Genomic DNA, 49,409 nt, shown 5'->3' on the forward strand with positions numbered 1-49,409 from the left:
CTCTCCAGGCCTTCGACATCGCCTTCGACGGTCGCCTCTCCGTCGGCCGCCGGTAACTCACACAACACGAGATACACCAGTCGCTGGACACACCCGAGCCGAGCACCGTCGTGCTCTCAACGGCTGACGCTGCCGAGGCGGTCGCTGCGGCGGAGCAGCTTGTGGGGTGAGTGAGGTGGGCGGGCGTTGCTATGTTGCCGGTGTTCGCCGACGTCTCTGACTGAGTGGTGCCGACCATGGATGTGACGCTTCGAGAGCTCCTGGGGCCGCCCCAGCGGCTGCTCCCCGCCGGTGCCGCGGCCTGGCGGGAGATCGAGGAGTGGGTCGGTCGCCCACTGCCCGACGATTTCAAGGAGTTCGTCGATGAGTACGGCGACTGCCGGATCATGGAGTTCCTGGCGATCTCTCATCCGCACGGCGAGCAGCCCCTGCTGGAGTGCATGAAGGATGGCCGCCAAGCCCTGGATTTCCTGCTTGACCAGTACCGGGACGACTCGGACCGGCTTCCTTTCGACCCGGCGACGGCGGTCGGATGGGGCTCCTTCGACTACGACGGCGACCTGTGCTTCCTGCTGCCCCGGGACAGCGGGGAGTGGGCGGTCATGGTCGCGTTCCGCCAGTACCCGACGGTCCTGATCGCGGAGGGTGGCTTCACCCGCTTCATGGTCGGGGTACTGAGCGGCGAGCGGGTCCCGCGCGGCTGGCCCAGGAGCGGCCCAGTGTGGAGATCCCTGGAGAACTCCCCGGTCATCTGAGCTCTGGGCATCGGCCCGCGAACCCTTGCACTGCCACCGCCGGTCTCACTCCTGCTCGGTCTCGACACGGTAGACGCGCAGGCCCCGCCGCCGGTAGTTCTCCAGGGCGTGCGGGTGGTCGTCCGAGCAGGTGTGCAGCCAGACGCGACTGACGCGGTCCGCCTCAACCGGCTCGGTGGCCCAGGCCTGCTGGATGGCGAGGGTGAGGGCGTAGCTGCCCAGGCCCTTGCCGAGGTGGGCGGGGAGGAGGCCGAAGGCGGTGATCTCGACGTCACCGCCGGGCTGCGGCTCGAGGTAGGCGACGCCGGCCGGGGTGGCCTCGGAAGTGATCAGCCAGTACTGCCGCAGCGGGTGCTGGTCGAGCTTGGCCAGCCACTGCTCGTCGGTGCAGGTGGCGCTGCGCCAGCCGTACGCCGCGCCGACCCCGGCCTGGGTGCTGCGCACCAGCGGCGACTCGCGGTCGATCCGCCGCAGCCCGAGCCCGGGCACGGCGGCGGCCGGGCGGAGCTCGCCCGGGTCGGTCATCTCCAGGTATGTGACGGTCGTTTCCACCGCCGCAGGCTAGCGCGCCGAGCCGTCCGCCGGGGGTTGGTCCGACTGCGGGGGCTCGACCGGGGTGAGGAGGGGGGTGTTGGCCCAGTACGGGGGGAGGTCTTCCTCGCGCTTGCCGAAGGCGGCGGAGAGGCCGAGGAGGGTGACCATGGCGGTCATCGGCCAGACCAGGAGGGCGCCCTTGGCGCCGAGTTGGAGGGCGGCGGCGAAGTCCACGCCGACGCCGACGCGGCGGGCCTCGGCGATGACGGCGGCGTTGGAGCTGCCGGGGCCGAGCCAGATGCCGAACTTCCAGCCGATCAGGGAGCCGAGCAGGCCGCCGGCGGCCAGGCCGACGGCGACCGCGATGCCGCCGCCCCGGCGGCGGGTGAGGAGGAAGGCGACCAGGGCGGTGAGCAGGCCCGCGCCCAGGCCGATCAGGGTGAAGACGCCGTCGGCGCCGACCCGCTGCTCACCCTCGGGGTCGACGTACTGGATGGAGGTGTTGGTGGCGACCAGCATCACCCGGGGCGCCAGCCAGTACCAGAGCCCCCCGACCGCGAGTCCGAGCACCGCCCCGACCACCGCCAGCGCAGCCCCGATGGCCAGCTCGGGCAGCAGCTGCCGCCCCTTCGGCTCCGGCTCGGCGGCCAGGAGGTCGGTGCCCTCGGAGCCGGTGGGCTGGGGGTCGGCGGGCTGCGGGTCGGGCGCGGCGTCAGGACCCGCAGGTGTGTTCGGTACGGTCACCCGACCATCGTTTCATGACTCCGGTGCGAAGGACGGCCCGGTCCGGGCTACGGACGGACGGTCGCCCGTCGGTAGGCCCAGGTGGCGAGGGCCAGCGAGAGCAGTCCGACCACGCCGCAGACCGCCAGATCGCCCCCGACCGCCGCCCAGTCGGGCGACGGGGTGAAGGTACGGGCGAAGGCCTCCACCCCGTACGTGGAGGGCAGCAGGTCCCGCAGCCAGCGCACCACCAGCGGCAGGTGGCTCACCGGCAGCACGCCGAGCAGCAGCGCCGCCGACATGCCAAGCTGCCCGAGCAGCGTGGCCAGCTCCTGCCGGGGCGCGAGCAGTCCGCAGACCGCCCCGAGCCCGGCCAGCGCCGCGCCGGCCAGCGGGATCACGGCGAGCAGCACCCACAGGTGGGTCAGCGGCAGCCCGAAGAGGACCGCCCCGACCCCGGCCGTGACGAACACGCCCGGCACGGTGAAGGAGGCGTACGCGCCGGCGGCCCCGAGCACCACCGAGGCCGGCGGCACCGGCAGCGTCGCGTAGTGGTCGAGCCCGCCGGTGGCGCGCAGCTTGCCGAAGTACTGGGCCAGCAGGTTGAGCGCGACGAAGGCGACCACCAGCACGCTGGAGCCGGCCACCACGGCGTGCGCGGCCGGGTTGTCGCCCGGGTCCACCACGCCGCGCATCATCACCAGGATGCCGAGCGACTGGAAGGTGGCGACGAACAGCAGCGGGATCCGGCTCACCTTGGCCCGGGCCAGCTGTGCCCGGTAGACGGCGGCCAGCGCGGGCAGCAGCCGCGCGGCGGGCGCGAGCGGCGCGGCCACCACGGCGGCGGGCGGGGCGTCGAGCAGAGTCATGCGGCGCACCCTTCCCGGCGGCGACGGACGGACGCTCCCGGCCGGAGCCCGGGCGCGGCGGTGGGGGGTGCGGAGAGGGGGTGCACCCGCCGCCCGGCCGGGGACGTCCGGTGGAGCGGAGTTGCCGCGTGCGTGCTCCCGGCAGGGGCCCGCCCCGCAGCGGGCCGACCAGCGGCGGACAGACCGGCGGACCGACCGGGCAGGGCGGGGGCGACGGCACGGCGCGGTCTCACTTGACCAACCCCTCGTGCCGTCCGCCGAGCTTGAGGTAGGCGTCCTCGAGGCTCGGGGTGGCCAGGGTGAAGTCGTCCAGGGCGGCGAAGGCGGGGCCGGTGGTGACGGCGGCGACGAGTTCGCGGGCCTGTTCGGGGGTGGTGCGGACGGTCCAGCGGCGGCCGGTGCGTTCGGCGCGCTCGGCCAGGCGGGCGACGGCGGAGACGTGGACGGGGGGCTCGTCGCGCCAGACCAGGTCGAGCCGGACGTCGCCGTCGACCAGGGCCTTGAGGCCGCCGGGCGTGTCGCAGGCGATCACCCGGCCGTCGTCCACCACCGCGACCCGGTCGAGGACCGTCTCGGCCTCGATCACGTTGTGGGTGACCAGCAGCACGGTGGTGCCGCGCTCGGCCCGCCGCCGGTCGACCGCCGACCAGACGGCCCGCCGGGCCACCGGGTCCATGCCCGTGGTCGGCTCGTCCAGGACCAGCAGCGGGCGCTCGCCGACCAGCGTGGCGGCGAAGCAAGCCAGCCGCCGCTGCCCGCCGGAGAGCTTGGCGAGCGGACGGGCGGCCAGATCGAGAAGCCCCAGCTCGGTGAGCACGTCGGTCGTCTCGGCCCGGGCAGCGGATCGGCTCAGGCCGCGCAGGCGGCCGGTGGTCTCGGCGGCGAGGGCCACCGTCAGCTCGTCCAGGGCCGTGGACTCCTGGCCGAGGTAGCCGAGCAGGCGGGCGGCGCGGTCGGGGTGGCGGACGATGTCGTGGCCGAGGATCTCGATGCTGCCCCGGTCGGGCCGCAGCAGGCCGGTGAGCTGGCGCACCAGGGTGGACTTGCCCGCGCCGTTCGGGCCGAGCAGGCCGAAGACCTCGCCGCAGCGGATGTCCAGGTCGATGCCGTCGTTGGCGCGGACCTCGGGCGCCGCGCCACGGCTGCGGTAGGTCTTGGCAAGGTCTCGTACGGTGCAGCAGGCGGTCCCGCCGAGGTCCCCTTGCGGCCGGGCCCGGGGTGCCCGCCGGTCGGTGTCGCTCACGTCCGAAGACTTTACGCGCTGACCGGGACGATCCGGACCAGGGGTCGGTCACCCGGCGGGTGGCGGTGGCTGGGCGCCGGGGACGCGGGTGGCCAGCTCCTTCCAGAAGCCCGCCCGGATCGCGTACCGGTCGTGCTCGTCGATCTGGTCGTCCTTGTGGGCCAGCAGGCCGAAGCGGGCGGCGTAGCGGAGCAGCTCGCCGTCGAGGCGGTGCGGGATGCGGGGGTAGTCGGCCCAGAGCTGGGCGAGGCGGTGGGGGTCGGCGAGGCGGTCGGACCAGCGGCGGGCGAAGACCAGCCCGACTTCGTGGGCGTCGCCGCCGATGGTGGTGATGTCCTCCTCGCGGTCGGCCCAGCGCTGCTCGGAGTTGGTGAGCTGGGCCAGCGAGGGCAGCTGGTCGGCCACCGACGGCGCTTCGCCGCGCTCGACCGGCCGGTCGGAGGACCAACGCAGGACGAGCGCGGGCGGCAGCTGCGCGGGCGTCGGCTGGGCGGGGAGGCTGCGGACGGCGAGGTCCCTGGGGGTGGGGACGACGCGCAGCGCGGGCGGGGCCGGGGTGGTGGCCTCGGCGGCCGGGGCCGGGTCGGGGTACTCGGGGCCCGGCTCGTACTCCCCCGCCGCGAACGGCCGGTTCGGGAGCTCGCCGGGTCTGTACCCGCCGGGCGGGTACTCCGCGACCGGCTCGAAGGCGGCCGGTTCGAAGACGGGCGGCTCAACCGAAGCCGCGCCCGCGCCCGCCCCCGCCCCCGCCGCCGCGACCGCGAACAGGTCCGCGAGCCCGATCCGGTTGCCGGGCGGCGGCGGGCAGGGCGTGGGCAGCTCGCGCAGCCGGACGGCCCGCTCGATCCACTCCCGGTCGAGCACCCGCCGCTCGTCCGCCTCGCCGACCAGGTCCTCCGACTGGTTGAAGTCGCCGTCGGCGGCCTGCAGCGCCCACAGGTGCACCACCACGCCGTGCTCCTTGGCCGACATCATGCCGGGCAGCAGGTCACCGTCCCCGGTGATCAGCACCACGTCGGCGCAGGCCCGGTTGCGGGCCAGCTCGGAGAGCTCGGCGTGCATCGCGGCGTCCACGCCCTTCTGCACCCGCCGCCCCTCGGCCCGGGTGAGTGCGCCGAGCCGGACGGTGACCCGGGGCAGCACCCGCAGGCGGCGGTGCTCGGGCAGCGGGCGGCGGTCGGGGGCGGCGTCGAACCAGTAGATCCGCAGCAGCGGCAGCCCGGTCTCCTCCTCGGCGCGCTCGCGCAGGGCAGCGATCAGGGCGGTGTGGTCGACCGTCACCCGCGACCGGGAGGCTTCCCCCGCGAGCAGGCTGGCCGAGGCCCCCAACAGGTATCCGGCATCCACCAGGACGACGCAGCGGTCCACGGGCGTTCCTCTTCCCTCCGGCCGACCCCGTCGCCGGCGCCGCGCGCCCGCGTGCGCTGCGGGTGCGACAGGTCGGCTGCACGGCCATTGGGCACTCCTCTACCCCGCGCGCCCGGTGGTGAACCGGGGCGCGGGGGCGCGACTGGTACGGTGCGAGAGCTCGGGAAGGTCGGGACCGGTAGAGGGAACATGCGCAAGAGAGCGGTGGTGCTGGGCGTCGCCCTCGCGGCGGCGGCGAGCGCGGTCCTGCTCGTGCCCACGGTGGCGACCGAGACCTCGCGCGGTGACACGGTGGTGGACGCCGTCACCGTCAACGACGGGCGGACGGTCCTGCTCGGCCCGGCCGAGCGGGTGACCTTCCCGGTGGTGGTGACGGCCAGCGACGACTCGGGGATCGCGGGGATCGACCCGATCGGCGTCTGGGGTCCCACGTACGGGGTGCTCAAGGTGAGCCCGATGAGCTGCGACGCGCGGTCGGCGACCACCTCGGTCTGCCGGGGCACGGTGACGGTCGACCCGGTGAAGAAGGACATCTTCAACGACGAGGTCGGCACCTGGTTCGTGGATCTCAAGGTCCGGGCCAAGGACGGCGACCGGTACCTGAACCAGACGGCCGGCGGCTTCTCGATCAAGCGCGCGGCCCGGATGACCGGCTCGGGCGTGCCGCGCGGGGCGGCGGTCGGCCAGGAGCTGGCGGTGGAGGGCTGGCTGGCCCGCGCCTTCTACTCCGACAACCGCTACCACGGCTATGCCGACGGCACCGCCTACCTGCAGTTCCGCCCGCGCGGCGGCACCTTGTGGACCACGGTGGCCACCGCCGCTTCCGACCTCTCCGGCGTGGTCCGAGCGAAGACCACCGTCACCGGACCGGGCGACTACCAGTGGTACTCGCCGGGCGACAAGTGGACGGGTGACGCGGTGTCACCCGAGCTCCCCGTCGGCTGACACCCCGACGGACGTCGGCTGACTCCCCGACAGGCCGGCCAGCAGCTGGGCGGTGTGCGCGGCCGCCTCGGCGGGATCGAGCGGCCGGTGGCCGACCAGCAGGCGGTACCAGAACAGGCCGAAGAACCGGTCGGTGGCGGCTTCGAGGTCGGCCCCGGGCGGGAGTTCGCCGCGCGCGACGCCCCTGGCCAGCAGGTCGAGCACGACGGCGCGCCGGCTCTCCACCCAGGCGCGGAACAGCTCGGCGAAGTCCGGGTCGAGCTGGGCCTCGGCCATCAGGCCGCGCAGGGTGCGGGCCCGCAGCGGGTGGGCCGACACGCCGTACAGGGCGGTGGCGAAGGCCGTCAGGTCTCCCGCCGCCGAGCCGGTGTCGGGCGCCGGCATCCGCTGTTCGACCACCGTTCGGTAGGCGTCCATCACCAAGGGCGCCTTGGACTTCCACCAGCGGTAGATGGTGCTCTTGGCGACCTCGGCCCGGGCGGCGACCTTCTCGACGGTGACGGCCGGGTAGCCGAGCTCCTCGACCAGCTCGACGGCGGCGGTCAGGACGGCGGCGCGGGCGTCCTCGCTGCGGATGCGGCCGCCGGTCCGGCGGTGGGGGGATTCTCCGGTTGGCACCCACGACACGGTAGCAGCGTGCTACCTTCAATCGAAACGCGACGGATCGTTTTGATTCAGGGGAGTGGATCGGTCATGAGCGAAATCGTGGTGTCGCACGGCCTGGGCGCGAGCGACGACAGCGTCTGGTTCCCGTACCTGGCCGAGCGGCTCGCGGCGGCGGGCCACCGGGTCACCGTCCCCCGCCTGCCGGAGCCCGAGGTGCCGCAGCTGGTGCCGTGGGTCAAGACCTACGGCGAGGCCGCGCTGGCCGCAGGGCCGGCCGAGGGCACCGTGCTGGTCGGCCACAGCATCGGCGGGGTCAACGTGCTGCGCTTCCTGGAGCAGCACGACCCGGAGCGCGACGGCGTGTTCGCCGGCGTGCTGCTGGTCGCCACCTCGGCGCACGAGGTGGGCTACGACCTGCTGGCCGAGTTCTTCGCGGGCGAGTTCGACTGGGCCCGGATCCGGCGCTCGGCCCGGGAGTTCCGCGTGCTGCAGGCCATGGACGACCCGGTCAACCAGCCCGACCCCGCCGAGCACGTCGGCCTCCTGGTCCGGGGCCTGGGCGCGACCGCCGTCCTGACCGCCACCGGCGGGCACTTCGGCGCCGCGCCGGACGACCACGTGGAGGTCCCCGAGGCCGTCCGGCTGGTCACCGAGCTGCTGGCCGCCTGACCACCGGGAGGCAGCGGGCGGGGGCGGCGGACCGGTTGGTCCGGCCCCACCCGTAGCGGCGCCGGGGTTGCGGGTGATCAACTGTGCCGACGCATCCTGCGGGGGCAACACCTCGTGGGCATCACCTCGGGGCTTCGGGGGGGGGAAGCAGCATGGGGGAACTACGCGGCAGTCACCGGTGGCACTTCGGGCTGGCGGTGGCGCTGGGCGGGCTCGCCCTGCTGGACATGGCCTCGACCTGGCTGCCCGGTGACTTCGCCCCGTCGAAATGGCTCGTCTTCGGGGTGTTGGTGGCGGTGTTCCCGGTCTTCACCGTCGCGATGTTCCGGAGCTCGGGGCCCGCGCGGCTCATGCGCCGGGGCAATTCCGTCTTGTTCCTGCAGTACGTCCTCGCGCTGCCGACCGCCCTGAAGATCGGCTACCCGCTCGTCCTGGGCCTGGCCGCCCTCGGTTTCGCCACCGGCGCCGGCCCGGCCCAGGACGCGCAGACCGACTCCTCGGGCTACTACTACACCTACCTGGACAAGTCCGCCGACCCGCAGCACGAAGTGCGGGTGGACCTCACCGAGGCCGGCTACCACAAGGCGGTGAAGGCCGAGCTCCGGATCTTCAGCGCCGCCCCCGTGCCGTTCCTCGAGCTCAGCAGCTTCCTGGTCCTCGTCTCGGCCTCGGAGGCCGCCTCGGCGGCCACACCGCCTGCCACGTCGGCGGCCAGGCGGCGGCGCGGCAGGCGCTGAGGCCCCCGGGGAAATCCGCTCGCCCGCGCGCGCCCTGGCTCCCTACCCTGCCGCCCATGACCTCCGCCTACACGATCAGACCCGAACAGCCCGAGGACCACCCGGCCGTACGCCGCGTCCAGGCACTCGCCTTCGGTCACGCCGAGCGGGTGCCCGGCCTGGTCGAGGCGCTGCGCGCCGCACCGGCCGCGCTCGCGCCGATCTCCCTGGTCGCCACCCACGGCGGCGAGGTCGTCGGCCACGTCATGCTCAGCGCCTGCCGGCTGGACGCCGAGCCCCGCCTGGTCGACGTCCTCAGCCTCTCCCCGCTCGGCGTCCACCCCGGCCACCAACGCCGGGGCCTGGGCACCCGGTTGCTGGCCGCCGCCCTGGCAGCGGCCGAGACGGGCGGCGCTCCGCTGGTCTTCCTGGAGGGCTCCCCCGCCTACTACGGCGCGCGCGGCTTCGAACGCGCCGACCGCTGCGGCTTCCGCTCCCCCTCGCTGCGCATCCCGCCGCCGGCCTTCCAGGTCGCGCGGCTGACCGCGTACGAGCCCTGGATGACCGGCACCTTCGTCTACTCCGACGCCTTCTGGGCCCACGACTGCGTGGGCCTGCGCGACCCCGAACGCTTCGCCCGGATCGTCGCGAGCCACCCCGGCTGACCGCATGTCACAGGTCAGGGTCACACTGCGGCCATGAGCGATACGCAGCACACCGCCCGCCGGGGGCTCGGCCTCGCGTGGGTCGAATCCATGGGCGGGCCACTGGTCGTCGTCCCGGTCTCGGCGCTGGCCCGGTGGGGTGGCTGCACCGAGGACGGCGAGATCCTCGGCGGCACGGGCGGTCCGGACGACTACGACCGGGCCTGCGCGGTCGAGGAGTACGCCGGGGTGGTCGGCCTGCCCGGCCTTTCGGTCTCAGCCCTGGTGCTCGGCGACATGCCCTCCACCACCTGCTACCTGTCGGAGCGGCGGGCGTTCGTCCGGTGGCTGGCCGCCGACTCCGACACCGGCCTGCTCGCGGCTGCCGAGGCCGTGCTGGAGGATCCGGCCGCTCCCTGGGAGGAGTGCGGGGTCTGGGAGACCGACGGCCCCGCGGTCCTGCTGGACTCCGCCATGGCCGGCGGTCACCTCGGCATCCCGTTCCCGGGCGGCCACGGCCGGCCGGAGGAGGCCCCGGTCCCCGTCCCGGCCGGGCGCTGGCGGGTCCAGGCGCTCCACCGGTATGCCGATGGGTCCACCTCCGTCGGTGTGGTCCGGCTCCTCCCGGAGCTCGCGTAGGTCACACCGCTCGGGCGACCACCACGATGACCTTGCTGGCGTCGGTGAGCGGGCCCCGGGCCCAGTCGCCGTAGTACTGCTCGACCTCGAAGCCGGCCTCGGCCAGGAAGGCCTCGATGCCGTCGGGGCCGAGGAAGCGCAGGCTCGCCCGGTCGCTGCGCAGCGGCTCGTCCTCGCGGGTGGCGGTGGTCTCGGTGAAGGTGACCACGCCGCCTTCGACGGACTCGACGTGGTAGATCATGCGCAGCGGCCGGCCGGTGTGGTCGACCACGTCGAAGGAGTCCGCCGGGTTCCACTCCTCCCACGCGCGGGCCTGCGGGTGGCGGGTGCCGAACACCAGCCGGCCACCCGCAGCCAGGGCGGCGCGGACACCGGCCAGCGAGGTACGCACCTGCTCGTCGGTGACGAACACCTGGAAGACGTTGCTGGCCATCACGGCCAGCTCGAACTCCGCCTTCGGGCCGGCTTCGGCTGCCGTGCCCTCCACCCACTCGATGTCGCTCCGGCGGCGGGCCCGCTCGAGCGCGGCGGCGTCCGGGTCCAGCCCGCACAGCCGGCCGGTGTGGCCGGCCTCGCGTGCGCGGTGCAGCAACACGCCGGTGCCGCAGCCGACGTCGAGCACGGACGGGGCGTCGAGCACGAAGCTCAGGTACAGGTCGTCGCTCGGCCCCCAGGGGTTGAGCAGGTCGTACAGCGCGGCGGCGTCAGCATCGGAGTACATCCCGGCAGTATGCGACCGGAGCGCGGGAGCAGCCACCGAATTCCGTTGACTCTCCGTCACCTTGGGGAGTCCCCTGCTAGCCGCGCCCGGCTCCGGCGCTCCGGCGCGGCGGTTCGGCGCTGCCGGCCGAAGGGGCCGGCTGCCGGGCGGCGGTGGCGCGGCGCAGGCGGCGGGCCGAGAGCAGGGCCGCCGCCAGGAGCAGGAGATCCCGCGCGGCGAGGGCGGTCGCGGCGGTCGGCGAGCCGTCGACCAGCGCCCGGCCGAGGAACGGGAAGACCAGCATCGTCAACGGGCAGGCGGCGAGCAGCAGATAGGCCACCGGCCGCTGGGAGGTGCCCGGATGCAGCAGGCAGACGGCCGCCAGGGCCACCAGCCAGACCAGGTACTGCGGGCTCAGCACCCTGCTGGTCACGGTGAAGAGCAGCACGGCCGTCAGCGCGGCGTCCGGCAGCACCCAGGCGGGGCCGACGTCCGAGCGCAGCCGCCACCACACCAGCCAGCCGAGCGCGGCCACTGTGGCGAGCTCGCTGAGCAGCGCCACCACCCCGACGTACGGGCCGAGGAACTCCGTCGACCCGTAGTGCACGGCCAGCCGCCCGGACCAGCCGAGGTGTCGCGCCAGGTGGAACGGCAGCGCCCCGAGCGACTCGAACTGGATGCCGCGCTCGCGCTGCGCCGTCAGGAAGTCGAACGCGCCCGGCCAGCGGAGCAGCGCCGCCAGGCCCGCCGTCGCACCGGTCACGAGCGCCGCCACTGCGGCCCGGCGAGACCGGGTGCCGGTCAGCAGCAGCACCGGCCAGACCTTCACCAGGGCGCCGAGCGCGACCAATCCGCCGAAGGCGAGGTCCCCGCCCCTGGTCCGGCGCCCCGCAGCGAGCAGCGCGGCCACGGCCAGGGCCGCCACCACGATGTCCAGCCGGGTCCACGGCACGGTCCAGAGCAGCGGCAGGGCGAGCGTCCACAGCCAGGCGGCGGCCGTCCCGGCTGCCCCGGGCCGTCGCCCGGCCCGGACCAGCCCCGCCAGCACGGCCGCGTCGCACAGGGCACAGAGCAGCACGAAGGCCCGGTCGTACCCGACGAAAGGCAGCAGCCCGGGCGCCAGGATCACGGCGGCGGCCCCCGGCGGGTACTGCCAGGAGTCGTCCCCCACCGGGAACTGCCCACCGGTCAGTACGTCGTACCAGTGGTGGTAGACGTGCGAGACCGAGTAGTCCAACGGATCCGGCGTGGCGAACGGCCCCACCTTCAGCGCCCCGGCCACCAGCACCACCCGGCTCACGGTCCAGAGCAGCACCACGGCAACGGTCGGTCGAGACAGGAAGGAGCGCATCCGACCAGTCTCTCAGCCCGTCAGCCGCCCGGACGGAACTCCCCCACCTTGATCCCGGTCACGAAGGCAGCCCACGCAGCGGCGGGGAAGAGGAGGACCGGCCCTTCGGGATCCTTGGAGTCACGCACGGGGACGAGACCGGGGAATCCGGCGGCCACCTCGACGCAGTCGCCCACGTTGGAGTCGCTGAAGCTGCTCCTGCGCCAGTTCGCCGCGCCAAGATCGAGGTTCTGCACCGCTGTGTCCTTCCATCGCTCGGGCGAGCAAGGCCACCGACTTCCGCGTGGTGAGCACGTCAGCCCGTAGCCGATCCTGGTCACGGGACCGCCGCCGGATCGCTGTACCCCCGGCACCACCCATCCCGCGAAGAGCGGGGCCTCCGGTAGCGTCCAGGTGGTACGCGATCGAGATCCGTCCGTGCTGTCCGGCCCGGCTCAACTCTCCTGAGAATCAGAGGCTGTGAGCACTCGTGACCGCTACCTCGACCTCCTGCGCGCGCTGGCCATCAGCTGCGTCGTCCTCGGCCACTGGCTGATCACCGCGCTGACCCACGTCGACGGCGCCCTCGCCGCACCGGAGTTGCTGGTCACCGTCCCGTGGACCCAGTGGCTGACGCTGGTGTTCCAGATCATGCCGCTGTTCTTCCTGGCCGGCGGGGCCACCGCCTCCGCCTCCTGGGCCAGGGCCGACGGCCGGGCCCTGCCGTGGCTGCGGCAGCGGACGGTCCGGCTGCTGCTGCCGACCGCCGTCTACGCCGGGCTGGCTCTGGCGGCGGTCGGGGCCTGCACGGTGATCGGGGTCGATCGCGGAATCCTGGCGATGGTCGGCTGGGCGCTGGCCATGCAGTTCTGGTTCCTGCCGGTGTACCTGCTGGTCACCGCGCTGACGCCGCTGCTGCACGCGGCCCACCGCCGCTTCGGCCTCGCCGTGCCGGCCGTGCTCGGCCTGCTGGCGGTGGTGGTCGACCTGGTCGTGCTCGGCGCCCACCCGCCCGTGCTCGGGTCCGTCAACTACGTGCTGGTCTGGGCTGTGGCGTACCAGCTGGGGTTCTGCTGGGCGGACGGGCTGCTGACGCGGCACCGGCTGCTGCCGTGGGGGCTGGCCGCCGGCGGGGGCGCCGCGTTCGCGCTGCTGGTGGCGTACGGGCCGTTCCCGGTGAGTCTGATCCTGGTGTCCGACGAGACGGTGTCCAACACCGATCCGCCCTCGGTGGCGATGCTGGCCTGGGTGGTGGCCCAGTGCGGGCTGTGCGTCGCCCTGGCCCCGGCGGGGCGGCGGCTGGTGGCGCGACCGGCCCTCTGGCGGGTGGTCCGGCCGCTCGGGCGGGCCTCGATGGCCGTCTACCTCTGGCACATGCTCCCGGTGCTGGCCGTGGCCGCAGCGCTCTACCTGCCCGGCCTCGCCCCCGAACCCGGCGTCGGCTCACCCGCCTGGTGGGCCCTGCGCCTGCCCTGGCTGGCCGTCCTCACCCTCCTGCTCCTCGCCCTGCTCGCCGCCCTCGCACCGCTCGACCGCGCCCTGACCCGCCTCGCCACGGCCCTTCGCCCCGACGCCCCCGTCCGCAACCCACCCCTCTTCGCCCTCGGCCTCGCCGCAGTCGTCCAGAGCCTCGCCACCTTCGCCACCCACGGCTTCGCCTACCAGGGCCACTTCCCCACCACCCCCACCGCCCTGCTGACCCTCGGCACCACCCTCACCCTGGCAGCAGCCGAAAGACGCCAGGAGCTCAGCGCCACGGGGTGAGGTCGAGGTTCGGGTAGCGCTGGGCGGTGGCGGTGAGGGCTTCCGGGGTCCAGTACGGGTGGCCGGGTGGGGGGAAGCCGAAGAGGGCGAGCTGGCCGGGGGTGGCGCGGTCCACGAAGCGGTACCAGGCGGGCTCGTGGCTGATCTGGGCCCAGCCGCGGCGTTGGGCCCACTCGGCGGCGGCGGGGCGGTAGAGGAGCTGCAGGGTGTAGCGGGCGCCGCGGGGGGCCCGCAGGGTCGTGCCGCGGTGGAAGGTGCCGGGGTGGTAGGCCACGACGGTGCCGGCCGGGCCGGTGGCCGGGATCTCGGCGGCGTACAGGTCGGGGCTGCCCTCGGGGGCGACGAATCCGGCCTGGTCGCCGTAACCGCCTCTGAGGGGGTACCAGTTGGGCTTGGCCGGCAGGTGGCGGGTGTGGCGGCGGGGGACGACGCTGAGCGGGCCCAGGTCCTCGGGCACGTCCACCAGGTAGACGAAGAGCTCGAGCTGCTGACGGGCCATGTCCTCGGTGGGCGCCAGCAGGCTGTGGGCGAGATAGTCGCGGTGCAGCTCCTGGTCGTAGTCGGCGGCGCCGGTGTACTTCGCCCAGGCCTCGGCCCCGTAGATCCGCAGGTCCGGCTCCTCCAGCAGCTCGGCCGCCAGCCCCACCAACCGCTCGTGCACCGCCAGCAGGCTCAACTCCACCCCGGCGAAGGGGAATTCGTCAATCCCGGCGAACTCGTCGCCCTGGAACCGCTCCCAGCGCGGGTCGGTCCGGTCGTGGTACCCGTCGGGCGAGGGGAAGAGCAGCCCCAACTCCCCCACCGCAGGGGCGAGATCGGCGGCCGACAGGAATCCGGGCAGGATCGCGTAGCCGTGCTCGCGTAAGGCCGCCCGCGCATCGTCAGGAATCATCCCGCCAGGGTCCACCACTCCCCGGCCGGGCGCACGCGAATTAACGGCCCGCCGAAGGAAGTTCGGCGGGCCGGTGGTCAACCGACCGGATCAGGCGGTCAGTTCGGCCGCGACGAGCTCGGCGATCTGGACGGCGTTGAGCGCGGCACCCTTGCGGAGGTTGTCGTTGGAGAGGAAGAGAGCGAGGCCGTGCTCGACCGTCTCGTCGACCCGGATCCGGCCGACGTACGACGGGTCCTTGCCCGCCGCCTGGAGCGGGGTGGGGATCTCGGAGAGCTCGACGCCCGGGGCGTCGGCGAGCAGCTCGTAGGCGTGCTCGGGGCTGATCGGGCGCGCGAAGCGGGCGTTGACCTGGAGCGAGTGGCCGCTGAAGACGGGCACGCGCACGCAGGTGCCGGAGACCTTGAGCTCGGGGATCTCGAGGATCTTCCGGCTCTCGTGGCGCAGCTTCTGCTCCTCGTCCGTCTCGGCCGAGCCGTCGTCCACCAGGTTGCCCGCGAGCGGGATGACGTTGAAGGCGATGGGCCGCTTGTAGACGCCGGGCTCGGGGTACTCGACGGCCTCGCCGTCGAAGGTGAGCCGGTCGGCCTGCTCGACCACCTTGGACACCTGGCCGTGCAGCTCGGCGACGCCCGCCAGGCCCGAGCCGGAGACGGCCTGGTAGGTGGTGGCGACCAGCGCGATCAGGCCGGCCTCCTCGTGCAGGGGGCGCAGCACCGGCATGGCGGCCATGGTGGTGCAGTTCGGGTTGGCGATGATGCCCTTGGGGCGGTCCGCGATCGCGTGCGGGTTGACCTCGGAGACCACCAGCGGCACCTCGGGGTCACGCCGCCAGGCGGAGGAGTTGTCGATCACGACGGCACCGGCCGCCGCGACCTTGGGGGCCAGCGCCTTGGAGGTCGAGCCGCCGGCGGAGAAGATCACGATGTCCAGGCCCGTGTAGTCGGCCGTGGCGGCGTCCTCGATGGTGATCTCGCCGTCCTGCCAGGGCAGCGTGCGCCCGGCCGAACGGGCCGAGGCGAACAGGCGCAGCTGGGTCACCGGGAACTTGCGCTCGGCCAGGATGGTGCGCACCACGCCGCCGACCTGCCCGGTCGCTCCAACGATGCCGATCTTCATCAGTGCTTCTCCTCTTGGTACGTGATCTGGGGCCGCACGCAGCCCATCATGCCTGTTCACGCGTCGAGTGCGTCGAGCCGTTCCAAGGCGTGGGCGACGGACGCCCGGCCCGCGGGCAGCAGCGGCAGGCGCACGGCCGCGCTGGGCAGCCGCCCCTGGGCGTGCAGCAGGCCCTTGACGACGGTGGGGTTGGGCTCGGCGAAGGCCGCCGCGGCGAAGGCGGAGAGGCGGTGGCCGAGGGCGCGCGCCCGGGCCACGTCACCGGCGGCCCAGGCCTCGGTCAGCTCCACGAACCGGCCGGTGGCCAGGTGGGCGGCGGCCAGGATGCCGCCGGGGGCGCCGAGCGCGAGCAGCGCCGGGAAGAACGGGTCGTCGCCCGCGAGCACCGCGAAGCCCTCGGGGGTGTCGCCGAGCAGGTCGACGGTCGCCTGGTCGACCCCGCCCACGGCGTGCTTGACGCCGATGACGCCCGGCAGGGCGGCCAGCTCGCGCAGGGCGCCGGCGCCGATGGTCTGCCCGGTGCGGTACGGGATGTTGTAGACGATCAGCGGGACGGCGCTCGCGGCGGCCAGCTGGTCGAAGTGCGCCACCACCCCGCGCTCGCCCGGGCGGCTGAACGACGGCACGGTGACCAGGGCGGCGTCCGCGCCGGTCAGCCCGGCGAGCGCCCGGGCCGAGGCCCGGGTGTCGGCGGTGCCCGCGCCGACCACGAAGGTGGCGCCGCGCTCGCGGCAGACCCGGGAGACCAGCTCGACCACGGCGGCCCGCTCGGACTGGTCCAGGGTGGCCACCTCGGCGGTGGTGCCGAGGGCGACCAGACCGGCCGCACCCTCGTCCAGGACGGAGTGGGCGAGCGCCTCGAGCGCCTTGAGCTCGGCCGCGCCGAAGTCGAGGGAGCCCTCGGCGAAGGGCGTGATCAGGGGTACGTAGACACCACGGAGTTCCATGCCGACGAGCCTGACGGCTCCGCACCGTGCAGGTCCAGTTCCTCTTTCCGAGGTCTCTCGTAAGCTGGGCTTATGCTCGATGTCCGCCGCCTGCGGCTGCTGCGCGAACTCGCCCACCGGGGCACCATCGCCGCCGTCGCCGAGGCGCTCTCCTTCAGCGCCTCCGCCGTCTCCCAGCAGCTCTCCGTACTGGAGCGCGAGGCCGGGGTGCCGCTGCTCGAGCGCACCGGCCGCCGGGTGGTGCTCACCCCCGCCGGGCAGAACCTGGTGCGCCACGCCGAGGCGGTGCTGGAGCGGCTGGAGCAGGCCGGGGCCGAACTCGCCGGGGCCCGGCAGGGGCTGACCGGGCCGCTGCGGATCGGCACCTACCCCTCCGCCGCCCGCGCGATCATCCCGGCCACCCTGCTCGCCCTGGCCCGCGCCCACCCGGGGCTCGAACCGATGGTCACCGAGGTCGACCCGGCGGCCGTCGCGGCGGCGCTGCGGGCCGGGGAGCTGGACGTGGCGCTGGTGCACGAGTACGACTTCGTGCCGCGCGGCGCCGAGCCGGGCCTGGCCGGGGAAGCCGTCTTCACCGAGGCGATGTACCTGGCCGCCCTGGACGGCCCCCGGACCGTCGCCGGGCACCGGGACTCGCCCTGGATCACCGCCCCGCCGGGCACCCTCTGCCACTCGATGGCCGTCCGGGCCTGCCAGGCCGCCGGCTTCACCCCGCGCGTGCGCCACCAGATCGACGACTTCGCCACCGTGCTCGCCCTGGTCGCCGCCGGCCAGGGCGTCGCCCTCGTCCCCCAGCTCGGCACCGCCGACCCGCCCCCGAACGTGCGGCTCACCCGCCTCCCCATGGCCCGCCGCACCGGCACCGCCTACCGCAGCGGAGCCCGCGCCCACCCCGCCGTACTCGCCTTCACCACGGCCCTGCGCTCGGCCCTCCCACCCGAGCTCCGGCCGGACGGACCCGGGCTCCGACCGGACAGGCCCGGGCTCCCGCCGGACAGATCCGAATCGGTGTGACACCTAACGATCGGTCAAGGCGTGTTCAGATCCGGGGCGAGAGCGTCGCCGCAGATCAGACGGGGGTTCAGGGGATGGACGAGGCGCGGGACTTCGAGGAGTTCGCGGCCGACGCTACGCGGCGGCTGTTCCACGTCGCGTACCTGATGTGCGGGGACTGGCACCGGGCGCAGGACTTGGTGCAGACGGCGCTCGCCAAGATGTACGCGGTCTGGGGGCGGCTGCGCCAGGGCGAGGACGAGCCGACCCTGCACGCCTACGCCCGCAAGGTGCTGCTGCGCACGTACCTCTCGCAGCGCCGGCTGCGCCGGGAGACCGAGCTGGTGGTCGCCGAGCCGGGCGACTACGCGCGGAGCGCGGCGGCGGGCGGCACCTCGCCCGACCTGCGGCTCACCCTGATCGCCGCGCTGCGCGAACTCCCGCCCCGCAACCGGGCCGTGGTGGTGCTCCGCTACCTGGAGGACCACAGCACCGAGGCCACCGCCGAGATCCTGGGGTGCAGCGTCAGCGCGGTGAAGAGCCTCAGCAACCGCTCGCTCGGCAAGCTCCGGGAGATCCTCGGCGAGGACCGGGAGCTGCTCTTCCATGACTGACCGCACCCACCCCGCACCGACCGACAGGAGCCACGGCCGTGGAGCTTGAAGACCGCATCGGCGCGCTGCTCGGCGACAGCGTGCGCGAACTGCCCGTCCCCGTCGCGGTGATCGTCGCCGAGGCCGGCCGCCAGGGGCGCCGCCGCCGCAGCCGCCGCCGCGCGGCCCAGCTGGCCGGCGCGACGCTGGCCACCGCCGCCGTGGTGTGGACCGGTGCGGCGATCGACCTGCACCGCGCCCCCGCCGCCCCGGCCGCGGCCGACGTGGTCGGGGAGAACGTGCTCGGCACCCTGGCCGACCTGCTGCCCAGCGGCGCGAGCCTGCGCGAGGTGGTCACCCCGCCCGAGACGCACGGTCTGACGGTCCGCTACGACGACGGCCGCTCGCCGGTCACCCTCACCGTGGACCTCGCCCCCGGCCCCGGCTGCACGGACTGCACCCGCACCAGGCTGGGCGACGGCACCACCGAGACCTCCGAGCGGCTGGCGGACGGAGTCCGGGTCCGGGCGCACCACCCGGACGGCAGCGAGGTGGAGCTGACGGTCCGCCCGGCCGAGGGCGCCCTGCCGCTCTGGCAGCAGGTGGCGGCCAGCCCGCGCTGGTCGGTGAGCTGGCCCGTGCACTGAGCCCGTGCACCGGCTGCACCGACCCTGTGCACCCGCCCCGCACGCGGGGCGGTACGCGGGGCGGTGCGCCGAGGCTGCGCCGCCCCGTACGATCGCCCGGTCAGCCGGCGCCCCCAGAGGTGCGCCGCACCGTCACGGGGGAGTTCTGTCATGCCTGTTCAGCCGTTGGAGCCCACCGACCCCGAGCACGTCGGCCCGTACCGGCTGCTCGGCAGACTCGGGGCCGGGGGCATGGGCCGGGTCTACCTGGCGCGTTCGGCCGGGGGCCGGACCGTCGCGGTGAAGGTCGTCCGGGCCGAGCTCGCCGAGGACCAGGAGTTCCGCGACCGGTTCCGCCGCGAGGTGGCCGCCGCCCAGGCCGTCAGCGGGGCGTACACCGCGCCCGTGGTGGACGCCGACCGCGACGGGGCCACGCCCTGGCTGGCCACCGCGTACGTGCTCGGGCCCTCGCTCACCGACGCGGTCGCCGCGCACGGCCCGCTGCCCGCCGAGTCCGTCCGGGCGCTGGGCACCGGGCTGGCCGAGGCGCTCACCGCGATCCACGCGGCCGGGATCGTGCACCGGGACCTCAAGCCCTCCAACGTGCTGCTGGCCTCGGACGGCCCCCGGGTGATCGATTTCGGCATCGCCCGGGCGCTGGAGGGGGCCCGGCTGACCAGCACCGGCCTGGTGGTCGGCTCGCCCGGCTTCATGAGCCCCGAACAGGTCAGCGGCGCGGCGCCGGTCGGGCCGCCGGGGGACGTCTTCGCGCTGGGCGCCGTGCTGGTGTACGCGGCGACCGGCCAGGGGCCGTTCAGCGCCGAGTCGGACTCGGCGGCGGCCCTGCTCTACCGCGTCCTGCACGACGCGCCCCGGCTGGACGGCCTGCCCGAGAGCCTGCGCCCGGCCGTCACCGCCTGCCTCGCCAAGGTGCCGGCCGACCGGCCCACCCCCGGCGAGCTCGCCGCCCTGCTCGGCGCCGGGCAGCAGCTGGCCCGCGCCGCCTGGCTCCCGGCCGAACTCTCCGCCGAGATCGCCACCCACGCCGCCCAGGTGATGGACATGGAGACCCCGGCCCGCGGCAGCGCCGCCCCCGACCCCCGCCTCGGCGCCACCGCGCACCCGCCCACGGCCACCGGCTCCCCCGCCGCCGGGACGATGAAGCTGGGAGCCGCGGCCGCCCCGGCTGCCGCTCCCGTCGAGGCACCCGCCCGCCCCGGGCCCTCGCGACGGGGGCTGCTGATCGGCGGCGGCGCACTCGGGCTGGCGGCCGCGGGCGCGGCCTACGCCTGGGCCGTGTCCGGCAAGCCGAAGGGCGCCGGCCCCTCCCCCGTACCCCCGACCGCCAAGCCCACCGGGACGGGCAGCCCCCGCCCCCGCACCCCCGGGGTGGCCCCGCAGCCGATCTGGTCGCAGACGCTCAGCTCCAGCCGCGGCCTCGGCTCCGCCATGCCGGTCTGCGTCGGTGATCTGGTCCTGCTCGGCGGCGACGGGCTGACCGCCCTCCAGCTCTCCGACGGCACGGTGCGCTACAGCAAGCCGGACGCCGTCGCCGGCTACCTCGGCGCCGCGTCCGGACTGGCCGCCTACAGCGGGATCGCCGCCCTGGTGGGGGCCGACGTCGCGAGCGGCTCGGTGCTGTGGAAGTTCGAACCGAACACCCCGGCGAACTCCAAGGAGCAGATCGCCCCGGACAAGGTGCTCGCCATCGACGACCACAACGTCTACGCGACCTGCTCGTTCATGGCGGTGGACTCCTACGGCCTGACCGAGACGGGCGCCACCCCGACCCCCGGCATCATGGCGCTGGACCGCAAGAACGGGAAGCTGGTCTGGAGCCAGCGCCGCAAGGCCAAGGCCGACAACTACGTGAACTCCCTGCTCTCCGCCGGGACCCTCCTCTACACCGACTCGCAGAAGAACCTGGTCGCCCGCTCCACCAGGGACGGCGCCCAGCTCTGGTACGCCGACACCGACAACCGGGGCGCGTACTACCAGCCGGTGGCGGACGGGCAGCGGGTCTACTGCTCGGCGGCGGGCAGCGGCATCCAGGCCGTGGACATCGCGAACGGCAGGCAGAGCTGGATCAAGACCGCCCCGGCGGGCAGCAAGTACTGGTACAGCCCGCCGGCCGTGGCCGACGGCGTCGTCTACAGCTACCTCGGCGGCCAGTCCTTCACCCTCCCGAGCATGACGTACGCGCCGGCCACCAATCCGGTGCTGTACGCCTGGAACGCGGCCAACGGCACCGAGCTCTGGCACCTGGAGCTGCCGGACGAGGCCAGCATGGCCGTCTCCCCCGTCATGGTCGGCACCACCCTCTTCGTGGCCACCCCGAACAAGGGCGTGCACGCCGTCGACACCAAGGCCCGCAAGGTGATCTGGACCTTCGACACCGGCCTCACCGACACCGTCGACTGGCAGCTGGCCACCGACGGCAAGGTCCTGATCGCCGCCCAGGGCGCACACGCCTACGCCCTCCCGGCGGTCTAGCGGGAGCGCGGCGGCGGAGGCGGCACCCGGGTGATCACGGTCGGCTGGTCCGCCGACATCTGCACCGCGGTCTCCGCCTCCGGCCGGCCCGCCTGGCCCGCCTGCCCTGCCGGGCCCGCCTGCGCCGGAATCAGCGGGAGTGCCCGGCGCAGGCGCACCCGGCCGGGGACGTCGAAGGCGGCCCGGCGCTGGGCCAGGGTGATCTGCTCGACCGTGAGCGTGCCGGTGGTGGTGCACCGCGCGCACTCGGCGCCCACCAGCGCGCCGCCCCGCACCACGGCCAGCAGCCCCTCGACGTCGAAGACCACGGTGAGCCCGACCTCCAGCGTGCCCAGCCGGATGTCGTCCACGTAGAGGTCGACCTTGGGCTGCTGAGTGGAGGTGATCTTGTGCGTCAGCATCGGCACCAGCTCGGTGCGGCCCGGGTCCTGCCGGGTGAGGTGGGCGGCTGCGCGCAGCTTCGAGGCGTACTGCCAGCCGCTCGCCGCGAGGTCCAGCAGGTCCTCGCCGAGGAAGCCGTCGACGGCCGTGGCCAGCTCGCGCTCCACCGACCGGCCGACCGCCCCGGAGAGCCTCCGGGCCCCACGGGTCAGCTCGCCGACCGTACCGCTGTCGCGGAGCGCTCGGCCGATGGCTTCCGCGGCATCCATCCGGGCCGCGCCGTAGAGCAGCTCACGGGTGTCGACCACGAAGTCCGGCAGTGGGGCGGTGGTCATGGCTCCTCCTCGATGCTCCGCCTACCGGCATCCCGCCGGGCCTGCAGGCGCACCGTGAGACCGTGCGGCTCGCGTCCGTCCTCCGCCTCGGCCAGGCCCACCCGCCCGGGCCGGTCCGGCCGGGGCACCACATGGACGTGAGCCCGGGCCCACCGCCGTGGCCGGAGCAGCAGCAGCCCGACCGCCAGCGCCAGCAGCAGCCCACCACCGGCGGCCGATCCGACCTCCACGGCGACGGGCTGCGAGGAGCCACCGCCGCTGTGGCCGCCACCACCGAGGGTGATGCTGCCTCCACCGCCACCGGTGCCACTGCCACCACCGCTGGTACCGCCGCCACCTGTGCCGCCGCCCGAACCACCGTTGTCCGTACCGCCACCGCCGCTGCCGCCGCCGCCCGAACCACCGCCACCGGAGTTGTGGTCCGTACCGCCCCCACCGCCGCCCTGGCCGCCACCACTGCCCTGGTCGCCCCCGCTCGTGGCCGGCACCGTGAAGGTCGAGGTGTCGCCGACCGTCGGCTGCCCGGTGCACTCCGCGCGCACCGTATGGCTCCCGGCCGTGGCGTTGGCCGGCACGGGGAAGGTCGACGTGAACGCTCCGTAGGGGTCAGGGTGGATATCGCCCACCGAAGCCCCGTCGAAGGACACGTCGCCGTTCCCGTAGGTGGAGCAGACGAACCCCGTGCCCGTCGCCGTCACGGCCGTCCCCACCGGCCCGCCGGCCGGGTCGAGATGCAGGACGGGAGGCTGCACGACGCCACTACCGCCACCGCCGCTGCCACAGCCGCAGTCGTCGACGGTGAAGGTGGCCTCGATGTAGTCGTACGACACCGGCACCACGGCCGCGGCGGCGAGCTTCGTGTAGGTGCAGCCGGCCCTGATGGTGATCGGCCCGGCCGGTGCGTCCGCAGGGATTTGGAGAGATGTCCTGAAGGTGCCGTCTCCTTGCGGCTGCACGGTGGTGATCAGTGCCCCGCCGGGCTGCCAGGTGAGCGCGGATTCGGTGCAGCTGCCGAACTGGTCTCCGGTGGCCGTCACCTCCGTGCCCGCCGGGCCGTGCGTGGGATCCAGGCTCAGGCTCAGGGTGAAGGCGTGCGCCGCCGGGGCGAGGACGGTGTACGCCACCGCGACCACCAGGCCGAGCACCAGCATGAACAGTGCTCTCACCACCGCCGTCCGGCCGCTCATCCGGACCACCCCACTCCGTCACCCGAGGGGTCTCCTGGCAACCACGATCCTGGATCGCGCCGCGCCCCGACAGAGGCACTCGTCCCATCTCGTCGTGGACCAGGAGGGCTACTACCTCCCCCAGCAGTGACCACCTGACCAGGCACGGCTCAGGAGGCCCCCGGACACCAGCAGCCGCTGCTCCGTCCGGGGGTCTCACCGCGTTAGGGTGGACGCTTCAGTCCGACCCCCACCCCGAGGAGCAGCGCCCCGTGGCCGACAGCTTCGTCCATCTCCACGTGCACACCGAGTACTCGATGCTGGACGGGGCCGCGAAGAACGGCAAGCTCTTCGCGGAGGCCGAACGGCAGGGCATGCCCGCGATCGCGATGAGCGACCACGGCAACATGTTCGGTGCGTACGAGTTCTACCACGCGGCCCAGAAGACCGGCGTCAAGCCGATCATCGGGATCGAGGCGTACGTCGCGCCGGGCTCGCGGTTCGAGAAGAAGCCGGTCTTCTGGTCGCCCGGCGGGCAGCGCCCGTCGAACACCGACGGTGAGGGCGGCAAGGACGTCTCCGGTGGTGGCCGGTACACCCACATGACCATGTGGGCCGAGAACGCGACCGGGCTGCGCAACCTCTTCAAGCTCTCCTCGCTCGCGTCGATGGAGGGCTACTACATGAAGCCCCGGATGGACCGCGAGCTGATCGCCGCCAACGCGACCGGCATCATCGCGACCACCGGGTGCCCCTCCGGCGAGGTGCAGACCCGCCTGCGGCTGGGCCAGTACGAGGAGGCCGTCAAGGCCGCCGCCGCGTACCAGGACATCTTCGGCAAGGAGAACTACTTCCTGGAGCTGATGGACCATGACCTGTCCATCGAGCGCGACGTCCGCGACGGCCTGCTGCAGCTCGCCAAGCAGCTGAACATCCCGCTGCTGGCGACCAACGACTCGCACTACGTCACCGCCGACCAGGCGGACGCCCACGACAGCCTGCTCTGCGTCGGCGTGGGCAAGAACAAGGACGACCCGAACCGCTTCAAGTTCAACGGCTCCGGCTACTACATCAAGACCCCGGAGGAGATGCGCGAACTCTTCCGCGACCTCCCGGAGGCGTGCTCCAACACGCTGGAGATCGGCGAGCGGATCGGCTCGTACAAGGAGGTCTTCGACTACGTCGACCGGATGCCGCAGTTCGACGTGCCTGAGGGCGAGACCCAGGCCTCCTTCCTGCGGCAGAAGATCGCGGCCGGCCTCCAGCACCGGTACGGCGACAACCCGAGCCAGGAGGTGCTCGACCGCGTCGAGCTGGAGATGGGCGTCATCACGCCCATGGGCTTCGACGCGTACTTCCTCGTGGTCGCCGACATCTGCCAGTACGGTCGGGACAACGGCATCCCGGTCGGCCCCGGCCGTGGTTCGGCGGCAGGCTCGATGGTCGCGTACCTGACCGGCATCACCCAGCTCGACCCGCTGGAGCACGACCTCCTCTTCGAGCGCTTCCTCAACCCCGAGCGCATCAACCCCCCGGACGTCGACATCGACTTCGACGACCGCCAGCGCGACCAGATGGTGCGCTACGTCACCGAGAAGTACGGCGCCGCGTACACCGCGCAGGTGAACACCTTCGGCACCATCAAGGCCAAGGCCGCCGTCAAGGACGCCAACCGCATCCTCGGCTATCCCTTCTCGATGGGTGACCGCATCACCAAGGCGATGCCGCCGGACGTGATGGGCAAGGGCGTGCCGCTGGCGGATCTCTTCAACGAGAAGCACCCTCGCTACAACGAGGGCACCGAGATCCGCAACATGTACGCCAACGAGCCGGACGTCAAGAAGATCATCGACACCGGCCTCGGCATCGAGGGCCTGATCCGCGGCACCGGCGTGCACGCGGCGGCCGTCATCCTCTCCTCGACCCCGCTGCTCGAACTGATCCCGCTGCACATGCGGGACAAGGACGGCGTGATCATCACCGGCTTCGACTACCCGTCGTGCGAAGCCATGGGTCTGATCAAGATGGACTTCCTGGGTCTGCGGAACCTGGGCATCATCGATCACTGCATCAAGATCGTGAAGTCCAACCGGGGCGTGGACGTCGACATCGAGAAGATCCCGATCGACGACCCGACCACCTACCAGCTGCTGGCCCGCGGCGACACCCTGGGCGTCTTCCAGCTCGACGGTGGCCCCATGCGTGCCCTGCTCAAGCTGATGAAGCCCACCGAGTTCGCCGACATCTCCGCCGTCTCGGCGCTGTACCGGCCGGGCCCGATGGGCATGAACTCGCACACCAACTACGCGCTCCGCAAGAACGCGCAGCAGGAGATCGTCCCGATCCACCCGGAGCTGGAGGAGCCCCTCAAGGAGGTCCTCGGCCCCACCTACGGTCTGATCGTCTACCAGGAGCAGGTGCAGCGAGCCGCCCAGGTGCTGGCCGGCTACTCGCTCGGACAGGCCGACCTGCTCCGCCGGGCCATGGGCAAGAAGAAGAAGGAAGTCCTCGAGAAGGAGTTCGTCCCCTTCCACGCGGGCTGCAAGGAGCGCGGCTACTCGGACGAGGCGATCCAGGCGGTGTGGGACGTGCTCGTCCCGTTCGCCGGGTACGCGTTCAACAAATCGCACTCCGCCGCGTACGGCCTGGTCTCGTACCAGACGGCCTACCTCAAGGCGAACTACCCCGCCGAGTACATGGCCGCCCTGCTCACGTCCGTCGCGGACGACAAGGACAAGATGGCCGTCTACCTGGCCGAGTGCCGCCAGATGGGCATCAAGATCCTCTCGCCCGACGTCAACGAGTCCGTGGTCGACTTCACCGCCGTCGGCTCCGACGTCCGCTTCGGCCTGAAGGCCGTCCGCAACGTCGGCGTGAACGTCATCGAGTCGCTGATCAAGACCCGGAAGGAGAAGGGCAAGTACACCTCCTTCGCCGACTTCCTGGACAAGGTCGAGCTGGTCGCCTGCAACAAGCGCACCATCGACTCGCTGATCAAGGCCGGCGCCTTCGACTCGCTCGGGCACACCCGGCAGTCGCTGGTCGCGGTGCACGAGAACGCGATCGACGCCGTCACCGGCCTGAAGAAGCAGCAGGCCATCGGGCAGGACGACCTCTTCGGCGCCCTCGACACCGGGGCCGACGCCCCCGCGATCGGGCTCGACTTCGAGCTGACCGACCGTGAGTGGCCGCGCAAGCAACTCCTCAGCCTGGAGCGGGAGATGCTCGGCCTGTACGTCTCCAGCCACCCGCTGGACGGCGCCGAGCACATCCTGGCCCGCAACCGGGACATCTCCATCGCCGAACTCCTCGGCTCCGGCCGCACCGAAGGCGAAGTCCGGCTCTCCGGCCTGATCACCAACGTGGACCGCCGGATCAACAAGGCCGGCAACGCCTGGGCGATCATCACGCTGGCCGACCGTGACGGCTCGGTCGAAGTCCTCTTCTTCCCGGCCACCTACAACCTGATGGCCGACCAGATGGTCGAGGACAACGTCATCTCCGCCCGCGGCCGCCTCAACGAGCGCGACGGGTCCCTGAGCATCTTCGGCCAGGAGATCACCACCCTCGACATCTCCTCCGCCGAGCACGGCGGCAAGCCGCCCATCCAGATCACCATGCAGGCCGCCAAGGTCGACGCCAAGGTGGTCCGCGAGCTCAAGCGCTCGCTCAAGGCCCACCCCGGCGACGTGCCAGTCCGACTGCTCACCACCAGCCGCCAGAAGGACGTGCTCTACGAGCTCGGCTTCCTGGTCGACAACAACACCGCCTTCGCCAGCGAGATCAAGACCCTCCTCGGCCCCTCCGCCTGGACGGTCTGACCACCACATGACGGACGCCCCCGGCCGATGCGGCCGGGGGCGTTCGCCGTTGCTGAAGCGGGGTCAGCCGTGGCGGACCACCGTGCTGACGAAGAGGGTGTCGGTGCCGCGGGCGTCGGCGCCGGCGGCGAGCTCGGTGCCGGGCCAGGTCAGCTTGACCGGGTGGGTCTCACCGGGCGGGGTGACGGTCATGGTGGTGACCTTGGCCCCGGTGTGGCCCTTGGGGGCGGCGCGGTACCAGACCGTGGCCATCACGCCCTGGGCCTTGGCGAGCGTCACGGTGGCGGCCTGGTCCCGGCCACGGGGCACGGAGGTGGCGCCCTCGCTGGTGACCAGGTCGACCCCGGGGAAGCCGCTCAGGGTGCAGGTGTCGCCCTTGTTGACCAGGGAGACGGTGACGGCGGACAGGTCCGGCAGCGGCGGCTTGGCGTAGCTCACCGAGACGTCGGGGATCAGGTTGGCCGTGGTGCAGGCGGCGACGGCTCCACCGGCCGGGGCCTTGGTGCCCGAGGCCGGGGCGGCGGCCGGGGCGGACGCGGCGGCGGGAGCGGCGGGGGCGGCGGGGGCGGACGGCGCGGCGGCGGGAGCGGACGCGGTCGAAGGGGCGGCGGCCGCCTTGGCCGGGGTGCCGGCGTCGTCCTGGCAGGCCGTCAGGGTCAGGCCCGTCACGACCAGCACCGCACCTGCCGCCAAAGCCCGCTGAACACGCATCTAAAGAACTCCCCGAGAGTGGTGGTGCGCGGCGATCCAGCCGCGCTGCAGCAGAAGCGTCACACGGCCCGATCCGGCCCGTCCAGCCAATGCCGACGGCCGGGACGAACCTGTGAAGGTGTCCCGGCCTTGTCACGAAGTTGCTGGTCAGATGGCTAGGCGGCCTTCGGGAAGGCGGCCTTGAGCACCGCGCCGTGGGCGAGGATCGCCACCCGCACCACCGGCAGTACACAGACGGCCTGCAGTCCGGCGAACCAGAGCGGGCAGACCCCGGGGATCAGGTCGACGCCGACGATCGCGATCGGCATGACCAGGGTGAGCTTGGCGATCCGGTCGTAGGACTGGCGCGAGCCCGCCTCGGCCTTGCCGACCATCCGGAGCAGGATCAGGGCCACAACAGGCAGCAGCGCTGCCCGGACCCACATGAACGGGATGACCGTCTGGCCGCTCAGCGCGACCGCGAGGACCACCAGGATCCCGGCGACGCCGAACCCGGCGTAGATCTTGAGGCTCTGCTTCGCCGCGGCGAAGACGGCGTGGGTGCGGGAGTCGAAGGCAGCGGCGGTGGTGGCGTTGTCGAGAACTGCAGTCGTGTTTTCCATGCCTCAGACGCTACGGAGCTCCCGAGCCCGTCGGTATGCGTCCAGGCGTACATAGGGGTGGGGCTACCCCTACTCCCCGGGCGCAGCCGACAGGGTGGGGTGGTGCACCGGGCAGAGTAGGAGTGCGACCCGACGAGCGGAGGACGGAAACGATGAAACACCTGGGAGCCTGGCTCGCGAGCGCCGCCGTCGGCTTCGTCCGGGCCTGCGCCGGTGCGGCGGTGTGCCTGCTGCCCGCCGCGCTGTGGGCCGGGGCGGTGGGGCTGGGCGTGCTGTCCGGCCCGGCGAACCCGTGGTCCTGGCTGGCACCGGTACTGATCACGGCCGTGGGCACCTTCGCCCTGGCCCGCCCGGTCTGCCGGGGCGTGCGCGCCCTGGTCGCCCGCTGGACCGGCACCGAGATCCCCGCCGGGTACCGGCAGGCCGGCCCGGTGACCCAACTCTCCACCGGCTACTGGTGGAACGGCTTCTCCTACGAGCGCACCCGCTGGGAGGCCGTCGCCGACCAGCGGATGCGGCTGCGCTGGAGCGATCCGGCGATCTGGCGCGACCTGCGCTTCGCCCTGCTCGCCCCGTTCACGGCGGGCCTGGTCGCCGCCGTCCCGCTCGCCGCGCTGGCCGCCGCCGCGTACTGGCCGGCCGGCACGGTCGCCGGACCGGTGCTCGCGCTGGCCACCGCCCCGTACGCCTGGCGGGCCGTCAAGCCGGTCGCGCTGCGCCTCCTGCGGCCCTCCCCCGCGATGGCGCTGGCCGAGCGGGTGGACGAGCTGACCGCCCAGCGCGCGGACGTGACGATCGCCCAGGCCGCCGAGATCCGCCGGATCGAGCGCGACCTGCACGACGGCGCCCAGGCCCGGCTGGTGGCGCTCGGCCTCTCGCTCGCCACCGCGCTGCGGCTGATGGACAGCAACCCGGAGCGGGCCAAGTCACTCATCCGGGACGCCCAGGCCGGCGCGGCCGCCTCACTGGCCGAACTGCGGGAGCTGGTCCGGGGCATCAGCCCGCCGGTGCTCAGCGAACGCGGCCTGGTGGACGCCGTCCGGGCGCTCGCCCTGGACCACCCGCTGGACGTGACCGTGACCGCCACCGGCAAGCTCCGGCTGGACCCGCCGATCGAGTCCGCCCTCTACTTCGGCATCGCCGAGCTGCTCACCAACGCCGTCAAGCACGCCGGGGCCGCCAAGGCCCGGATCTCACTCGTCCGGGACGACACCGCCCTGGTGGTGACGGTCGAGGACGACGGCCGCGGCGGGGCCGAGGCCGGGCCCGGCAGCGGGCTCTCCGGGCTGCGGCGGCGCCTGGCCGCCTTCGACGGCACCCTGGATCTCAGCAGCCCGCCCGGTGGGCCGACCCGAGCGACCATGATGGTGCCATGCGAATCCTTGTAGCCGAAGACCTCTTCCTGCTGCGCGACGGCCTGGTCCACCTGATCGAGGCCTGCGGGCACGAGGTGGTGGCCACCGCGAGCACCGGCCCCGAGACGCTGGAGGCACTGCGCGCCCACCGCCCGGACGTGTCGGTGATCGACGTGCGGATGCCGCCGACCCAGTCGGACGAAGGCCTTCGCGCCGCACTGACGGCCCGCCAGGAGATCCCGGGCCTGCCGATCCTGATCCTCTCCCAGCACGTCGAGCAGCTCTACGCCCGCGAGCTGCTCGCCGACGGCTCGGGCGGCATCGGCTACCTGCTCAAGGAGAGCGTCTTCGACGCCGACCAGTTCATGGACTCCCTGGAGCGGGTCGCCGCCGGCGGCACCGCGATGGACCCGGCCGTCATCGCCAAACTCCTCTCGGCCGGCTCCCCGAGCCGGGGCCTGGCAAAGCTCACCGAGCGCGAGCACGAGGTGCTCGGCCTGATGGCCGAGGGCCTCTCCAACGCCGCCATCGGCCGCCGCCTCTTCCTCAGCGAAAGCGCGGTCGGCAAGTACACCACCTCCCTCTTCGGCAAACTCGGCGTCTACGACGACCAGGACACCAACCGCCGCGTCCGGGCGGTGCTCACCTACCTCCACCAGTCCTGACCCCTCCCGGCACTGGGCCAGTTCCCCGCGCCGCTGAAGTGGTGTCTCACCTGCCGCCGGCGGGCCTGAGTTCGCGGCGGATGACCAGGCGCAGTCCGCTGTAGGTCGCGTCGATCGCGCAGACCTTGTTGTCGACCAGGCCGGTGGGGAGGGCTACCTCGCGGATGGTGTCCTCGCCGAGGTCAGTGGGGACTTTGGAGGCCTTCTTCGGCCAGGCGATCCAGAGGCCGGCGGCGGGGCGCATCACGGCACGGAACTCCGCCAGGCGGGATGTCAGCTCGGCCCGGTCGGCCGGGTACCAGACGGCGACGTCGAACGGGCCCAGGGTGTGTCGAACGGGCAGGTCGAGCCCCGGGTCGCCGCCGATCACCACCACCTCGCTGTCGGGCCCGATGCCGAGCTTGCGGGGCAGCGGGGTGGCGGAGTAGCCGGCCATCGGGGTGTCAGCCGTCGAGTTCGGCGAGGAAGTCGAGGGTGCCCGCCCAGGTGGCCTCGGCGGCTTCGGCGTCGTAGTCGGGCAGGTCGGGGTCGGTGAAGAGGTGGCCGGCGCCGCGGTAGCGGTGGACCTCGACGTCGGCGCCGATCTTCAGCATCCGCAGGTACCAGGTGTTCAGCCAGTCCTCGGTCTCGAACGGGTCCGGCTCGGCCACGTGCAGCTGGACCGGCACCGAGGTCGCGGCGTCGTCCCGGATGTCCGAGGTGCCGTGCAGGAGCAGCAGCCCGGCGGCCTTCTCGTCGGCCAGCGCGAGGTTCTGCGCGAGCGCTCCGCCGAGCGAGAACCCGGCGTAGACGACTGGCGGCAGCCCCGGTGCGAGCAGCGGCACCGCGGCCGTCACGGCCCGCCGCAGCAGCTCGTCCGTGGTGACCTCGTCCTGGTACGCCTGGCCCTCCTCGACGCTGTCGAACACCTTCCCGTCGAACAGGTCCGGTACCAGCACCTGGTGCCCGGCCCCGCGCAGGCGCTCGGCGGCGGCGTGCACGGCGGGCCGCAGGCCGTAGGCGGAGTGGAAGAGGACGATCTGGGCCACGGGGCATTTCCTTCGGTCGGGCTGCTGAACTCCCATCATCGCTCATCGGAGCCCACCGGCACTGTCAGTGGGGCCGGGCAGCATGGGGCCATGACCACTTCCGTGAAGGGCCCCGCGAGTTACTTCCCGTCCATCGAGCAGAAGTACGGCCGCCCGGTCGCCGACTGGCTCGAGCTGATCGGTTCCTCCCCGCTGACCAAGCACATGGAGCTCGTCGCCTGGCTCAAGACCGAGCACGGCCTCGGCCACGGCCACGCCAACGCGCTGGTCGCCCACGCCCTGAAGGCCTAGGAGACGACGTCCTTGCGGGCGAAGCCCCGGAAGGCGAGTGCCAGGAGCACCATCGCGTACGACACCGAGAGCGAGGCGCCCTGCAGCATGCCGCCCCACTCCAGCTGGGGCTGGAGTGCGTCCGCCCAGGCGTACTGCCAGTGGGCGGGCAGCCACTCGCGCAGGGAGCCGAGGGCGGTGATGGCGTCGAGCACTCCGGTGATGATGGAGAGGAAGACGGCTCCGCCGACGGCGCCGAGGGGGGCGTCGGTGGCGGTGGAGAGCCAGAAGGCGAGCGCGGCGATGACGAGTTCGCTCAGGAAGACGAAGACCACCGCCAGGGCCAGCCGGGGGACGGCCTGGGTGGCTGGCAGGCTCGCGCCGGTCGGCAGCCGCAGGTCGCCCCAGCCGTAGGCGGCCGTGCCGACGGCCAGGCCGACCAGGGGCAGCAGCACGATCGCCGCCGCAGAGAAGGCCAGGCCGACGGTGAACTTGCGCGCGAGCAGCCGGGCCCGGGGCACCGGGGCGGCCAGCAGGTAGCGGAGCGAGGACCAGCTGGCCTCGGCCGCCACGGTGTCCCCGCAGAACAGCGCGACCGGGATGACCAGCAGGAAGCCGGTGCCCATGAAGAGCAGGGTGGCCGCGAAGTTCGGGCCCGAGGCGGTGGCCAGCTCGATGAAGGTGGTCCGGTCGGGCCGGCTCGGCGTCCCGCCGATCTGGAAGGCGATCAGCACGATGACCGGCAGCGCGGCCAGCACCCCGCCGATCACCATCGTCCGGCGCCGCCGCAGCTGGCGGACGGCCTCCACCCGCAGCGGCAGCGTACGACCGGCCCGGTAGCCGGGAGCAGCGGCGGCACTCATGCCGTACCTCCGATCAGGGAGAGGAAGGCGTCCTCCAGGCGGCGGTGCGGCCCGGCGGACTCGACGGGCACCCCGAGGGCGACCAGCTCGGCCACCAGCCGGCTGGCGGGCAGGCCGTCGAGCTGGACGAGCAGACCGCGCTCGGCCACCACGACCGATCCGACGCCCGGCAGTTCGGCCGCCTTCTCGGCGGCGGCCGCGAGCTGCTCGGGGCCGTACGCGGCCGGGGTGCCGATCAGCAGCTGCTCGCCGTGGCCGACGATCTCGGCCACCGGGCCGGCGCTGACGAGGCGCCCACGGTCCATCACCACCAGGTGGGTGCAGCTCTGCTCGACCTCGGCGAGCAGGTGGCTGGAGACGATCACCGTGCGGCCCTCGGCGGCGTAACGGATCATCACCTCCCGCATCTCGCGGATCTGCGGCGGGTCCAGCCCGTTGGTGGGCTCGTCCAGGATCAGCAGATCGGGCAGGCCGAGCATGGCCTGGGCGATGGCCAGGCGCTGCCGCATGCCCTGGGAGTAGGTGCGCACGGCCCGCTCCAGTGCCTCGCCGAGGTCGGCGATGGCCAGCGCCTCGTCGAAGTGGGCGTCCTCGGCGGGGCGGCCGGTGGCCTCCCAGTACAGGTGCAGGTTGGCCCGGCCGGTCAGGTGCGGCAGGAAGCCCGCGCCCTCCACGAAGGCGCCGACCCGGGAGAGCACCGGCGCGCCCGGCCGCACGGCGTGCCCGAACAGCCGGATCTCGCCCGCGTCGGGCCGGATCAGGCCCATCAGCATCCGCAGCGTGGTGGTCTTGCCCGCGCCGTTGGGCCCGAGCAGGCCGAGCACCTGGCCCTTCTCGACCTCGAAGGACAGCTCCCGCACCGCGTACCGGTCGGCCGCCTTGCGGTAGCGCTTGGTCAGCCCGGTGATCCGCAGCGGCACCTCGGCCAGCTCCGGATCCGGCGCCGGGGTCTTGCGCCGCCGTCCGGCCAGCAGGGCGACCCCGACCAGCACGGCGAGCAGCGGCAGCAGCCAGACCCGGGCGGGCAGCGGGGCGGCCTCGGTGCGCAGCTGGGCCACCGTCGGCGCGGTGAGCTCGCCGCTGACGGAGATCCTGTACGTGGCCGGCTCGGCCGGGGAGGCGTACCCGAGGTCGGTGGTGGCCACCACCAGCCGCAGCCGGTGCCCGGCGGGGAAGGCGTGGTCGACGGCGGCCAGCCGGACGGTGACGTCCTGGCTGCCCGTCACCCGCAGTGGCGCGACCAGCTGCTGCGGCAGGCTCTGCTTGCCGTCCGGCGCCAGGTCGTACAGCTTGGCGAACAGCACGGCGTCCGGCCGGTCGGCGCTGACGTGCAGCCGCACCGTCGGGGCGCCGGTGAGCTGGAGCGGCTCGGCGAGCGGCGCCGAGTCGAAGCTCGCGTACTGGCCGGGGAAGTCGATGCTCAACCCCACCCCGAGGGCGCTTGCCTGGGAGAGGGCGCCGCCGATGCCGGGCAGGGCGGAGATGTTCGGCGGGGCGCCGCCGGGCGGGTTGCTGACGGTCTGCGCGCCGCCGGTCAGCGGGTACGTACGGGTGGCGGTGCCGCCCAGGCCGGGGTAGTCGTCGGAGTCGGCGCCGCGCAGGACGGCCTGGAAGCCGGTGGAGTCGACGCCGCCGGTACGGGTGACGCGGAAGGCCGGGCCGGTGTCGTTGCCCTTCTGCCGCAGGTAGTGGTCGAACCAGGCGGTGACGCGGGCGTCGGTGCGCTCGCTGCCCTCGGTGCCGCCGTCGTGGCCGCCGGCGAACCAGTCCACCGCGACGGGCGCGCCGGTCCTGGCCACCGCCTTGGCGATGGCGTCGCCCTGGTCGAGCGGGAAGAGCGAGTCCTGCTGGCCCTGGATCACCAGGGTGGGCTTGTTCAGCCTGTCGGCGACGGAGGACGGGCTCGAGCGGGTCAGCAGCTGGACGGCGGCGGCGTCCGGCCGCCCGGCGGTGGCGACCCGGTCGTACATCGCGCACAGCTCGTCCAGGAACCGGCCGCAACCGGGCGGGCCGGCCGCCGCCTTCCGGGGCCCGGTCAGATCGCCGGCCGAGCCGGTGGTGAAGAAGATGCCGGCCCAGAGCTTCTTGAACACCCCGTCGGAGTCGCCGGCCGCCTGCGGGAAGAGCGCGTCGGCCAGGTTCCACCAGGTGATCTGGCTGGCCACGGCGTCGATCCGCGGATCGTACGCGGCCCCGAGCAGCGCGGCGCCGCCGCCGTAGCTCGCGCCGGTGATGCCCACCCGCGGGTCGCCGGGCCCGTCCAGCTGCACCTCGGGCCGCTGGGCCAGCCAGTCGACCAGGTGCTTCACGTCCGCGATCTCGCGGTCCGGTGCGTCCAGCCCGATCTGCCCGGTCGAGTGCCCGAAACCCCGCGCCGACCAGGTCAGCACGGCGTACCCCGCCCGCGCCAGCTGCCGGGCCCGGTCGGCCTCGCCGTCCTTGCTGCCGCCGAAGCCGTGGGCCAGCAGGATCGCGGGCCGCGGCGTACTGCCCGTCGTGAAGAACGCCGTGTCGATCTTCACCGTCGCGCTGCTCCCGGGCACCTCGGGCATGCTGAGGAAACGGTCCTCCTCCCGCACCGCGGCCGCCTGCCCCCGCCCGACGGCCACCACCACCCCGACCAGGGCCACCGCCAGCACGACCAACCCGACCAGCCACCGACGCCGCAGCAGCCCACCCAGTCTCATGGTCACCGACCATACCTGGGGCTCGAACGATTCAGGGGCGCGGGGAACGGCGGCTCTTCACGAGCAGGGCTCGGGAGAAGCGGTCCACCGCTGTGGTGGTGTTGCCGGGGAGGTCGACCGCGAGCCAGGCGTGGTAGACGTCCGGGCGGAACTCGGCCGTCAGGAGCCAGCCACTGCGGACGTAGGTCGTCGGGGCGCTGTTGCCGGAGCCGTCCGTACCGTCGATCCGGCCCGCGTAGTGGCCGGCGCCCTTCGTCATCACGTCCGCGAAGGTGTTGGCCAGCGGGGCGAGCTTCGCCGCGGTGATGCCGTACCGGCCGCTCAGGTAGGCCCGGTAGAGCCCGGCCGCGTCCAGGCTGCCGTGGTCGTTGTCCTCCTTGCCCCCGTCCAGCGGGGCGTACGCCCAGTCGTAGGCGGGGTGCCCCTTGGCGTCGGTGTAGGTGCGGACCGCCTTGAAGAACCAGTCCACACTGGCCTGCACCAGCTGGTCGTACCGCTTCACCCGCTGCGGGCTGTCCGCGAGCAGCTCGTGCGCCACCGCCAGGTTCTGGAAGGCGTAGTCGAACATCATCTGCTGGTTCCACGGCACCGGCTGGCCGCCCTTGTACGGCGAGTCGGCGGCGAAGTACTGCTTGCCGCCGCGCGAGACGTCGAGCAGCCGGGCCAGGATGTGGTGGTCCACGGCGGTGTCGGCCTCGGCGACGTACCGCTTGGCCCGGTCGAGGTAGGTCGCGCCGTACTTGTGCGGGTCGCCGCCGGTCACCGGGGCCTTGGCCAAGGCCGGCGTCTGCAGGATCAGACGGGCGCAGTTGGCCAGGTGGCCGACGGGGTCGCCCTGTTCGCCGCCGGTGCCGATCGGCTTGGTGGTCACGTCGTTGGGCCAGGCGGGGTCGGCCTTGCCGGTCCAGAGCACGTGGTGGCCGACGGGTGCGGGCGCGAGGTCGTTGCGCTCGGAGAGCACGGCGTCGCAGTAGCCGATCATCCGGTCCAGCACCGGGCGGTCGTGGCCGAGCTCGTAGACCACCCCCATCGCCTTGGTCTCCTCGCCGCTGTGCCCCTGGGCCCAGTTGTTGCCGATGTTGTCGGCGGCCGGCTCGAGCCCCTGCACGTACCCGCGGAACGACGAGATCTCAGCGGCCGTCACCGCCCCGTCCGGACTGCTCAGCCGCATCGGCCCGGCTGCGGCAGGCACCACCGGAGCCACCGACACCGCGGGGGCCGCCGGATCCACCGAGCCCTCCGCCTCGGTGCTCACCGCCACCGCGCACACGCTCAGACAGACCAGCGCCGCACTACCGACCAGCAGCTTCCCGGCCGTGCTCTTCCTGTGCATCCGTCAGGCTCCCTCGTACCGCGGACCACCTGACGGCCCGACACGAAGCCACTACGACTACCACCCACCACCCACCACCGCGAACCCCCCACCCCCACACTCTGCCCCTCCGGGCAACCGGATCACCACCTCGAGGGCGGCCGTCAAAAGGCATGGCCAGGGGGTGCGGGGCTCGGCCATAGTGGCGGGCATGGCCTCTCTCGTACGACACACCACCATCGACTGCGCCGACGCTTACACCCTCGGCTCCTTCTGGGCCCAGGTGCTCGACGGCTCGCTCGCCGAGGACGACTTCCCCGGGGACCCGATGGCGCTGCTGAGCTGCTCCAACGGCGTCCAGCTGCTCTTCATCACCGGCCCGGACGCCAAGACCGTCAAGAACCGGATCCACTTCGACCTGCAGCCGCAGGACCGCACCCGCGACGAGGAGGTCGAGCGCCTGCTCGCCCTCGGCGCCACCCAGGTGGACGACCAGCGGCGGCCCGACGGCACCGGCTGGGTCGTCATGGCCGACATCGAGGGCAACGAGTTCTGCGTCGAGCGCAGTGCCGCCGAGCGGGCCGCCACCGAGACGGCCTGACGCACCGTCAAGATCCGCCCCTGGCAGGAACCGGACGGTAGCGATCCGGCCGGATCGGCCGCGCGCCGGACCTGCCCGGGGCGGTCGCGTACCGCGCCGCTTCCCCTCCGTACGTAGACGGACCCATGGCGCGATCTTCACCCCGGCTCGTTGACCATGAACATCCTGTGCCCAAGGCTTTCGCGCAGCCCGCACAGATTTTCGCAACGTCACCACGATTGCTTCACATGCGGGCAGACCTGTTTCCTCCCCCGAAAGGAACGGCCCGTGCGCCGCATCGCCTCCGTGTTCGCCGCCGCCCTGCTCGCCGGAGCTGCCGCCCTCGCCACCCCCGCCACCAGCGCGAGCGCCGCCACCCCGGGCCCGGGCGGCGTCGGCAGCTGCGCCTGGACCGGCCTGAACACCGCCACCTGCTCGGGCCTCGACCCGATGCAGACCTGGGCCCTCGCGGGCCAGTGCTCGGCCTACGACTGGAACACCCAGCAGACCTCCTACTACCCCTTCTACAGCGACTGGGTCACCGGCAACACCAGCAACAGCGGGTTCTGCGGGTGGGGTTCCCTGATGTGGTCCGACATCGCCTTCGGCCCCGCCGTCCCGGCCGGCCCGGTCGGCCAGATCACCGGCTTCGTGGGCAAGTGCCTGGACGTCCAGATGGGCAGCACTGCCAACGGCACCCCGACCCAGACGTGGGACTGCCTCGGCAACGTCAACCAGCGGTGGAAGGTCGGCGCCGACGGCACCTTCCGCGCCGTCGGCAACTGCCTGGACCCGCAGAGCGGCAACACCGGCAACGGCACCCCCGTGGTGATGTGGCACTGCAACGGCGCCATCTCGCAGCAGTGGAAGCTCCGGGGCGACGGCTCGCTGGTCAACACCAAGTCCGGCCGCTGCCTGGACGTCACCGGCGTCTCCACCGCCAACGGCGCCCGCATGCAGCTCTGGGACTGCCTCGGCACCGCCAACCAGAAGTGGAACCTCCCCGCCTGACGCCCCCCCGTCCACCCTTCCGAAAGGACCCCCCGTGCGCCGCACCTCCACGCTGCTCGCCTCCGCCCTGCTCGCCGGGGCCGCCGCCCTCACCGCGCCCACCGCCGCCAACGCCGCCACCCCGGGCCCGGGCGGCGTCGGGAGCTGCACCTGGACGGGCTACAACACCGTGGCCTGCTCGGGCCTCGACCCGCAGCAGACCTGGTCCCTCGCGGGCCAGTGCTCCGCCTACGACTGGAACACCAACACCTACAGCTACTACCCCTACTTCAGCGGCTGGGTCACCGGCAACACCACCAACTCCGGTGCGTGCACGTGGGGAACGCCGACCTGGCGAGACATCGTGTTCGGCCCCGCCGTCCCGGCCGGCCCGGTCGGCCAGATCACCGGCTACGTCGGCAAGTGCCTGGACGTGCGAGGCGGCAGCACCGCCGCCGGGACGCCGACCCAGATGTGGGACTGCCTCGGCAACGTCAACCAGTCCTGGAAGGTCGGCGCCGACGGCACCATCCGCGCCCTCGGCAACTGCCTGGACGTCCAGGGCGGCCGGACCGGCAACGCCACCCCGGTGCAGACCTACCCCTGCAACGGCACCGGCGCGCAGCAGTGGCGCCTGCGGGCCGACGGCTCGCTCCTGAACCCGCAGTCCGGCCGCTGCCTCGACGTCCTGGGCTTCAACACCGCCAACGGCACGGTGCCCGGGATCTGGGACTGCGACGGCGCCGCGAACCAGGTCTGGCACCTCCCCGCCTGATCCACCCCCCGGGGCCCGGCCGTCACTCCGGCGGCCGGGCCCCGGACCTGCTACTCCACGGTCCAGCCGATGTGGCCGATCCCGGTGCTGTAGAAGGCGCAGGTGCCGGAGGACTCGCCGACCTCGCCGGGGGCGACGGTCGCCGAGTTGCCGGTGACGTCCGGGGCCCAGCCGCAGGTGATGTCGGCGTGGAAGGTGATGGTCCCATCGGTGTTGTTGGAGCAGTCGACACCACCGTGCAGCGGGTCGTTGTTGTGGATCCAGGTCGTGCAGTCCAGCCCGGCGAGGCGCGAGGAGGCCGGTGCCGGGCCGGCGGCCCCGGCAGGCAGGGCGGGCAGCAGGGCGAGTGCGGCGGCGAGGACGGCGGCGGATGCGACGGAACGCTTCAACGATGCTCCTGGTGAATGGTGCTGACGTACTGCCAGGTGTCTCCCCGCCCCACTTCGGTCGCACACTGACTCTTTCGAGTGGCCTCGGCCTCCACGATCCGGATATACCGGGGCGCTAGGGTACGAATCCCCCGGATCCGTCGAGGTGCACCGTGTTCTGGCCGCTCACCACCCTGCTCGGCATCCTGGCCGTCACGCTCACGCTGGGCTGGGTCGTCGACCGGACGCTGCAACGGGTCGCCGTCCGGCGGCCGGACGACCGGGTCTGGCCGCTGCTGCGGCGCTGCCGGGTGCCGCTGCAGGTGGTCATCTGCGCGGCGCTGCTGCTCACCGCCCGTCCGCTCGAGAAGCTGCTCGGCCTCGAGGGCGACGGGCTGCACCACGCGGTGCTGCTCGTCCTGATCGCGGGCCTCGGCTGGCTGACCGTCCGGGTGGTGGCAGCCGGGCTGGTCGCCTTCCTCAGCCGGTACGAGAGCCGGTTCGAGAGCCGGGCCGAGGACGCCGCCCGGCTGCAGCGGGTGCACACCCAGATCAGCGTGCTCCGACGGGTGGTCAGCGCGCTGATCGCGGTGGTGACCGGCGCCGTCATGCTGCTGACCTTCGACGCGATGCGCACCGTCGGCGCGAGCCTGCTCGCCTCGGCGGGCATCCTCGGCATCGTCGCGGGCATCGCCGCCCAGTCGGCGCTGGGCAACTTCTTCGCCGGCCTGCAGATCGCCTTCGGCGACACCGTCCGGATCGGGGACACCGTGGTGGTCGACGCCCAGCAGGGCACGGTCGAGGAGATCACCCTCACCTACCTGGTGGTCCGGCTCTGGGACTACCGCCGGCTGATCGTGCCGGTCTCCTACTTCGTCTCCAAGCCCTTCGAGAACTGGACCCGCCGCGACCCGGGCCTGCTCGCCTGGGTCACCCTCCACCTGGACCACACCACGCCCGTCCCCGAGCTGCGTGCCGCCCTGCACGGGCACCTGGGCAAGAACCCGCACTGGGACGGCCAGGAGTGGCACCTCCAGGTCACCGACACCACCCCGTCCACCGTGGTGGTCCGGGCCGCCATGACGGCCCGGACCCCGGACGCGGCGGCGCTGCTGCGCTTCGAGGTCCGCGAACACCTGGTCGCCTACCTGCGCGACACCCACCCCACCGCCCTCCCCCGCATCCGCACGGGAGAGGGCGAGTGAGACGTCGTCACTGCCTGAGCGTCATCAGCTGCCAGGCGATGTCTCCGCGCGCGATGGCCGCGTTCAGCTCGCTGATCGCGCTGTCCGGCAGCGGTTCACCCTGGAGGCCGTCGATCTTCCCCTGTGCTTCCAGCACGGCGTCGTTCGCCTTCTTCAGGCGGTTCTCGATGGGCTTGCGGAACTTCGGGTCCGCCTTGGCGAGGTCCGCCTCCGCGGTCGTGACCGCCTTCTGGGCCGTGGCGAGCTTCTCCGTCCAGCCGTCGAGCTCCTTCTGCGCGCCCTTCACCTCGGCGCTGAAACCCGCGGTCCTGCCGACGCCGATGGAGGTGATCCCGTCCTCGTTCTTCTCCCGGCCACCGTTGGCGAGGAAGATGTCGCCGACGGACGGACGGGTCTCCCCGCCCGGTACGAAATCAGGCCGGTAGAGCGCGATCAGGTGCGTCTCGCGGGACTTGTTGGTGATGTAGCCCTCCGAGTACTCCTGAGTCGGCGAGAAGCCCTGGAAGGCCGGACCCTGCTTGAAGCTGGCCGTGGCGAGGCCCTCGAACTCGGCCCTGGTCATCGCCCGGTACATCGGGGCCGGGTCCCCACCGGGTATGTCCTCACGGGTGTAGCGGGTGCCGTCCTTGCCGCCCAGGCCGAGCGGGCGGCCCTTCAGCCCCTGCTTCATCGCGGTCTCCACGTCCTGCATGCGCTGCTCGGCCACCGGGTCGCCGGCCACGTACGGGGTGAAGGCCTCCTCGTCCTTCTTCTGCTTGTCCTTCTTTGCCATGCCGAACTCGGGCGCGTCCTCGCCGAACATCGCCGGGTCGTGGACCCCGCCGGGGACGTGCTCCTCGTGCGGGCCCGTGGTGGCGGCCCAGACGTGGTCGCTGTTGCCGAAGCGCGGGGGGATCGGCTGCTCGTGGACGGTCCGCACCGTGCCGGTGGAGGGGTCGGCCCAGCGCAGGACGCCGTCCTGGCCGTGGATCAGGGTGAGGGCGTGGCCCTCCTTGCCCTGCTTGCCGAGCAGGACGGTGGAGAAGGTGCCGGGGCCGCCCTCCTCGACCTGCCTGACCAGGGCCTCGATGCCGTGCTTGCCGTCGCCGAAGGAGCGCGGGGGCTCCGCCCGCTTGAGCAGCGTCCAGGCGGCATCGGCCTCCGGACGGTCCGTCAGCGGGACGTCCGACGGACGCGGTCGCCCGTAGTGGGTGTCGCGCAGCGCCTCGGCCGCCTCCAGGCAGCTGTGCAGGCTGCTGCCGTCGAGGCTCTGCTCGTGCGGGTTGACGGCCTTGAGCAGCTTCTCGGTCGGCTCCGGGAAGGGCTGCCTGCCGGTGAGCTGCTCGACCGCCTGCCGCTGCTCGGGCGTCGGCGGCTTGAGGCCGCGCTGCTCGCGTACCAGCGTGGTGCGCTCGTACGCCTCGGTGCGCCGGAACTTGGCCTCCGGCTCTCCCTCCGCCCCGCGCTTGCGGCTGCCCTGCTCGGGCTCGGGCTCGGGCTCGGCATGCGGCGTCCCGTGCTCCGTGTGCTCGGGCCGCACCGGGCCGAACCGGAGCTCCTGGCCCTGGCCGGCGGGCGGCGGCGGGGACGGCTGGTCCTCGTGCTGCTGCGGGCCGGCCTCCTCCCGGTGGCCCGGGGGCGGCGGGGACGGCAGGTCGTCACCGCCCGGGTGCGAGCCGTCGAGGTGGATCTCCTCGGGAGCCGTCGGCGGCGCGGGCGACGGGTTGTCGGCCTGGGCGAGAGCGCGGTCGAGGACGTCGCGGATGGCGGCCGGGTCAGGGCGCGGGTTGCCGTGCCCCGCGAACCAGTCTGCCAGCCGCTCCGCGACCGGGCCGGTGTGCCGGTCCTCCGGTTCGAGGTAGGCGAGCGCGTCCTCGGCCACCGACTTCACGATCGACTGATGGAAGTCGGCCACCGGCATGTCCGTGACGTTCGGATGCCCGTTGAGGACCGAGTCCGCGATGTCGTAGGCGTTCAGGACGCCCGGGTCGTCGGGCTGGGTGTGCGGCAGCTCCGCCTGGTCCTGGCGCTGCCGGACGTGCAGGTACTCCTGGCCGCCCCAGTGCGTCCGGTCGTGCGTGGTGAACTCGCCCGTCCGGTCGTGGAAGAGCCGGTCGGTGCCCGCGCTCGCACCCGGCTCGAAGCCGCCGATCCAGTGGCCACCGTCCTTGAGCGAGTCACCGACCCGGTGCACGATGTCGGACTGGCTCAGCCGGGCGCCCGAGGCGTCCCTCCACTCGCCGAACCAGGAGTCCTTCTCCATCAGGAAGTCGAACTTCCTGTCGGCGCCGGGGCCGCTGCCCTTCAGGAACTCGTCGTACGTCTGGGCGTGGTAGCGCACGTCCATGACGCGGTTGTTGTTGGCGTCCGTGACCGAGAAGTGGGTGCCGTCCTGGCCGATCGGCTCGACGGTGACCTTGTGGTCCGGGCCGTACCTCTCCAGCTTCTGCTTGATGACGGCGCCCGTGCTCTGCAGGAACTGGGTCCGGTCCGGCACGTTCGGGTCGGTCGAGACGATGGTCAGGTCCTTGGTGCCGGTGGTGAACAGCGCGTGCTCGATGTCGGCGTCACCACCGAGGTAGAGCAGCGAGCCGCCACCGTGCTCCCCGTGGGCCAGGCCCTCGTTCAGGCGGACCATCGGCCCGTTGCGGTCCTGCATGCTGCTGCCCATGAGCCAGCGGCCCATCTCGCGCGGCTCCACCCAGTCGGGGTGCGAGCCGAGCTGGCGGTCCACCTCGGGCGTACGCTCGGCGCCGCCGAAGAGGTACTTGACCGTGTCGGCGGAGGCGCCGTTCTGCATCGCGTGCACCAGCTCGCCGCTGCCGTCCGAGTGCAGCTCGTGGCCCAGGTGGGCGCCGAGCACCTGGTCGAAGTTGCCACCGCTCCCGAGCACCTCCCGCACCCGGTCGGCCGACCCGGCGTCGGGCGCGCCGAAGCGCTGCTCCAGCCGCTCGAGCACCCGGTCCGGCTCACCGCGCAGGTCGAGACCGGCCTTCTCCAGCGCGCTGCGCTCCCCGCTCCGCTCGTTCACCGGCTCACCCTCGCCGGGCGGCGCGGGGGACGGCAGATCGTCGTCACCGGGGGGCGCGGCGGACGGCTCGTCGTCACCGGGTGACGACGAGCTCTCCTCGGACCGGGTGTTCAGCGGGTCGCGGATCCACTCCTTGACGGTGTCCCAGTGGTGCTCGGCGATGGCCTGGTGCACCTGGTCCGTGCCGTTCCCGGCGGTGAAGTGGTACTCCATGTCCTGCGCGGCGGCGTCGGCCCGGGCCTTGGCCTCGTTGAACGCCTTCTCCGCCGTCTTGAACTTCTGGAAGGGCTCCACGAACTCCGGCGTGCCCTTGGTGAACTTCTTGGCGTTGGCCGCGGCCGTCTGAGCATCCTTCTTCGCGGCCGCGAGCTCCTCGTTGGCCTTCGCCAGGCGGGCGTCGGCAGCGTCGAAGTGCTCCTGGGCGGCCGTCCTGCTCGCCTCGGGGACCTTCTTGAGGTCGAGCTGGTTGAACTCCTCGCGGGTGAGGCCGATCGTGTCGTTGTGGTCCCGCATCAGCTTGCCCAGCAGCGGCGGCACCTCCCGCGCACCGGTCCGGTCGGTCACCAGAGCGGCGAACCGGGCGAACTCGGGCTTCTGGTCCTCATCGGCGATCATGTCGGTGAGCTCACGCCTGACGTGGCCCGGCCGGAGCGGGGGGTTCGGCTTGCCGTCGGGGTGCGCGATCTCCCCGCCGGCCGCCACCCGCTCGGCCGACCCGCTGATGACGTCCCGCAGCTCCTTGCTCGCGCCCAGGTGCTCCAGGGAGACGTCCACGAAGTCGTTGAACTCCTTGAGGTTCACGCCCGGGTCGCGCGAGCCCTTGGGCTTCTTGCCCTTGGGGTCGGACACGTAGAAGTGCATGTTGTCGACCTCGGCCAGGTGGTGCTCACCCGTCAGGATCCCGTTGTAGTGCGACTTGTCCAGCGGTGCGTCGGTGGACTGCGACTCGGCGCGGTGGTTGAGGAACTGCGACGCGTTGTCGTGCGTGCGCGGCCGCCCGTCCGGCGGACCCAGCTTCGCGAACAGGGTGGCCAGGGCGTTGTCGACCGTCATGTGGGAGCCGACCTCCTCGCCCGGCTTGCTGCCCTTGGCGAAGGAGTAGTGGGAGAAGGAGTGCTCTTCCTGGTCGAAGTGCATGTAGAGCTTCTCGGTCGTGCCGTTCTTGCTCTTGTGGTCGATCGTCTCGACCAGCTTCTCGTCCTGGCGCTTCAGGTTCACGTCCGTCGGGTGCGCGGTCTCCGGGCGCCGGTTGCCCTCGAACAGCTCGTCGACCGTCTTGGGCTCCAGCTCCCTCACCGTGAACTTCTGCTGGCCGTTCTCGTCGAGGGCCGGCCTGCGCTCCGGGGCCTGCTGGCCGCCCTTCTTGCCCGACTTACCGCCCTTGGGCGGTGCGACCTCCTCGAACTGGGGCGTGTGCTCCGACACCGGGTAGCGCCCGTCGGCGCCCCGCTCGGAGACGACCAGGTGGCTGCCGTTCTCCAGCGGGATCTTCACCGTGGGCGGCTGCTCGTCCCCGGTGTGCTGCCAGTCCTCCAGCTTGGTCTTCGTCTGCTCCTTGAAGGCCCAGTCGAGCATCTCCTGACGCTTCCCGGCCGGGACCTCCGCGAGCTCCGGCCGCGGGGTGCTGGTCGGCGGCGCGGGCGAGGGTCCGTCGGAGGAGTCCGCGTCCTCGTGCGGCCGGCCCTCGTGCGGCCGGCCCTCGTGGGGCTCGTTCTCGCGCGGCTCGTTCTCGTGCGGCTGGCTCTCGTGGTCGGGCGCCTCGTGCAGGGGCGTCTCGTGCTGGCCCTCGGCCATGCGGAAGAAGTCGCCGACCCCGGACACCGCCTCGGTGTGGTGGACCGGGTTGGCGCGTCCGCCGGTGTGAGCGGCGAGCGGATCCTTGCCGTACAGCTGCTCCAGCAGCGGGTGGAGGGCCTGCTCGTGCTGTCCGGCCCAGTGGGAGCCGTTGTTGCGGTCCTGGCCGGTCAGTGCGTCCTTGCCGTGGTTGGTCGACAGGTAGGAGTTGGTGACCTGGGCGAAGTACTCCTTCTCGTCGGTGGAGCTGTAGTTCTCCTTGTCCCGGCCCCTGGTGTCCTGGCGCGGCCCGTCCGCCCACTCGGCGGTCCGGTCGGAGTCGTTCCTGCGCTTGTTGTTGAACGACTCCGTGATGAGCTGCTTCTCGCTGGGCGACAGCCCGTACTTGTGGATCGCGTGGGCGAACTCGTGCGTCGTGCTCGAGTACCCGTCCGCGAAACTGCCGGTCCTGCCGATGGTGGTCTTCTCGCCGAGCAGGTTCTCCTCGGTGATGGCCACCTTCTTCCGGTCACTCACGCCGCGGATGTCGTCCCAGCTGCGGCCCAGCCCGGACTCACCTTCGGCGCCCTTGCCCTTGAGGCGGTCGAACGCGGGCACGTCGGTCATCCGGACGTCCTTGGGGACGACCACGACCTCCACCCCGTTCCGGAGCATCCGCTCGGCGACATCGGGGTTGCGCAGCATCCGGGCCAGCTGCTGCTGGGCCTCGTGGCGGGACGCGCCGCCCTGGACCGTACGGGGGTCGACCTCGACCAGCAGGTGCGCGGCCGACTGGGCGAACTCGTCCGGCGTCGAGTGCTTGCGCAGCTCGGCGACGAACTCCTTGTCCGTGGCGAGCTTGCGCCGCTCCTCGGGCTTGAGGTTGCCGAGGGTGTGCAGACGCTCCTCCTGACCCATCGTCGGCACGTCGCGCTTCGGCTCGACCGGGGTCTCAGGGGTGGTGTGCTCGCGGGTGGCGAACTCGTGCCGGCGCTGCTCCTGCTCCTGCTCGCGACGGCGCTGCTCCTGGGTGCGGAAGCGGCTGCCACCGGCTTCGGTGCCCGGCTCGGTACGCGGCCGCGGGGCCGAGGCCTCGGGCTTGGGCCCAGTGGTCTCCGGCCGGGGCGCGGTGTGGTTGCCGCCACCGGTTCCGGAGGAGCCGTGCGGCACCGAACCGGCCGGTGGTACCGGGCCGAACTGCGGCGGCACGGAGGCCTGCTGACCGGAGTTGGCGGGCGCTTCGGCGGTCGGCGGCACGGCGCCGTCGGGCGTGACATGGTCACCCGGCGCCGGGCTCTGACGCGGCGGGGCGGAGGACACCCGGGTGCCGCCGTCGATGTGGGTGGTCGGGTTGGCGCCGGTGCCCAGGTGGGCGCCGGCCAGCGGGTTGGTCGGCACAGCGCCGCCCCCACTGTGGCTGCCGCTGCTCGGGGCCGGGCCGTCGGAGGAGGAGCCCGAGGACTCGTGCGGACCGCTCGCCGGCACGTACTCGGGAGCCTCGTGGGTGACGCTCTCCGGGGCCGGCTGGTGGGTGCTCGGCTGCTCGTGCGAAGGCTGCTCGTGCGGGGCGGCGACGGTCTCCTCGTGGTTCGGGCCATCGACGTTCAGGTACTCCAGCGGCCCGTCGTCGTCGTGGCTCTGCTGCTCGTGGGACGGGCTCTCGTGGGACGGCTGCTGGACGTCGGGGTTCGCGTGCTCCTCGGGGCGAGGGCCCGCCTGCTCGTGCGGCGGCTGGGCCTCCGGTCCGCCGTGCGACGTCTCGTCGTACGAGGGCGCAACGTGCTCCTGGTTGCTGGGCTCGTGCGCCACCGGCTCCGGGGCCGGGGTGTGCTGACCGTCGTGGCGGCCGGCCGTGGACTCGTGCGGATCGTCGTCGACGTCCAGGTAGTCCAGACCCTCGGCCTTGGCTGCCTCCTTCGCGGACAGCCGGCGGTCGTCCTGGCCGTCCTGCGACTGCCGGTCGTGCGACTGCTGCTCGGACGGCGGGTTCTCGTGCGAGGGCTGCTCGTGCGAGGCCTGCTCGTGCGAGGCCTGCTCGTGCGAGGGCTGCTCGGACGGACGGTTGGAGCCCAGGTCGGAGCCGCCGCCGGAGGAGGAAGACGGGCGGTCCGAGCCGAACGGGGCCAGGTTGTTGCTGTGCTCCCCGCCGCCGGACGCCCCGTCAGGGCCGTGGTAGGTGCTGTTGTCGGAGCTGCCCTCCGAGCTGCTCGGCGGGCCGTCCTGGCGGCCGCCCGAACCGGACGGCACCGGATCGCCGATCTCGCCGTGCGGGGTCGACGGCGGGGGACCGTCCTGACGGCCGCCCTCACCCGGCGGCACCGGATCGCCGATCCCGTGCTCGGGCGCGAACTTCGGCGGGCCGTTGAAGTGGTCGCGGACGCCCTGCGCACCTGCGTGCAGGCCCACACCCGCGCCGCCGGAGAGACCGGAGCCCAGCAGGCTGCCGGAGTCGACCTTGCCGGTCAGCGTGAGCTGAGTCAGGACATCGGTGCCGACACCGGTCGCAGCGCCATGGGCCATCTTTGCGCCGAGCGAATCCATCCCCTTGCCCAGCAGCTTGCCACCGGCCGCACCCAGCCCCTTGCCGAGCACGTTGCCGAACGCGCCGGAGAGAGCACCGCCCTTGAACGAGTCGCCGAGCTCCTTCGTGTCGATGCTCTTGCGGTGGCCCTCGGCGAGCTCGATGGTCTGCGCCATCAGGTTGATGGCACCCATCTGGACGGCCATCTTGAGCGCGTGCATGGCGACTTCCTGGAGCAGCTTCTTCAGGATGCCGCCGATGGTCGCCTTCCCAGCGGCGATCATGGCTGGGATCTCCAGCAACGAGAGACCGGCCGTGCCCACGGCCTCCGCCTCTGCTGTGGCGATCTCGAAGGCCAGGATGCCGAGCTGGGCCACGATCTGGATCTTCGCGGTCTCGGCCGAGTTGGCCATGGCTTCCAGCATGTCGCCCATGCCACGGCAGGCCTTGACCGTGCCCGGGAAGTAACCGGGGTCGTCCTCGGTGCCCTTGCCCGTCGTGAACTTGGCCCAGCCCTGGGCCGCGGCCTCGGCACCGGTGCCCTTCTGGCCGTCCAGGGCGTTCTTCATCGCCGTGTCGGCGGTCTGGGCGGCATGTTCGATGCCGTCAGCGGTCTTGCGCCAGTGGTCGGCCATCGCGCGCAGCTGGTCTTCGTCGGCCTCGGGCCAACGGGTACCGGCCAGCAGCAGCAGGACCCACTGAAGCGGCTCGGGGAGTTCAACAGCCATGGTGGGTCAGTGCCTTCCGCTGGTGCTCGTGTGAGGGAGCGTGATGCTCGGTGAAACCGGGATGTGGACGGGCGGGGTGTACGTGGGCGGCGGGGTCGCGCCGATCTGACCGCCCCCGGAGCCGCCCTCGCCGCCGGCGAAGCCGCCGGTGGAGAACTGCTCGGAACTGTCGTAGCCGTCGGCCATCGTCTTCAGGTTCGCGGCGACCCCCTCGAGCGCCTGCGCCAGGGACTTCACGCCCTTCTGGCTTTCGGCGCTGTAGTGCAGGTAGCCCTTCTCCCCCTCGGAGAACTTCTTGCCGGACTCGTCCTTCCCCCAAGGAGCGTTCGACTCCATGCTGGTGAGGAAGGAGGTCAGCGAGGTGCCGAGCTCGGAGAGCTGCTCCATCGCGGCGAGGATCGGGTTGATGGCAGCCCGGTACTGGTCGGCGTTGACCTCGAAGCCCTGGCCTGCCCCTCCCCCGCCGCCACTCCCGCCCGCGGGCTGGTTCTGAGCAGCGGCACTACGGGCAACCGAGTCGGGCTGCGTGCGGTTCAGGTCCCGCGAAGGGACACCCGCTTCCGTCGACTCCGCCGGCGTCAGCCCGTCCTTCCGCACCATCTGGGCGGGCTCCACCGGGTTGCCGGACGCATCATGCATCGGCACACCCGCCGTCGCCGGCACCGAACTCAGCGGAACCCCCGACTCCTTCGGCACCGCAGCCGACAGCCCGTCCTTCGGCACCATCTGAGCAGGCTCCACCGGCCCACCGAACGCATCATGCATCGGCACACCCGCCGTCGCCGGCACCGAACTCAGCGGAACCCCCGACTCCTTCGGCACCATCCGCGCAGGCTCGACACCGTCCCCGAGCAGACCCCCCGGCGAACCGGCTCCCCCGACCGTATGAGCGGGAGTCACATCACTGTCGAAGGGCACCCCGTCGCCCACATGGCGCGCCGGGACCGTGTCCCCGCCCAACGGCATCCCCGCGCTCACATGCTGCGCCGGAACCGTATCCCCGCCCAACGGCATCCCCGCGCTCACATGCTGCGCCGGAACCGTATCCCCGCCCAACGGCATCCCCGCGCTCACATGCTGCGCCGGAACCGTGTC

General features: G+C 72.9%; 43 protein-coding genes. 19 read left to right on the forward strand and 24 right to left on the reverse strand.

What is annotated here, in order from left to right; genetic code table 11:
- Positions 1-236 precede the first annotated feature (236 nt).
- A complete protein-coding gene (locus tag ABT095_RS22035; RefSeq protein WP_350531167.1) occupies positions 237-755 on the forward strand; it encodes an SMI1/KNR4 family protein in 519 nt (172 codons plus the stop codon).
- A gap of 45 nt (positions 756-800) precedes the next feature.
- Here the strand turns inward: ABT095_RS22035 and ABT095_RS22040 are convergent, their stop codons facing one another.
- The 5 genes from ABT095_RS22040 to ABT095_RS22060 form a co-directional block, all read right to left on the reverse strand.
- On the reverse strand, positions 801-1,307 hold the full coding sequence (locus ABT095_RS22040) for a GNAT family N-acetyltransferase (RefSeq protein WP_350531168.1): 507 nt from the start codon (positions 1,305-1,307) through the stop codon (positions 801-803).
- Between the two features lie 9 nt (positions 1,308-1,316).
- The gene (locus tag ABT095_RS22045) at positions 1,317-2,033 is read right to left on the reverse strand and encodes a hypothetical protein (protein WP_350531169.1); all 717 of its coding nucleotides are present in this window, start codon (positions 2,031-2,033) and stop codon (positions 1,317-1,319) included.
- Between the two features lie 47 nt (positions 2,034-2,080).
- Positions 2,081-2,881 (reverse strand): ABC transporter permease, encoded by an 801-nt coding sequence (locus tag ABT095_RS22050; protein ID WP_350531170.1) that lies wholly within the window; start codon positions 2,879-2,881, stop codon positions 2,081-2,083.
- A 229-nt stretch (positions 2,882-3,110) separates the two neighbouring features.
- Positions 3,111-4,124 (reverse strand): ABC transporter ATP-binding protein, encoded by a 1,014-nt coding sequence (locus ABT095_RS22055; protein ID WP_350531171.1) that lies wholly within the window; start codon positions 4,122-4,124, stop codon positions 3,111-3,113.
- Between the two features lie 48 nt (positions 4,125-4,172).
- A complete protein-coding gene (locus tag ABT095_RS22060) occupies positions 4,173-5,492 on the reverse strand; it encodes an NYN domain-containing protein (RefSeq protein WP_350531172.1) in 1,320 nt (439 codons plus the stop codon).
- Between the two features lie 189 nt (positions 5,493-5,681).
- Here ABT095_RS22060 and ABT095_RS22065 point away from each other — a divergent pair, with 189 nt between their 5' ends.
- Positions 5,682-6,437: a calcium-binding protein gene (locus ABT095_RS22065; protein WP_350531173.1), complete on the forward strand. Its 756-nt coding sequence runs from the start codon at positions 5,682-5,684 to the stop codon at positions 6,435-6,437.
- Here the strand turns inward: ABT095_RS22065 and ABT095_RS22070 are convergent.
- Positions 6,414-7,055, reverse strand: coding sequence for a TetR/AcrR family transcriptional regulator (locus ABT095_RS22070; protein WP_350531174.1), 642 nt, complete (start codon positions 7,053-7,055; stop codon positions 6,414-6,416). The genes ABT095_RS22065 and ABT095_RS22070 overlap by 24 nt on opposite strands.
- 75 nt (positions 7,056-7,130) lie before the next feature.
- Here ABT095_RS22070 and ABT095_RS22075 point away from each other — a divergent pair, with 75 nt between their 5' ends.
- The 4 genes from ABT095_RS22075 to ABT095_RS22090 all read left to right on the forward strand — a co-directional run bounded on the left by ABT095_RS22075 (position 7,131) and on the right by ABT095_RS22090 (position 9,711).
- Positions 7,131-7,712 (forward strand): RBBP9/YdeN family alpha/beta hydrolase, encoded by a 582-nt coding sequence (locus ABT095_RS22075; protein ID WP_350531175.1) that lies wholly within the window; start codon positions 7,131-7,133, stop codon positions 7,710-7,712.
- A gap of 152 nt (positions 7,713-7,864) precedes the next feature.
- Entirely contained in the window at positions 7,865-8,449 is a 585-nt protein-coding gene (locus ABT095_RS22080; RefSeq protein ID WP_350531176.1) for a hypothetical protein, read from the forward strand.
- Positions 8,450-8,505: 56 nt separating this feature from the next.
- Positions 8,506-9,093, forward strand: coding sequence for a GNAT family N-acetyltransferase (locus ABT095_RS22085; RefSeq protein WP_350531177.1), 588 nt, complete (start codon positions 8,506-8,508; stop codon positions 9,091-9,093).
- Positions 9,094-9,126: 33 nt separating this feature from the next.
- On the forward strand, positions 9,127-9,711 hold the full coding sequence (locus ABT095_RS22090) for an Imm21 family immunity protein (RefSeq protein WP_350531178.1): 585 nt from the start codon (positions 9,127-9,129) through the stop codon (positions 9,709-9,711).
- Position 9,712: 1 nt separating this feature from the next.
- Here the strand turns inward: ABT095_RS22090 and ABT095_RS22095 are convergent, their stop codons facing one another.
- The 3 genes from ABT095_RS22095 to ABT095_RS22105 all read right to left on the reverse strand — a co-directional run bounded on the left by ABT095_RS22095 (position 9,713) and on the right by ABT095_RS22105 (position 11,998).
- Entirely contained in the window at positions 9,713-10,432 is a 720-nt protein-coding gene (locus ABT095_RS22095; protein ID WP_350531179.1) for a class I SAM-dependent methyltransferase, read from the reverse strand.
- A gap of 76 nt (positions 10,433-10,508) precedes the next feature.
- The gene (locus tag ABT095_RS22100) at positions 10,509-11,762 is read right to left on the reverse strand and encodes a glycosyltransferase 87 family protein (protein WP_350531180.1); all 1,254 of its coding nucleotides are present in this window, start codon (positions 11,760-11,762) and stop codon (positions 10,509-10,511) included.
- Positions 11,763-11,782: 20 nt separating this feature from the next.
- The gene (locus tag ABT095_RS22105; protein WP_350531181.1) at positions 11,783-11,998 is read right to left on the reverse strand and encodes a DUF397 domain-containing protein; all 216 of its coding nucleotides are present in this window, start codon (positions 11,996-11,998) and stop codon (positions 11,783-11,785) included.
- A gap of 223 nt (positions 11,999-12,221) precedes the next feature.
- Between ABT095_RS22105 and ABT095_RS22110 the strand changes: the two genes are divergently transcribed.
- Positions 12,222-13,505: an acyltransferase family protein gene (locus ABT095_RS22110; RefSeq protein WP_350531182.1), complete on the forward strand. Its 1,284-nt coding sequence runs from the start codon at positions 12,222-12,224 to the stop codon at positions 13,503-13,505.
- Here ABT095_RS22110 and ABT095_RS22115 read toward each other — a convergent pair.
- From ABT095_RS22115 to ABT095_RS22125, 3 genes are all read right to left on the reverse strand, one after another.
- Entirely contained in the window at positions 13,489-14,397 is a 909-nt protein-coding gene (locus ABT095_RS22115) for a phytanoyl-CoA dioxygenase family protein (RefSeq protein ID WP_350531183.1), read from the reverse strand. The two genes, ABT095_RS22110 and ABT095_RS22115, sit on opposite strands and share 17 nt — an antisense overlap.
- 90 nt (positions 14,398-14,487) lie before the next feature.
- On the reverse strand, positions 14,488-15,516 hold the full coding sequence (locus tag ABT095_RS22120) for an aspartate-semialdehyde dehydrogenase (RefSeq protein ID WP_350531184.1): 1,029 nt from the start codon (positions 15,514-15,516) through the stop codon (positions 14,488-14,490).
- 56 nt (positions 15,517-15,572) lie between these two features.
- Positions 15,573-16,463, reverse strand: a complete 891-nt coding sequence (locus ABT095_RS22125; protein WP_350531185.1) for a dihydrodipicolinate synthase family protein — start codon at positions 16,461-16,463, stop codon at positions 15,573-15,575.
- Between the two features lie 72 nt (positions 16,464-16,535).
- Between ABT095_RS22125 and ABT095_RS22130 the strand changes: the two genes are divergently transcribed.
- The 4 genes from ABT095_RS22130 (at position 16,536) to ABT095_RS22145 (ending at position 21,168) form a co-directional block, all read left to right on the forward strand.
- Positions 16,536-17,477, forward strand: coding sequence for a LysR family transcriptional regulator (locus ABT095_RS22130; RefSeq protein ID WP_350531186.1), 942 nt, complete (start codon positions 16,536-16,538; stop codon positions 17,475-17,477).
- A 74-nt stretch (positions 17,478-17,551) separates the two neighbouring features.
- Complete coding sequence (locus ABT095_RS22135) at positions 17,552-18,070, forward strand: SigE family RNA polymerase sigma factor (protein WP_350531187.1); 519 nt, start codon at positions 17,552-17,554, stop codon at positions 18,068-18,070.
- A gap of 38 nt (positions 18,071-18,108) precedes the next feature.
- The gene (locus tag ABT095_RS22140) at positions 18,109-18,696 is read left to right on the forward strand and encodes a hypothetical protein (protein WP_350531188.1); all 588 of its coding nucleotides are present in this window, start codon (positions 18,109-18,111) and stop codon (positions 18,694-18,696) included.
- A gap of 150 nt (positions 18,697-18,846) precedes the next feature.
- Positions 18,847-21,168, forward strand: coding sequence for a protein kinase domain-containing protein (locus ABT095_RS22145; RefSeq protein ID WP_350531189.1), 2,322 nt, complete (start codon positions 18,847-18,849; stop codon positions 21,166-21,168).
- On the opposite strand, the gene ABT095_RS22150 is transcribed toward ABT095_RS22145, so the two are convergent.
- Positions 21,165-21,884 carry a hypothetical protein gene (locus tag ABT095_RS22150; protein ID WP_350531190.1) on the reverse strand — a complete coding sequence of 240 codons (720 nt, stop codon included), beginning with the start codon at positions 21,882-21,884 and terminating at the stop codon, positions 21,165-21,167. The two genes, ABT095_RS22145 and ABT095_RS22150, sit on opposite strands and share 4 nt — an antisense overlap.
- Entirely contained in the window at positions 21,881-23,071 is a 1,191-nt protein-coding gene (locus tag ABT095_RS22155; protein ID WP_350531191.1) for a hypothetical protein, read from the reverse strand. The genes ABT095_RS22150 and ABT095_RS22155 overlap by 4 nt, the downstream gene beginning before the upstream one ends.
- 251 nt (positions 23,072-23,322) lie before the next feature.
- On the opposite strand from ABT095_RS22155, the gene dnaE reads away from it, so the two are divergent.
- A complete protein-coding gene (dnaE, locus tag ABT095_RS22160) occupies positions 23,323-26,871 on the forward strand; it encodes a DNA polymerase III subunit alpha (protein WP_350531192.1) in 3,549 nt (1,182 codons plus the stop codon).
- Between the two features lie 63 nt (positions 26,872-26,934).
- Here dnaE and ABT095_RS22165 read toward each other — a convergent pair whose 3' ends face one another.
- A complete protein-coding gene (locus ABT095_RS22165) occupies positions 26,935-27,582 on the reverse strand; it encodes a DUF4232 domain-containing protein (RefSeq protein ID WP_350531193.1) in 648 nt (215 codons plus the stop codon).
- Positions 27,583-27,737: 155 nt separating this feature from the next.
- Complete coding sequence (locus ABT095_RS22170; protein WP_350531194.1) at positions 27,738-28,184, reverse strand: hypothetical protein; 447 nt, start codon at positions 28,182-28,184, stop codon at positions 27,738-27,740.
- Between the two features lie 152 nt (positions 28,185-28,336).
- Between ABT095_RS22170 and ABT095_RS22175 the strand changes: the two genes are divergently transcribed.
- Together ABT095_RS22175 and ABT095_RS22180 are read left to right on the forward strand one after the other, a co-directional pair.
- The gene (locus ABT095_RS22175) at positions 28,337-29,572 is read left to right on the forward strand and encodes a sensor histidine kinase (RefSeq protein ID WP_350531195.1); all 1,236 of its coding nucleotides are present in this window, start codon (positions 28,337-28,339) and stop codon (positions 29,570-29,572) included.
- Complete coding sequence (locus ABT095_RS22180) at positions 29,557-30,204, forward strand: response regulator transcription factor (protein ID WP_350531196.1); 648 nt, start codon at positions 29,557-29,559, stop codon at positions 30,202-30,204. Before ABT095_RS22175 ends, ABT095_RS22180 begins: the two co-directional genes overlap by 16 nt.
- A gap of 46 nt (positions 30,205-30,250) precedes the next feature.
- Here the strand turns inward: ABT095_RS22180 and ABT095_RS22185 are convergent, their stop codons facing one another.
- Positions 30,251-30,640: a DUF3052 domain-containing protein gene (locus ABT095_RS22185; RefSeq protein WP_350531197.1), complete on the reverse strand. Its 390-nt coding sequence runs from the start codon at positions 30,638-30,640 to the stop codon at positions 30,251-30,253.
- 7 nt (positions 30,641-30,647) lie between these two features.
- Complete coding sequence (locus tag ABT095_RS22190; protein WP_350531198.1) at positions 30,648-31,268, reverse strand: dienelactone hydrolase family protein; 621 nt, start codon at positions 31,266-31,268, stop codon at positions 30,648-30,650.
- Between the two features lie 54 nt (positions 31,269-31,322).
- Between ABT095_RS22190 and ABT095_RS22195 the strand changes: the two genes are divergently transcribed.
- On the forward strand, positions 31,323-31,523 hold the full coding sequence (locus tag ABT095_RS22195) for a DUF4287 domain-containing protein (protein WP_350531199.1): 201 nt from the start codon (positions 31,323-31,325) through the stop codon (positions 31,521-31,523).
- Here ABT095_RS22195 and ABT095_RS22200 read toward each other — a convergent pair.
- Genes ABT095_RS22200 through ABT095_RS22210 form a run of 3 tightly spaced genes read right to left on the reverse strand, consistent with a single transcriptional unit; the run spans position 31,520 to position 36,385 of the window.
- Positions 31,520-32,365, reverse strand: coding sequence for an ABC transporter permease (locus ABT095_RS22200; RefSeq protein WP_350531200.1), 846 nt, complete (start codon positions 32,363-32,365; stop codon positions 31,520-31,522). The two genes, ABT095_RS22195 and ABT095_RS22200, sit on opposite strands and share 4 nt — an antisense overlap.
- Entirely contained in the window at positions 32,362-35,052 is a 2,691-nt protein-coding gene (locus ABT095_RS22205; protein WP_350531201.1) for an alpha/beta fold hydrolase, read from the reverse strand. The genes ABT095_RS22200 and ABT095_RS22205 overlap by 4 nt, the downstream gene beginning before the upstream one ends.
- Before the next feature lie 31 nt (positions 35,053-35,083).
- Positions 35,084-36,385: a hypothetical protein gene (locus tag ABT095_RS22210; protein WP_350531202.1), complete on the reverse strand. Its 1,302-nt coding sequence runs from the start codon at positions 36,383-36,385 to the stop codon at positions 35,084-35,086.
- 190 nt (positions 36,386-36,575) lie between these two features.
- On the opposite strand from ABT095_RS22210, the gene ABT095_RS22215 reads away from it, so the two are divergent.
- From ABT095_RS22215 to ABT095_RS22225, 3 genes are all read left to right on the forward strand, one after another.
- A complete protein-coding gene (locus ABT095_RS22215; RefSeq protein WP_350531203.1) occupies positions 36,576-36,965 on the forward strand; it encodes a VOC family protein in 390 nt (129 codons plus the stop codon).
- A 267-nt stretch (positions 36,966-37,232) separates the two neighbouring features.
- On the forward strand, positions 37,233-37,955 hold the full coding sequence (locus ABT095_RS22220) for an RICIN domain-containing protein (RefSeq protein WP_350531204.1): 723 nt from the start codon (positions 37,233-37,235) through the stop codon (positions 37,953-37,955).
- A gap of 34 nt (positions 37,956-37,989) precedes the next feature.
- Complete coding sequence (locus ABT095_RS22225; protein ID WP_350531205.1) at positions 37,990-38,709, forward strand: ricin-type beta-trefoil lectin domain protein; 720 nt, start codon at positions 37,990-37,992, stop codon at positions 38,707-38,709.
- Between the two features lie 50 nt (positions 38,710-38,759).
- Here ABT095_RS22225 and ABT095_RS22230 read toward each other — a convergent pair whose 3' ends face one another.
- Complete coding sequence (locus ABT095_RS22230; protein ID WP_350531206.1) at positions 38,760-39,098, reverse strand: hypothetical protein; 339 nt, start codon at positions 39,096-39,098, stop codon at positions 38,760-38,762.
- Positions 39,099-39,250: 152 nt separating this feature from the next.
- Here ABT095_RS22230 and ABT095_RS22235 point away from each other — a divergent pair, with 152 nt between their 5' ends.
- Entirely contained in the window at positions 39,251-40,282 is a 1,032-nt protein-coding gene (locus tag ABT095_RS22235; RefSeq protein ID WP_350531207.1) for a mechanosensitive ion channel family protein, read from the forward strand.
- Between the two features lie 7 nt (positions 40,283-40,289).
- Here the strand turns inward: ABT095_RS22235 and ABT095_RS22240 are convergent, their stop codons facing one another.
- Together ABT095_RS22240 and ABT095_RS22245 are read right to left on the reverse strand one after the other, a co-directional pair.
- The gene (locus ABT095_RS22240; protein ID WP_350531208.1) at positions 40,290-48,314 is read right to left on the reverse strand and encodes a WXG100-like domain-containing protein; all 8,025 of its coding nucleotides are present in this window, start codon (positions 48,312-48,314) and stop codon (positions 40,290-40,292) included.
- A gap of 6 nt (positions 48,315-48,320) precedes the next feature.
- The coding region (locus tag ABT095_RS22245) for a WXG100 family type VII secretion target (RefSeq protein WP_502884961.1) at positions 48,321-49,409 on the reverse strand (1,089 nt) is incomplete at its 5' end.

The sequence above is a fragment of the Kitasatospora sp. NPDC002227 genome (assembly GCF_040296285.1).
In the GTDB taxonomy this organism is placed as follows: Bacteria; Actinomycetota; Actinomycetes; order Streptomycetales; family Streptomycetaceae; genus Kitasatospora.

Excerpts from the sequence above, each read along its gene's own strand:
- ABT095_RS22090 (WP_350531178.1), top strand. The coding sequence starts at position 9,127 with ATGAGCGATACGCAGCACACCGCCCGCCGGGGGCTCGGCCTCGCGTGG.
- ABT095_RS22075 (WP_350531175.1), top strand. The coding sequence starts at position 7,131 with ATGAGCGAAATCGTGGTGTCGCACGGCCTGGGCGCGAGCGACGACAGC.
- ABT095_RS22165 (WP_350531193.1), bottom strand. The coding sequence starts at position 27,582 with ATGCGTGTTCAGCGGGCTTTGGCGGCAGGTGCGGTGCTGGTCGTGACG.
- ABT095_RS22150 (WP_350531190.1), bottom strand. The coding sequence starts at position 21,884 with ATGACCACCGCCCCACTGCCGGACTTCGTGGTCGACACCCGTGAGCTG.
- ABT095_RS22215 (WP_350531203.1), top strand. The coding sequence starts at position 36,576 with ATGGCCTCTCTCGTACGACACACCACCATCGACTGCGCCGACGCTTAC.
- ABT095_RS22200 (WP_350531200.1), bottom strand. The coding sequence starts at position 32,365 with ATGAGTGCCGCCGCTGCTCCCGGCTACCGGGCCGGTCGTACGCTGCCG.
- ABT095_RS22205 (WP_350531201.1), bottom strand. The coding sequence starts at position 35,052 with ATGAGACTGGGTGGGCTGCTGCGGCGTCGGTGGCTGGTCGGGTTGGTC.
- ABT095_RS22240 (WP_350531208.1), bottom strand. The coding sequence starts at position 48,314 with ATGGCTGTTGAACTCCCCGAGCCGCTTCAGTGGGTCCTGCTGCTGCTG.
- ABT095_RS22195 (WP_350531199.1), top strand. The coding sequence starts at position 31,323 with ATGACCACTTCCGTGAAGGGCCCCGCGAGTTACTTCCCGTCCATCGAG.
- ABT095_RS22170 (WP_350531194.1), bottom strand. The coding sequence starts at position 28,184 with ATGGAAAACACGACTGCAGTTCTCGACAACGCCACCACCGCCGCTGCC.
- ABT095_RS22185 (WP_350531197.1), bottom strand. The coding sequence starts at position 30,640 with ATGGCCGGCTACTCCGCCACCCCGCTGCCCCGCAAGCTCGGCATCGGG.
- ABT095_RS22180 (WP_350531196.1), top strand. The coding sequence starts at position 29,557 with ATGCGAATCCTTGTAGCCGAAGACCTCTTCCTGCTGCGCGACGGCCTG.
- ABT095_RS22175 (WP_350531195.1), top strand. The coding sequence starts at position 28,337 with ATGAAACACCTGGGAGCCTGGCTCGCGAGCGCCGCCGTCGGCTTCGTC.
- ABT095_RS22065 (WP_350531173.1), top strand. The coding sequence starts at position 5,682 with ATGCGCAAGAGAGCGGTGGTGCTGGGCGTCGCCCTCGCGGCGGCGGCG.
- ABT095_RS22100 (WP_350531180.1), bottom strand. The coding sequence starts at position 11,762 with ATGCGCTCCTTCCTGTCTCGACCGACCGTTGCCGTGGTGCTGCTCTGG.
- ABT095_RS22135 (WP_350531187.1), top strand. The coding sequence starts at position 17,552 with ATGGACGAGGCGCGGGACTTCGAGGAGTTCGCGGCCGACGCTACGCGG.
- ABT095_RS22190 (WP_350531198.1), bottom strand. The coding sequence starts at position 31,268 with ATGGGAGTTCAGCAGCCCGACCGAAGGAAATGCCCCGTGGCCCAGATC.
- ABT095_RS22125 (WP_350531185.1), bottom strand. The coding sequence starts at position 16,463 with ATGGAACTCCGTGGTGTCTACGTACCCCTGATCACGCCCTTCGCCGAG.
- ABT095_RS22145 (WP_350531189.1), top strand. The coding sequence starts at position 18,847 with ATGCCTGTTCAGCCGTTGGAGCCCACCGACCCCGAGCACGTCGGCCCG.
- ABT095_RS22120 (WP_350531184.1), bottom strand. The coding sequence starts at position 15,516 with ATGAAGATCGGCATCGTTGGAGCGACCGGGCAGGTCGGCGGCGTGGTG.
- ABT095_RS22095 (WP_350531179.1), bottom strand. The coding sequence starts at position 10,432 with ATGTACTCCGATGCTGACGCCGCCGCGCTGTACGACCTGCTCAACCCC.
- ABT095_RS22050 (WP_350531170.1), bottom strand. The coding sequence starts at position 2,881 with ATGACTCTGCTCGACGCCCCGCCCGCCGCCGTGGTGGCCGCGCCGCTC.
- ABT095_RS22085 (WP_350531177.1), top strand. The coding sequence starts at position 8,506 with ATGACCTCCGCCTACACGATCAGACCCGAACAGCCCGAGGACCACCCG.
- ABT095_RS22035 (WP_350531167.1), top strand. The coding sequence starts at position 237 with ATGGATGTGACGCTTCGAGAGCTCCTGGGGCCGCCCCAGCGGCTGCTC.
- ABT095_RS22080 (WP_350531176.1), top strand. The coding sequence starts at position 7,865 with ATGGGGGAACTACGCGGCAGTCACCGGTGGCACTTCGGGCTGGCGGTG.
- ABT095_RS22210 (WP_350531202.1), bottom strand. The coding sequence starts at position 36,385 with ATGCACAGGAAGAGCACGGCCGGGAAGCTGCTGGTCGGTAGTGCGGCG.
- ABT095_RS22130 (WP_350531186.1), top strand. The coding sequence starts at position 16,536 with ATGCTCGATGTCCGCCGCCTGCGGCTGCTGCGCGAACTCGCCCACCGG.
- ABT095_RS22115 (WP_350531183.1), bottom strand. The coding sequence starts at position 14,397 with ATGATTCCTGACGATGCGCGGGCGGCCTTACGCGAGCACGGCTACGCG.
- ABT095_RS22155 (WP_350531191.1), bottom strand. The coding sequence starts at position 23,071 with ATGAGCGGCCGGACGGCGGTGGTGAGAGCACTGTTCATGCTGGTGCTC.